59 protein-coding genes and 2 tRNA genes (1 of these 61 only partly in view) are annotated in these 55266 nt (G+C 61.2%); 38 read left to right on the top strand and 23 right to left on the bottom strand.

Annotated features, from left to right (window positions below; all coding sequences use genetic code 11):
* Positions 1 to 19: 19 nt before the first annotated feature.
* From VR74_RS16865 to VR74_RS16930, 14 genes are all read left to right on the top strand, one after another.
* A complete protein-coding gene (locus tag VR74_RS16865; protein WP_045698741.1) occupies positions 20 to 289 on the top strand; it encodes an accessory factor UbiK family protein in 270 nt (89 codons plus the stop codon).
* Between the two features lie 111 nt (positions 290 to 400).
* On the top strand, positions 401 to 904 hold the full coding sequence (locus VR74_RS16870; protein WP_045698744.1) for a YbjN domain-containing protein: 504 nt from the start codon (positions 401 to 403) through the stop codon (positions 902 to 904).
* A 25-nt stretch (positions 905 to 929) separates the two neighbouring features.
* Complete coding sequence (gene proC, locus VR74_RS16875) at positions 930 to 1736, top strand: pyrroline-5-carboxylate reductase (RefSeq protein WP_045698746.1); 807 nt, start codon at positions 930 to 932, stop codon at positions 1734 to 1736.
* Positions 1737 to 1749: 13 nt separating this feature from the next.
* Complete coding sequence (locus VR74_RS16880; protein ID WP_045698748.1) at positions 1750 to 2394, top strand: hypothetical protein; 645 nt, start codon at positions 1750 to 1752, stop codon at positions 2392 to 2394.
* A gap of 5 nt (positions 2395 to 2399) precedes the next feature.
* On the top strand, positions 2400 to 3482 hold the full coding sequence (locus tag VR74_RS16885; protein WP_045698750.1) for a phosphotransferase: 1083 nt from the start codon (positions 2400 to 2402) through the stop codon (positions 3480 to 3482).
* A gap of 203 nt (positions 3483 to 3685) precedes the next feature.
* Positions 3686 to 3958, top strand: coding sequence for a DUF1153 domain-containing protein (locus VR74_RS16890; RefSeq protein ID WP_045698752.1), 273 nt, complete (start codon positions 3686 to 3688; stop codon positions 3956 to 3958).
* Positions 3959 to 4064: 106 nt separating this feature from the next.
* Positions 4065 to 4748: a hypothetical protein gene (locus VR74_RS16895; RefSeq protein ID WP_299950980.1), complete on the top strand. Its 684-nt coding sequence runs from the start codon at positions 4065 to 4067 to the stop codon at positions 4746 to 4748.
* Complete coding sequence (locus tag VR74_RS16900; protein ID WP_045698755.1) at positions 4745 to 5683, top strand: FliG C-terminal domain-containing protein; 939 nt, start codon at positions 4745 to 4747, stop codon at positions 5681 to 5683. The genes VR74_RS16895 and VR74_RS16900 overlap by 4 nt, the downstream gene beginning before the upstream one ends.
* Positions 5680 to 6057: a hypothetical protein gene (locus tag VR74_RS16905; RefSeq protein WP_045698756.1), complete on the top strand. Its 378-nt coding sequence runs from the start codon at positions 5680 to 5682 to the stop codon at positions 6055 to 6057. Before VR74_RS16900 ends, VR74_RS16905 begins: the two co-directional genes overlap by 4 nt.
* A 61-nt stretch (positions 6058 to 6118) precedes the next feature.
* Entirely contained in the window at positions 6119 to 6382 is a 264-nt protein-coding gene (gene fliN, locus VR74_RS16910; protein WP_045698757.1) for a flagellar motor switch protein FliN, read from the top strand.
* A gap of 206 nt (positions 6383 to 6588) precedes the next feature.
* Positions 6589 to 7599, top strand: a complete 1011-nt coding sequence (locus VR74_RS16915; protein ID WP_045698758.1) for a flagellar biosynthesis protein FlhF — start codon at positions 6589 to 6591, stop codon at positions 7597 to 7599.
* A 13-nt stretch (positions 7600 to 7612) separates the two neighbouring features.
* Positions 7613 to 8443 (top strand): AAA family ATPase, encoded by an 831-nt coding sequence (locus VR74_RS16920; RefSeq protein WP_299950983.1) that lies wholly within the window; start codon positions 7613 to 7615, stop codon positions 8441 to 8443.
* A gap of 135 nt (positions 8444 to 8578) precedes the next feature.
* Entirely contained in the window at positions 8579 to 9292 is a 714-nt protein-coding gene (ctrA, locus tag VR74_RS16925) for a response regulator transcription factor CtrA (protein ID WP_045698762.1), read from the top strand.
* A 133-nt stretch (positions 9293 to 9425) separates the two neighbouring features.
* Positions 9426 to 10649, top strand: a complete 1224-nt coding sequence (locus VR74_RS16930) for a patatin-like phospholipase family protein (RefSeq protein WP_299950986.1) — start codon at positions 9426 to 9428, stop codon at positions 10647 to 10649.
* Between the two features lie 21 nt (positions 10650 to 10670).
* Here VR74_RS16930 and selD read toward each other — a convergent pair whose 3' ends face one another.
* Positions 10671 to 11723 carry a selenide, water dikinase SelD gene (gene selD / locus VR74_RS16935; protein WP_045698764.1) on the bottom strand — a complete coding sequence of 351 codons (1053 nt, stop codon included), beginning with the start codon at positions 11721 to 11723 and terminating at the stop codon, positions 10671 to 10673.
* An 82-nt stretch (positions 11724 to 11805) separates the two neighbouring features.
* On the opposite strand from selD, the gene mnmH reads away from it, so the two are divergent.
* On the top strand, positions 11806 to 12858 hold the full coding sequence (mnmH, locus tag VR74_RS16940; protein WP_045698766.1) for a tRNA 2-selenouridine(34) synthase MnmH: 1053 nt from the start codon (positions 11806 to 11808) through the stop codon (positions 12856 to 12858).
* Here the strand turns inward: mnmH and rnhA are convergent.
* The 9 genes from rnhA to VR74_RS16985 form a co-directional block, all read right to left on the bottom strand.
* Positions 12855 to 13295, bottom strand: a complete 441-nt coding sequence (gene rnhA, locus VR74_RS16945) for a ribonuclease HI (RefSeq protein ID WP_045698767.1) — start codon at positions 13293 to 13295, stop codon at positions 12855 to 12857. The two genes, mnmH and rnhA, sit on opposite strands and share 4 nt — an antisense overlap.
* Positions 13296 to 13333: 38 nt before the next feature.
* Positions 13334 to 13906: a hypothetical protein gene (locus VR74_RS16950; RefSeq protein ID WP_045698769.1), complete on the bottom strand. Its 573-nt coding sequence runs from the start codon at positions 13904 to 13906 to the stop codon at positions 13334 to 13336.
* Positions 13903 to 14394 carry a hypothetical protein gene (locus VR74_RS16955; RefSeq protein WP_045698771.1) on the bottom strand — a complete coding sequence of 164 codons (492 nt, stop codon included), beginning with the start codon at positions 14392 to 14394 and terminating at the stop codon, positions 13903 to 13905. Before VR74_RS16955 ends, VR74_RS16950 begins: the two co-directional genes overlap by 4 nt.
* Positions 14391 to 15368, bottom strand: coding sequence for a homoserine kinase (thrB, locus tag VR74_RS16960; protein ID WP_045698773.1), 978 nt, complete (start codon positions 15366 to 15368; stop codon positions 14391 to 14393). The genes VR74_RS16955 and thrB overlap by 4 nt, the downstream gene beginning before the upstream one ends.
* Positions 15369 to 15377: 9 nt before the next feature.
* Complete coding sequence (locus VR74_RS16965) at positions 15378 to 16859, bottom strand: MFS transporter (protein ID WP_045698775.1); 1482 nt, start codon at positions 16857 to 16859, stop codon at positions 15378 to 15380.
* A gap of 54 nt (positions 16860 to 16913) precedes the next feature.
* Entirely contained in the window at positions 16914 to 18407 is a 1494-nt protein-coding gene (locus VR74_RS16970; protein ID WP_045698777.1) for an MFS transporter, read from the bottom strand.
* 103 nt (positions 18408 to 18510) lie between these two features.
* Complete coding sequence (gene radC / locus VR74_RS16975) at positions 18511 to 19212, bottom strand: DNA repair protein RadC (protein WP_045698779.1); 702 nt, start codon at positions 19210 to 19212, stop codon at positions 18511 to 18513.
* Positions 19213 to 19215: 3 nt separating this feature from the next.
* Entirely contained in the window at positions 19216 to 20037 is an 822-nt protein-coding gene (map, locus tag VR74_RS16980) for a type I methionyl aminopeptidase (RefSeq protein ID WP_045698781.1), read from the bottom strand.
* Positions 20038 to 20122: 85 nt separating this feature from the next.
* Complete coding sequence (locus tag VR74_RS16985) at positions 20123 to 20563, bottom strand: OsmC family protein (RefSeq protein WP_045698783.1); 441 nt, start codon at positions 20561 to 20563, stop codon at positions 20123 to 20125.
* Positions 20564 to 20649: 86 nt separating this feature from the next.
* Between VR74_RS16985 and VR74_RS16990 the strand changes: the two genes are divergently transcribed.
* Genes VR74_RS16990 through VR74_RS17005 form a run of 4 tightly spaced genes read left to right on the top strand, consistent with a single transcriptional unit; the run spans position 20650 to position 23967 of the window.
* Positions 20650 to 21438 carry a molybdopterin-binding protein gene (locus VR74_RS16990; protein WP_299951041.1) on the top strand — a complete coding sequence of 263 codons (789 nt, stop codon included), beginning with the start codon at positions 20650 to 20652 and terminating at the stop codon, positions 21436 to 21438.
* The gene (locus tag VR74_RS16995; protein ID WP_045698785.1) at positions 21435 to 21923 is read left to right on the top strand and encodes a hypothetical protein; all 489 of its coding nucleotides are present in this window, start codon (positions 21435 to 21437) and stop codon (positions 21921 to 21923) included. Before VR74_RS16990 ends, VR74_RS16995 begins: the two co-directional genes overlap by 4 nt.
* A 41-nt stretch (positions 21924 to 21964) precedes the next feature.
* Positions 21965 to 22738 (top strand): enoyl-CoA hydratase, encoded by a 774-nt coding sequence (locus VR74_RS17000; RefSeq protein WP_299950991.1) that lies wholly within the window; start codon positions 21965 to 21967, stop codon positions 22736 to 22738.
* A 17-nt stretch (positions 22739 to 22755) separates the two neighbouring features.
* Positions 22756 to 23967, top strand: a complete 1212-nt coding sequence (locus tag VR74_RS17005) for an acetyl-CoA C-acetyltransferase (protein WP_045698787.1) — start codon at positions 22756 to 22758, stop codon at positions 23965 to 23967.
* 55 nt (positions 23968 to 24022) lie between these two features.
* Here the strand turns inward: VR74_RS17005 and VR74_RS17010 are convergent, their stop codons facing one another.
* Complete coding sequence (locus tag VR74_RS17010) at positions 24023 to 24682, bottom strand: peroxiredoxin (RefSeq protein ID WP_045698789.1); 660 nt, start codon at positions 24680 to 24682, stop codon at positions 24023 to 24025.
* A 239-nt stretch (positions 24683 to 24921) separates the two neighbouring features.
* On the opposite strand from VR74_RS17010, the gene VR74_RS17015 reads away from it, so the two are divergent.
* The 3 genes from VR74_RS17015 (at position 24922) to VR74_RS17025 (ending at position 26807) form a co-directional block, all read left to right on the top strand.
* A tRNA-Leu gene (locus VR74_RS17015) sits at positions 24922 to 25008 on the top strand.
* A gap of 206 nt (positions 25009 to 25214) precedes the next feature.
* Entirely contained in the window at positions 25215 to 25751 is a 537-nt protein-coding gene (locus VR74_RS17020; RefSeq protein WP_299950994.1) for an ABC transporter substrate-binding protein, read from the top strand.
* Between the two features lie 132 nt (positions 25752 to 25883).
* Positions 25884 to 26807, top strand: a complete 924-nt coding sequence (locus tag VR74_RS17025; protein WP_045698791.1) for a class 1 fructose-bisphosphatase — start codon at positions 25884 to 25886, stop codon at positions 26805 to 26807.
* Between the two features lie 22 nt (positions 26808 to 26829).
* Here VR74_RS17025 and ald read toward each other — a convergent pair whose 3' ends face one another.
* The 4 genes from ald to VR74_RS17045 all read right to left on the bottom strand — a co-directional run bounded on the left by ald (position 26830) and on the right by VR74_RS17045 (position 31664).
* Entirely contained in the window at positions 26830 to 27945 is a 1116-nt protein-coding gene (ald, locus tag VR74_RS17030) for an alanine dehydrogenase (RefSeq protein WP_045698792.1), read from the bottom strand.
* A 62-nt stretch (positions 27946 to 28007) separates the two neighbouring features.
* Positions 28008 to 29825 carry a cation:proton antiporter gene (locus VR74_RS17035; RefSeq protein ID WP_299950997.1) on the bottom strand — a complete coding sequence of 606 codons (1818 nt, stop codon included), beginning with the start codon at positions 29823 to 29825 and terminating at the stop codon, positions 28008 to 28010.
* 173 nt (positions 29826 to 29998) lie between these two features.
* Positions 29999 to 30673, bottom strand: coding sequence for a TorF family putative porin (locus VR74_RS17040; RefSeq protein WP_045698794.1), 675 nt, complete (start codon positions 30671 to 30673; stop codon positions 29999 to 30001).
* Between the two features lie 175 nt (positions 30674 to 30848).
* Positions 30849 to 31664: an SDR family NAD(P)-dependent oxidoreductase gene (locus VR74_RS17045; RefSeq protein WP_045698796.1), complete on the bottom strand. Its 816-nt coding sequence runs from the start codon at positions 31662 to 31664 to the stop codon at positions 30849 to 30851.
* 156 nt (positions 31665 to 31820) lie between these two features.
* Between VR74_RS17045 and VR74_RS17050 the strand changes: the two genes are divergently transcribed.
* Positions 31821 to 32768 carry a hypothetical protein gene (locus VR74_RS17050; protein WP_299951000.1) on the top strand — a complete coding sequence of 316 codons (948 nt, stop codon included), beginning with the start codon at positions 31821 to 31823 and terminating at the stop codon, positions 32766 to 32768.
* An 11-nt stretch (positions 32769 to 32779) separates the two neighbouring features.
* Here the strand turns inward: VR74_RS17050 and VR74_RS17055 are convergent, their stop codons facing one another.
* Positions 32780 to 33748 (bottom strand): hypothetical protein, encoded by a 969-nt coding sequence (locus VR74_RS17055; protein ID WP_045698800.1) that lies wholly within the window; start codon positions 33746 to 33748, stop codon positions 32780 to 32782.
* Positions 33749 to 33895: 147 nt separating this feature from the next.
* On the opposite strand from VR74_RS17055, the gene VR74_RS17060 reads away from it, so the two are divergent.
* The 4 genes from VR74_RS17060 to VR74_RS17075 all read left to right on the top strand — a co-directional run bounded on the left by VR74_RS17060 (position 33896) and on the right by VR74_RS17075 (position 38070).
* Positions 33896 to 35899: an acetyl/propionyl/methylcrotonyl-CoA carboxylase subunit alpha gene (locus tag VR74_RS17060; protein WP_045698802.1), complete on the top strand. Its 2004-nt coding sequence runs from the start codon at positions 33896 to 33898 to the stop codon at positions 35897 to 35899.
* 140 nt (positions 35900 to 36039) lie between these two features.
* The gene (locus VR74_RS21260) at positions 36040 to 36576 is read left to right on the top strand and encodes a DUF805 domain-containing protein (RefSeq protein WP_299951003.1); all 537 of its coding nucleotides are present in this window, start codon (positions 36040 to 36042) and stop codon (positions 36574 to 36576) included.
* 144 nt (positions 36577 to 36720) lie between these two features.
* Positions 36721 to 37254 (top strand): DUF805 domain-containing protein, encoded by a 534-nt coding sequence (locus tag VR74_RS17070; RefSeq protein WP_045698804.1) that lies wholly within the window; start codon positions 36721 to 36723, stop codon positions 37252 to 37254.
* Positions 37255 to 37275: 21 nt separating this feature from the next.
* Positions 37276 to 38070, top strand: coding sequence for a hypothetical protein (locus tag VR74_RS17075; RefSeq protein WP_045698805.1), 795 nt, complete (start codon positions 37276 to 37278; stop codon positions 38068 to 38070).
* Here the strand turns inward: VR74_RS17075 and lipB are convergent.
* On the bottom strand, positions 38055 to 38753 hold the full coding sequence (gene lipB, locus VR74_RS17080) for a lipoyl(octanoyl) transferase LipB (protein WP_045698807.1): 699 nt from the start codon (positions 38751 to 38753) through the stop codon (positions 38055 to 38057). The genes VR74_RS17075 and lipB overlap by 16 nt on opposite strands.
* An 86-nt stretch (positions 38754 to 38839) precedes the next feature.
* Between lipB and VR74_RS17085 the strand changes: the two genes are divergently transcribed.
* Positions 38840 to 38924: transfer RNA gene (locus VR74_RS17085), tRNA-Leu, on the top strand.
* Positions 38925 to 39121: 197 nt separating this feature from the next.
* Here the strand turns inward: VR74_RS17085 and phnE are convergent.
* The 3 genes from phnE to VR74_RS17100 are packed head-to-tail and all read right to left on the bottom strand — an operon-like array spanning position 39122 to position 41968.
* Entirely contained in the window at positions 39122 to 40135 is a 1014-nt protein-coding gene (gene phnE, locus VR74_RS17090; protein WP_299951006.1) for a phosphonate ABC transporter, permease protein PhnE, read from the bottom strand.
* A 25-nt stretch (positions 40136 to 40160) separates the two neighbouring features.
* Positions 40161 to 40982: a phosphonate ABC transporter ATP-binding protein gene (locus VR74_RS17095; RefSeq protein ID WP_045698870.1), complete on the bottom strand. Its 822-nt coding sequence runs from the start codon at positions 40980 to 40982 to the stop codon at positions 40161 to 40163.
* A gap of 38 nt (positions 40983 to 41020) precedes the next feature.
* A complete protein-coding gene (locus VR74_RS17100; RefSeq protein ID WP_366462776.1) occupies positions 41021 to 41968 on the bottom strand; it encodes a phosphate/phosphite/phosphonate ABC transporter substrate-binding protein in 948 nt (315 codons plus the stop codon).
* 186 nt (positions 41969 to 42154) lie between these two features.
* Here VR74_RS17100 and VR74_RS17105 point away from each other — a divergent pair, with 186 nt between their 5' ends.
* Positions 42155 to 43027: a MurR/RpiR family transcriptional regulator gene (locus tag VR74_RS17105; RefSeq protein ID WP_299951012.1), complete on the top strand. Its 873-nt coding sequence runs from the start codon at positions 42155 to 42157 to the stop codon at positions 43025 to 43027.
* On the opposite strand, the gene VR74_RS17110 is transcribed toward VR74_RS17105, so the two are convergent.
* Positions 43014 to 43793, bottom strand: coding sequence for an HAD hydrolase-like protein (locus tag VR74_RS17110; RefSeq protein ID WP_045698812.1), 780 nt, complete (start codon positions 43791 to 43793; stop codon positions 43014 to 43016). The two genes, VR74_RS17105 and VR74_RS17110, sit on opposite strands and share 14 nt — an antisense overlap.
* A gap of 219 nt (positions 43794 to 44012) precedes the next feature.
* Here VR74_RS17110 and VR74_RS17115 point away from each other — a divergent pair, with 219 nt between their 5' ends.
* From VR74_RS17115 to VR74_RS17125, 3 genes are all read left to right on the top strand, one after another.
* The gene (locus VR74_RS17115) at positions 44013 to 46676 is read left to right on the top strand and encodes a TonB-dependent receptor plug domain-containing protein (protein WP_045698814.1); all 2664 of its coding nucleotides are present in this window, start codon (positions 44013 to 44015) and stop codon (positions 46674 to 46676) included.
* 128 nt (positions 46677 to 46804) lie between these two features.
* Positions 46805 to 48337 carry an alkaline phosphatase D family protein gene (locus VR74_RS17120; RefSeq protein WP_045698816.1) on the top strand — a complete coding sequence of 511 codons (1533 nt, stop codon included), beginning with the start codon at positions 46805 to 46807 and terminating at the stop codon, positions 48335 to 48337.
* Positions 48338 to 48422: 85 nt separating this feature from the next.
* Entirely contained in the window at positions 48423 to 49574 is a 1152-nt protein-coding gene (locus VR74_RS17125) for an Sb-PDE family phosphodiesterase (protein WP_299951015.1), read from the top strand.
* Positions 49575 to 49674: 100 nt separating this feature from the next.
* Here VR74_RS17125 and VR74_RS17130 read toward each other — a convergent pair whose 3' ends face one another.
* A complete protein-coding gene (locus VR74_RS17130; protein ID WP_299951017.1) occupies positions 49675 to 49911 on the bottom strand; it encodes a hypothetical protein in 237 nt (78 codons plus the stop codon).
* A 161-nt stretch (positions 49912 to 50072) separates the two neighbouring features.
* Between VR74_RS17130 and VR74_RS17135 the strand changes: the two genes are divergently transcribed.
* On the top strand, positions 50073 to 50456 hold the full coding sequence (locus VR74_RS17135; RefSeq protein ID WP_045698821.1) for a PRC-barrel domain-containing protein: 384 nt from the start codon (positions 50073 to 50075) through the stop codon (positions 50454 to 50456).
* A gap of 78 nt (positions 50457 to 50534) precedes the next feature.
* Positions 50535 to 50804, top strand: a complete 270-nt coding sequence (locus VR74_RS17140) for a hypothetical protein (RefSeq protein ID WP_045698823.1) — start codon at positions 50535 to 50537, stop codon at positions 50802 to 50804.
* Here VR74_RS17140 and VR74_RS17145 read toward each other — a convergent pair.
* A complete protein-coding gene (locus tag VR74_RS17145; RefSeq protein WP_299951020.1) occupies positions 50801 to 51325 on the bottom strand; it encodes a tetratricopeptide repeat protein in 525 nt (174 codons plus the stop codon). The genes VR74_RS17140 and VR74_RS17145 overlap by 4 nt on opposite strands.
* A gap of 317 nt (positions 51326 to 51642) precedes the next feature.
* Here VR74_RS17145 and VR74_RS17150 point away from each other — a divergent pair, with 317 nt between their 5' ends.
* The 4 genes from VR74_RS17150 to VR74_RS17170 form a co-directional block, all read left to right on the top strand.
* The gene (locus VR74_RS17150) at positions 51643 to 52092 is read left to right on the top strand and encodes a MarR family winged helix-turn-helix transcriptional regulator (RefSeq protein ID WP_045698827.1); all 450 of its coding nucleotides are present in this window, start codon (positions 51643 to 51645) and stop codon (positions 52090 to 52092) included.
* A gap of 52 nt (positions 52093 to 52144) precedes the next feature.
* Positions 52145 to 53527 (top strand): magnesium transporter, encoded by a 1383-nt coding sequence (gene mgtE, locus VR74_RS17155; RefSeq protein ID WP_045698829.1) that lies wholly within the window; start codon positions 52145 to 52147, stop codon positions 53525 to 53527.
* A gap of 107 nt (positions 53528 to 53634) precedes the next feature.
* Positions 53635 to 54861: a lysozyme gene (locus VR74_RS17160; RefSeq protein ID WP_299951023.1), complete on the top strand. Its 1227-nt coding sequence runs from the start codon at positions 53635 to 53637 to the stop codon at positions 54859 to 54861.
* A gap of 57 nt (positions 54862 to 54918) precedes the next feature.
* A protein-coding gene (locus tag VR74_RS17170; protein ID WP_045698832.1) for an isovaleryl-CoA dehydrogenase crosses the window boundary here: on the top strand, positions 54919 to 55266 show its start. The gene runs 825 nt beyond the window's last position; only the first 348 of its 1173 coding nucleotides appear in the window; the start codon lies at positions 54919 to 54921; its stop codon lies beyond the right edge, outside the window.

Here is a 55266-nt window from a genome sequence, read left to right on the forward strand (position 1 = left end):
CGCGCGAAGGAGTAGCCTCATGGCGAACACAAATCCACTGCTCGATGACATTGCCGGTCTGATGACTGGCGCAATGGGCGCGGCCCGCGCCGCAGGCGAGGAGGCGAAGACCGCCGCCCAGTCGCGCGTGCGTGCCCTGATCGCCGACATGGACCTTGCCGGCCGCGACGAGGTCGAGGCCCTGAAAGCCCTCGCCACAGCCGCGCTTGAGCGCGTCGAGGCGCTGGAAGCACGTGTCGAAACACTGGAAGCTGCGGCGAAACCCAAAAAGGCAAAAGCTGCGGAATAAGGCGTAAAGTCTGCAGAACCGGGTGGACGCGCGCCTGCTCGCTTGCTTAGTGGCCCTTGGCCTCCTCGTGCGAATCCTGCACCGTGCACGAGAGACTGAAAGGGGAACCCCATGAGCCTTGATCTCTCCCGCGCCGAGATCGACCTGCCAGATCCGCTCGAACGGGTCGAAGAAGCCCTCGAAACGGCTGGCTGGCAGTATGATCGCGATGAGGACGGCACGATCCAGGCCGTTGCCGAAACCAAGTGGGGCGACATGGGCGCCCTGTTTGCCTATCGCCCCGATCCGTCGGCCATCCATTTTTCGATGACCCTCGACGTGAAGCCCGTCGCGGCGCGCCGCGCGGCGATTGCCGAACTCATCATGATGGCAAACGAACGCCTCTGGCTCGGCCATTTCGATTACTGGGCCGACGAAGGTGTTATCATCTTCCGCTACACTTTCTCCATGCTTGACCGCGACGAGGTCTCGCCTGGTGAAGCGCGCGCCGCGATTGCGGCCTCGATCAGCGCGGCGGACCGGTTCGTGCCTGCGTTCAATTTCCTCATCTGGGCTGGCAAGTCACCGCGCGAAGCCATCGAAGCGGTGATGTTCGAAACCCACGGCGAAGCCTGACACCGCCTCCACGGAGAGCACCGGAATGCCTGCACCGACCATTGCCCTGATCGGCGCCGGACGCATGGGCGCTGCCCTCGTGCGCGGCTGGCTCGGCGCTGGCACCGGGTCGCCCATCATCATCGTCGATCCGTCGCCATCCGAGGTAGTATCCGGGTGGGCGTCTGCGGGCAGGGTGGTGCTCAACCCGGCACCTAAACCAGCGGATATCGTCGTGCTGTCCGTGAAGCCGCAAGTCTTCGCGTCCACCATCGAAGACACGTCACCTTTTATCGGGCCGGACACGCTCGTCCTGTCCGTCATGGCCGGTATTCTGCTGAAGCAACTGGCAGCCTCATTCGCATCCAGCCGTGTCGTGCGGGCCATGCCCAACACGCCGGGCGCCATCGGACAGGGCGTGACCGTCATTGCGGCACCGCCAGGCGCTGATCCGGCCGATATTGATGCCGCCACGGGACTGCTCCTGCCGTTGGGAGTCGTGGAAGGCCCGATCGACGAGAAGCTCATCCCGGCGGCCGCAGGAGTTTCCGGTTGCGGTCCGGCCTATGTCTTCCTGCTGGCCGAAGTGATGGCCATGGCCGGAGAGGCCGAAGGCCTGCCAGCCGATCTGTCGGCCCGTCTGGCCCGCCGAACCGTCGAAGGCGCAGCTGCCCTGATGGCATCCACGGGAGACGCCCCGGACGCCCTGCGGAAAGCCGTCACTTCACCCGGCGGCACCACGCAGGCCGCCCTTGACATCCTCATGGATGAAGGTGGGATGCCCATCCTGATGAGAAAGGCCCTGCGCGCCGCTGCGAACCGCGAAAGGGACCTCTCTCGTCAAAAGGACTGACGCAGGAGAGGTCATGGCGCCTACCAACAGTATTATCGAGCAGGGACTGCTCGCCGCCCTCGATCTTGCCGCCACCAAGCCCTGGTCCGAACTCACGCTTGGAGAGATCGCCGCGAAGGCGGGACTGACCTTGAATGATTTTCACGGCGTCGCGACACGCGAAACGCTGGCCGATGCCGCCGATGCGTATTTCGACCGCGCCATGTCCGCTGAGGCCATCGCCAGTGACGACCTGCCGCGCGAGCGCCTGTTTGAAGTCATCATGCTCCGCTTCGAGGCCATGGAAAACCATCGCGCCGGCCTGAAGTCGCTGCTGCGCTATCGCGAAACCCAGCCATCGATCCTCCTGCGCCTGCCGGCAGTCCGCGCGGCTTCGGCCCGTTGGGCGCTCGCGTCTGCCGGGCTTGATGATGACAGCGGTGCGCCGCTCAGCCTGAAAGTGCTGGCCATCGCCTTTGTGATCGCCCGCACAGAGCGCGCCTGGCGCAAGGAAACAAGCGGCGACTTCGCGCTCACCATGGCGGCGCTCGACAAATCATTGCGGGCGGCTGAGGAGCGCATGGACTGGGTCTCTCGCTTCACGGGCAAGTCCGCCGCGCCCAAACAGGAACCAGGACAAGAAAACGGTGCACCGGAAAACGGTGCCACAAGGGAGTAGACTGCATGACCCGTCCGGGACTCGACGGCAACCCGCTGGAACTGACACCAGCATGGTTCAATGACCTGTTCGACACGATCGGCATCGATGCCGAAGTCAGGGGCCTGACGGCCAAGTCGATCGGCACGGGCCAGATCGGTGAGAATGTCCGGTTCGTATTCGACTATGCCCACCAGGGCGGCGAGGCGCCTGCCACGCTGGTCGGCAAGTTCCCGTCAGCCAGCGAGGCCAGTCTCGCCACCGCTGCCATGCTCGGCCATTACAGGCGCGAAGTGATGTTCTACCGCACCTTCCCGAAAGTGGCGGGCAAGATCACACCGGCGGCCTATTACACGGACTATGACCCGGCGACGAACCGGTTCGCCCTGATCATGGAAGATATGGCGCCATCCGAACAGGGCGACCAGCTCAAGGGATGCTCTGTGGCAGAGGCTGAGCTGGCCCTCGCCGCAGCGGCCGTCCTGCATGCTGCCTATTGGGAAGATGAGAGCCTCGATCAGCACGACTGGCTCCAGGGCACGGCGGCCTCGCCGCCGCCCGTGCTGACGACCGAACAGGTTGCCGGGCTCTGGACGGGTTTCAAGCAGCGCTACGCGGCGCAGCTGACCTCGGATGTCATCGAAGTGGGCGATGCCTATGCCGCCGCCCTGCCGCGCTGGGGCGAAGCGCAACTTGGGCCCTTCGCGCTGACGCACAATGATTTCCGCCTCGACAACATGCTGTTCGGCAAGCCGGGCGCGCCGAAGCCGATTGCGCTGGTGGACTGGCAGACCGCTGCCAGGGGCGCCCCGGCCAATGATGTCGCCTATTTCATCGGCGCCGGACTGACGCGCGAGGAGCGCCCGAAGCATGAAAAGGCGCTGCTGCGCTATTACCATGCGCGTCTCGTCGAGGCCGGCGTCACTGGTTATGGCTTCGACGAGCTCTACGAACATTACCGCTGGTATTGCTTCTATGGCATGTCTGTCGCCTTCGGTGCCGCGATGCTGGTGAAGCAGACAGAACGCGGCGACGAGATGTTCCTCACCATGCTCCGCAGGCATGCCGCGCAGGCGCGTGACAATGATGCGCTGGTCCTTCTGACCTGAACTTTTTTAATGCAATCTGCAGCACATTCGGCAGAATCGGCGATTTGTCCCGGTGCGGGACAGGTTTCCGAAGATCGTCCTAACGCGGGGGGCGAAACTCACACGTCTGCTTATGCCTCAGCTTAAAACCACTCGTGTACATCTGTGACCTGAGGGCTCGAAGAAGTTGGGTCAGGCATTACCGAAACGAATGGTGTGTGATTATGGATACGCAGAACGCAAATCTGACGAGCGTCAAAGGCCCGGATGGCCAGATGCTCACACTGGCAGACCTGCCATCGCCCGGCATCTCGCGCTGGGTGACCCGCCGCAAGGCGGAAGTTGTCGCAGCCGTCTCGGGTGGCTTGCTGTCGCGCAAGGCAGCGTGTGACCGCTACAACCTGACGGATGAAGAATACGAAGGCTGGGAAAAGCTGTATTCCCGTCACGGTGTGAAGGGCCTGCGCACGACGCGGCTCCAGAAATACCGTCGCTAGCCACACGGCAGCCTGATTACCGAAACCCTTCCCGTTAAACACAAATTTACGGGCAGGCGGCTATCACCACAACTGGACTCCGGTTAGCCGGGGAAATCAGGAGTGGTTGATGGCAGGCAAATCCGGCAATCTCAATCCCGGCGCGGGACCCTCACCGAGGGCACTCGCGCTGGCGGCGTTTGTGATCGCCCTTGGCCTGCTGGCATGGCGCGGCAGCGCGCTGCTGACCTCAGACAATGCGCTCCCCGCGACCGCGACGCCGCTCGAGGCGTCCTTGATGAACGTGATCGAGCCCGTCGCCGGACCCGGCAATGCCCGTATCAGCGTCAACACTTCGGCAACCGGCGGGCGGACCGTCCTCGTCCTGCTCGACGCGCCCGCCAGCGCCCAGGCATCGACCATCGAGAACCTAGTCACCGCCGCTGCGCGCCTCGATGTGGCTGCGGGCGACCTGTTCGTGATGCAGCAGGCCACCTTTGCCAAGGGCGCGCCCGGGCGTCCTGACGCGGCCGCCTTTGGCGAATTGTCCTTCCTGGCCCTGCTAGCCGGCCTGCTCGGCTGGCTCGCTTTCGTGCCGCGTGATGACATGGTCTTCGAAACCGTCGAAGAGGCGCCCCTGCGCACCCTCTCACCCACAGCCGACCGCGATCGCCCCCACGCCCCCACGCCCGTGCGCACCGCCCGCCCACCGCTGCCCACCGGTGACGCCGCCGAACTGGCCCGCAAGGATCCCGCCCGCGCGGCCGAGATCCTGCGTGGCTGGATGAATAACCGGACGGATGCCGCATGAGCGCGCTGGCCATCGTTCCTGCCGGATCTGTTACCGTTTCTGACGGTCTTGCCCGCTCGGCCCGCCTCATGCGTGCCCTCGGACCCGAAGCGGCCGGTATCTGGGCCGAACTCGACCCGCAGGAGGCCCGCGCTCTGACCCAGGCGATGGACGCCCTCGGCGACAGCATGGACGGCGAATCCGAAGCGGCCAGCCGCTTTGTGGATGCGCACCGCCGTCTCAAACCTGCAGCGACGACGACAGGTTCCGTCTGGTCGCGCCTTTCGGCCATCGACACCAAAACACTCGCGGCCCTGGTCGCTGGCGAGCATCCCCAGACCATTGCCTTTATCTTGTCCCAGCTGAGCGGCGAAGCCTCGGCTCGCCTGCTGCGCGCCCTCAAGCCGCGCACGGCGATTGATGCGATGCATCGCCTGCTGCACATCGAACAGGTCCATCCGGCCGCCTGCGCCAGCCTCGAAGCCCAGATTGCAGCCCGTCTCGACGGCCTCCTTGGCAGCGGCAGCAAGGGTGGCCACGAGCGCGTTGCCCGGATTTTCGACAGTCTCGACAGCCAGTCCGAGAAGACTTTCCTGGCGGCTCTCGAAAACGCGGAACCGGGTGCGGGTGAAAAGGTCCGCGCGCTCATGTTCACCTTCGATGACCTCGCCCGCCTGGATGCGGCAGGCTTGCAGACACTGCTGTCGGCGGGCGCCCGCGCCACACTGGTCACGGCCCTCAAGGGTGCACGCGAGCAGACCGCTGCCGCCTTCTTCGCCAACATGACCCGCCGCGCCGGCGAACTGCTGCGCGAAGAGATCGCCGCTCATGGCGCGGTGCGCCGCAGCGACGTCGAAGCCGCCCGCCAGGAACTGGTCGCACTGGCCCGCAAGCTGATTGAAAAGGGCGATATCCGCCCCGGTGGCACGATTGAAGACGAGGATCTGGTCGAATGACCCAGCGGGCCGTCAAATCAGTGCAGTCCTTTGAGTTTCGCAGCGATTTCACGCTGCCGCCTGCGCCGGAACAGCCAGCCGACCCCGCTGATGGGCAGTTGACGCTGACCGGCCCGGAGCTGGCACGACTCCTGTCGGAGGCTCGCTCCGAGGGACTTGCCGAAGCCGCGCGGCTCGAATCAATCCAGAGCGACGAGCGCCTGCAGGCGGTCACACTGAAGCTGAATGACGCGCTGGCCGATCTTGTGATTCTTGCAAGGCATCTGGAAGCCGGCGCCTATGAGGGGCTCGACATTGCGGCGTCGCTGGACCTGATCAATGCGACGGCCCAGCGGATCATCGACGGCCAGGGCGACCTGTTTGCCGAGCGTTAAGGATTTGACACGCACACTCGCAACATTCTACGCCTGCGTAAGAACACAGGATTGATCGCTCATGCAGCCCGCCAACCCCGCCCTGAAGAAATCACTGATGGACGTGCCTGTTCGCGTCGACATCGTGCTGGGCGAGGTGCGCATGCCGATCGAGGACCTGATGGCGCTGTCACCGGGTGAGGTCGTTGCACTCGAGCGGCGCACCAATGAGACCATCGATATTTACGTTTCCGACAGGCTGATGGCGCGCGGACGCCTTGTCATCGCCGACGGCCAGCTGGGTGTGACCCTGTCCGAAATCGTCGATGAACGGGCGGCTGCCTAGGCTTCTCCAGCAAAAACAATGGTTTGAAAAGCGCCGCTCGGGCGTGTGCCATCCCTTCGTTAATTGGCTGTCACATTAGGCAAATCCTAATGCAAAAAAGGAAGTTGTTAACCATTTCGAGTGCTAACTGGCCTTCGACATGAACCGACTTGTCACGTGGTGAGGGCTGCGCGGGAAGGTCAAGAAGTTACGAGGATGCCGCCCATATGCGCATGAAGATGTTCGCAGCCGAGTCCTTCGAGGCCGCCAAGGCGATGATATTCGCCGAAATGGGCTCTGACGCTGTAATCCTTTCAGAACGCGAGATTGACGGTGGCGTGGAAGTGCGCGCCGCAACCGACAAGATGGGCGGCGGCATGGTGCCGAACGAGCCCCTCTTCCTGCGCGAAGCCCGTGGCAATACGCACGGCCGCGGCATCGAAAACCCTCTCTTCAGCCGTGTGCGCGATGCGCTGCTGTGGCATGGCGCCCCGCAGCGATTCGCTGACCGCGTGGCTGCCGAAAGCGCCGGCCGTTCCGGCGTCCAGTTCACAGACCCCGAAGATGCGATTGCCGAGGGCATTTCGCGCCTGGTGGCGTGCGATCCGATCCTGCCGCGCCTCGACCGCGATATCATACTCGTCGGACCGCCCGGACATGGGCGCACGGCCACGGCTGCGAAGCTGACCCGCCGCGCGGCTGTTGCGCGCGCCGAAGTGATGCCGATCGCGGCTGATCTCGACGGAACGGCTGGCGGTGCCCAGCTCGCAGCCTATCTCGAACTCGAGCAGGACCAGATCCGGGTCGTCGATACGCCCGAAAGCCTGTTCGACACGCTGCGCATGCTGCGCGAAGCGAACCGTCGCTGCGTTATCGACCTGCCGGCCATCAACCCGTTTGACGATGATGACATAGCCAGCCTTCAGGATCTTGTCGCGGCTATTCGGGCCGAGCCAGTGCTCGTCATGTCGGCCGAGGGACATCCCGAAGACCAGGCTGAAGCCGCAAAATCTTTCGCACGGGCCGGCGTCAAGCGCGCCGTCCTGACCAAGCTGGACGTTGTCCGGCGCCGCGGAGGCGCGATTGCTGCACTGTCATCCGCAGGCATCGCCTTTTCGCATCTGGCCGTTACGCCCTTCATAGGCGGCGGTCTGGTTCCGGCTGCGCCCTCGCGCCTGGCCGCCCTATTAATGGAAGACGCCCCCGGCGATGTCATCGCCATGAAAGGAGCCGCGTAGCCCTATGAGTTTCATGCTTCGAAAATCTCAGGACCGACCGCAGGCGCGCCCAACGCCGCGTGTCGCCCCCGCGTCGATTATCGCTATTGCCAGTGGCAAGGGCGGCGTCGGCAAGACATTCATGGCGATCACCCTCGCCAGCGCCTTTGCCCAGGCTGGCAAGCGCACGCTGCTGGTTGATGGCGACCTTGGCCTCGCCAATGTCGACGTCCAGCTCGGCATCGCACCGGAAACCGATCTTGCGGCGGTTATCGCCGGATGGGTCGAACTTGATGACGCCGTAACGCCGATTGATGGCGGTGCGGCGGGTGGCGGCTTTGACGTGCTGCCGGGCCGTTCCGGCTCGGGTGCGCTGGCTGAATTGCCGCCAGAGGAAGTGGCCCGCCTTGCGGCCGGTCTTTCTGCGCTCGCCCTGCAATACGATCAGGTCGTTCTCGACCTTGGCGCGGGTATCGAAGCCAATTGCATGCGCCTGGCCCGTGCCGCCGACAAGGCGCTGATGGTCATCACCGACGAGCCAACCTCGATGACCGACGCCTATGCCTTCATCAAGGTGCTGCGCGGATATGCACCTAATGTTGAGCCGGTCATCTGCATCAACCAGGCGGACACACGCGCAGGTGGCCAGCGCACCTATGAGGCCATCGCCCGTGCCTGCCAGACTTTCCTCGGATTCCGTCCACACCTTGCGGGCATCGTCATGCGCGACCCCAAGGTGCGGGACGCAATTCGTTGCCAGAAGACGCTGATCTCGACGGATCAGCAAGCACAGCCGATCCAGGATGCGATCGCCATCTCCCAGATGCTGATAGGCAATGCCCCCGCGGCAGAGCTTGGCTATTAATCAGTGTGAAGAAAGTGGAATTATTTGAGGTCGAGCCTACTCGCCGTTAACCTTCGTTAAAGAAACGGCCTGTAGGATTCACAAGGTTACACAAAGCGACTAGGTTGGTCGTATGAATGATTCGGGAGACGAGCCATGCGCGTCCTACTAATTGAAGACGATAGCGCTGTAGCGCGTTCCATCGAACTGATGCTGAAAGCCGCTGGCTTCAACATCTACACGACCGACCTGGGTGAAGAAGGCGTCGATCTTGGCAAGGTTTATGAGTACGACATGATCGTGCTCGACCTGTCGCTGCCGGACATCTCAGGCTATGAAGTTCTCAAGCAGCTGCGCATGGGCCGTGTGAACACGCCTGTGATGATCCTGTCGGGCAATCCTGACATCGAGGCCAAAGTGAAAACGCTCGGCTATGGCGCCGATGACTATCTCACCAAGCCGTTCAACAAGGACGAGCTGATTGCCCGCATCACGGCCATCGTGCGCCGTTCCAAGGGACATGCTGAAAGCGTGATCCGCACCGGCGAAATCCTGGTCAACCTGGATGCCAAGACGGTCGAAGTGGATGACGAGCGCGTCCACCTGACCGGCAAGGAATACCAGATGTTCGAGCTGCTTTCCCTGCGCAAAGGCACGACGCTCACCAAGGAAATGTTCCTCAACCACCTCTATGGCGGTATGGACGAGCCTGAGCTGAAGATCATAGACGTGTTCATCTGCAAGCTTCGCAAGAAGCTGCAGCAGGCAACCGGCGGCCAGCACTATATTGAAACCGTCTGGGGCCGTGGTTACGTGCTGCGTGATCCTCGCCCGAGCTCCAAAGCCAACGAAATCGAAGAAGCCGCCTGAAGCGCTTCAAACTGTTCGCGTTTTTCAAAAGCCCGGCCATCAAGGCCGGGCTTTTTCGTATCCAAAGCAGATGTCCGGCTTCCCGCAGTATCAGGATGCCGGTAAAGCTTGTGTGCCACGGGCAGGGGAACCTATGACGAAGATCCGGACTGCAAGCCTCCTCGTAGCCGTGCTCATGCTTGGTGGCTGTGTCACGCTGGTGCGCGGCGACGCCCCGGTCCTGGATCTGTCCGCGCACGCCTATATCGCCGGGTTTGCACCGGACGTGCGCATGTCCGGCTCGGACAATGCGGAATTCCTGGCACGCACGGGGAACACGCTTGAGCGTCTGGAGGCCCGCTCCGGCGATGATGCCATCGATATTCTTGCCCTGTCGGGCGGCGGCGCCGGCGGGGCATTTGGTGCCGGTGCAATCGTCGGCCTGACCCAGTCCGGCAAGCGGCCCGAATTCGAGATCGTGACGGGTGTCAGCACGGGCGCCCTGATCGCGCCATTCGCCTTTCTCGGACCGGAATGGGATGACGAACTGACCGAGGCCTATACCGGCGGCATGAGTGCCGACATCATCGGCCGGCCGGGTATCGGTACCGTGTTCCGCGTCGGCGTGTTCGATGACGCGTCGCTGCGCCGCCTGATTGATCATTTCGTCACCCTGGAACTTGTCGATGCGGTTGCCAGGGAAGCGGCAGACGGGCGAATGCTGCTCGCCGCAACGACCAATCTCGACAGCGAAGAGACCGTGATCTGGGATCTGGGCGCCATCGCCAGTCGCGGCGGCGAATCGGCGCGGCAGCTGTTTGTGAATGTGCTCGTGGCGTCTTCGAGCGTGCCGGGTGTCTTCCCGCCGGTCATGTTCGATGTCGATGCGGCCAGCGGCACCTATCAGGAGATGCACGTCGACGGCGGCACCACGGTGCCCTTCTTCATCGCGCCACATGCCGCTTTCGTGACCGGCGAGAAAATGGACGTTCTGGAAGACGTCAACATCTACGTCATTATCAATGGCCAGCTCGGAACCCTGCCGCGGGCGACGCCTGTGAGCACGGTGCCCATCACGATGCGGGGCTTTTCCGTCGTGCTGATGCACATGGCCCGTACCGAGCTGGCGCTGACCGCGTCCTTCGCGTCGCAGCATGGCATGAACCTCAAACTTGCGAGCATTCCGGCAACGATGCCATTTGCAGGGTCGCTTGATTTCGAAACAGGCACCATGCGCAACCTGTTCGATTTTGCGCGCGCCTGCGCCGCCAGTGACCGCCTGTGGCTCGACATCCAGGACGCGCTCGCCCGGCGCGGTGGCGTTGAGGGGTCTGAAACAGACTGCGGTGATGGCGCCGCGCCGCCAGAACCTGACTGACAGGCCGAGACGGAATAGGCGTCAGACGACGCGTATGCTGGCGGTCCCGGCCTCCATGCGCCCGATCACGGCGGCACCTGCATGACCGTGCTTCGCGAAGACGTCCAGCACCTGATCGACAGCGTCCGGTGCGCATGAGACAAGCAGGCCACCGCTGGTTTGCGGGTCGCACAGGATGTCGAGATCTGCGTCGGACAACTGGCGCTCCAGCGTGACGGCAGATTTGACCGAGTCCCAGTTGCGGCCCGACGCGCCGGTCTTCACGCCCGCCTCGGCGAGGCGTCGTGCCCCCCCGAACACGGGGACCAGACCCCCATCGATCACCCCGCTCACCCCCGCGCCACGGCACATCTCCGACAGGTGTCCCAACAGCCCGAACCCCGTCACATCCGTCGCGGCATGCACGCCGCCAATGCCAGCCAGATCGGTGCCCGGCGTGTTGAGCCGCGTGGTTGAGGCTATCATTTCGGCATAGTCGGAATCCTCAATGATTCCGCGCTTCAGCGCCGCGCTGTAGATGCCAACGCCCAGCGGCTTGCCGAGGATCAGCACGTCTCCGGCCCGCGCGCCTGAGTTCAGCAGCATCCTGTCCGGATGCACCAGTCCAAGCGCGACAAGGCCGTAGATCGGCTCGGCGGCGTCAATGGAATGCCCGCCGGCAATCGGCGCACCTGCAGTTTCCGCTACAGATTGCCCGCCTGCGAGAATGGCCCGTATGGTCGCGTTGGAAATCTTGCCAATCGGCATGCCCACGATGGCCAGGCAGAAAATCGGCTTCGCCCCCATCGCAAAGACATCCGACAGGGCGTTGGTTGCCGCGATGCGTCCGAATGTGTGCGGGTCATCGACAATCGGCGTGAAAAAGTCGGTCGTGGCGACCAGTGCGGTGGTCTCGTTCACCCGGTAGACAGCCGCATCATCGCTCGTCGCCGCATCAACGATCAGATCCGGATTGCCGATCGCTAGTGGCATTTCGCTCAGAATGTCCGCCAGCACGTTTGGCGCGAGCTTGCACCCGCACCCGCCGCCATGGGCAAGCGAGGTTAGGAGGGGCTCGGTCAAGGTGTCGGGCATGGGTGTGGTCCTTGTGTGTCACAGGGGGGCTTAGCGCGCAGGCCTCTGGCGAGGCAATGAAAACCTGCTAAGCGTGGCGCCGATGCCCTATCTTGAAACCGTTACGGACCTTGGCCCCGAATCCCTGTCGCGCTTCGATGCCATCATCGATGTGCGCTCGCCTGCCGAGTTTGCGGACGACCATATGCCCGGTGCGATCAACCTGCCTGTGCTGAGCAATGCCGAACGCGCCAGGGTCGGCACGATCTACAAGCAGGAGAGCCCATTTCGCGCCAATCGCGTCGGCGGCGCCATCGTCGCGCGCAATATTGCCGGGCACCTTGAATCCGCGCTGGCCGACATGCCGCGCGGCTGGCGGCCGCTCATCTATTGCTGGCGCGGGGGCATGCGATCCAATGCGATGGCGACGATCCTGTCCTCCGTCGGCTGGCCGGTTGGACTGGTCAAGGGCGGCTACAGGACATGGCGGCGGGACGTGGTCGAGGGGTTGGACGGCGACACGTCGCCCTTGCCGATTGTCCTGATCGACGGCCCGACAGGCAGCGGCAAGACGGCCATTCTCCAGGCGCTTCAAGACCAGGGCGGCCAAGTGATTGATCTTGAAGGCCTCGCTAATCACCGGGGATCGGCCTTCGGTGGCTTTGATGACCTGCCACAGCCGGCCCAGCGCCTGTTCGAGACCCATATCTGGGACCAGTTGCGGCGGTTTGACCTGTCGCGCCCGATCTTTGTCGAAGCTGAATCCGCGCGGGTTGGCGTGCGCCGTGTTCCACGGCGCTTGTGGCATGAGATGCTGGCGGCGAAACGGGTCGAGATCCATGCCTCGGCCTCCGTACGAAGCGAATTCCTCGTCACGGCCTATGGCGACGCAGTCAATGATCGCGGCAGCGTAGCGCGCGCGCTGGCCCTGCTGAAGCCGTTTCATGCCAAGGAGACGCTTGCCGAGTGGCAGGCGCTGGCGGATGCGGGTGAGCACCGCAAACTGGCGGAAGGCCTGATGCTGGAACACTATGATCCGCTGTACGCCCGCAGCCGCAAGCGGCGCGAAGACAAACCCGTTCAGATCATCGAACTGCCAGCTTTGTCTGCGGACGATATAGCCGCCGCGGCGAAGGCCATTCTCGCGCAGGCTTAACCGCGTGCCGCTTCCGTGCCCATCCGGGCAAGTTCGTCAGCGCGCTCGTTGCCGGGGTCGCCGGCATGACCCTTCACCCATTTCCAGGTTATCTCGTGGCGCTGGCAGGCCTCGTCGAGCGCCTGCCACAGATCCTGGTTCTTGACCGGCTTCTTCGCTGCAGTCTTCCAGCCATTGCGCTTCCAGCCCGTGATCCATTTTGTCAGGCCGTCTTTCACATAGGTGGAATCGACATGCAGCGTGATCTTTGACGGCTTCTTGACGGCATTGAGCGCTTCGATCGCCGCCACCATTTCCATGCGGTTATTGGTCGTCTGCCTGTCGCCGCCGAACAATTCCTTGCGTTTGTCACCCGCGATGAGCAAGGCACCCCAGCCGCCGGGGCCGGGATTGCCGCTGCACGCGCCATCGGTCCAGATTTCGATCTTGTCTGTCATGGGTCTCAGGTGATGAACTTTGCCCGCACCGTCAAGCGTCAGAAGACGCTCACGTCCACATCGGACAGCTGGTTGGCCGGTTTTACGATGGCGTGGAAGAGCAGCCCGCAGCCTGCCCCTGCGATGGCGCCGATCATCCCGCCTGAAAGCAAGGCGCCGAGGCCGCTCGTCACGCCGCCAATCAGGCCGAACCCGCCGGTCGTGCCGCCGACAAGGATCGCGCCCCAGATGCTGCCCCAGCGGGTATAGGGCCGGCGCTGCACGATACCGCGATAGGGAAGGCGCCCGATGGACAGGCCCAGCGCCAGCCAGGCGGCAGGCACGGTGATGAAGAACAGGATGAAATTATAGGTCGCCAGCTGCATGCCGCCATACATGCCGCTCAGGAGACCGTCGCTGCCCCGGAGTCCTGAATTCACCGAGGCGCCGAAAAGGCCCGCCATCATCGACAAAAGGCCAGTGAACACGGCGCCCAGCAGCGTCACGCCGAGGCAGGCGGCCAGAGACGCGAGCAGCAGGCCTGTCTTGATCCGTTTGAAGCGGCGTGTCTGAACCGGGCCGGCGTAGCTGGGCAAGGGGGCGTCAGCCTCGGGGACCGAAGGTTCCATCATGTGATCGCGGTCTTGTCAGGGCGCCGGATCAGCCAGAAAAGGCCAGCGGCGAGCAATCCGGTCACGGGGCCTGCGAGCAGAAGCGGCCAGGCTGCAAGCAAGCCGAGCGGATGACGCCAGCTGCCAGTGGCCGCGAAATAGACGAGCATGGTGATGGTCCCTACAGCGACGCCGAACAGGCTGTAGGTCAGCCCGCCGGTTCTGCCTTTGCGAACCAGCCAGCGGTGGGCCGGCAGCCCTGCGATCACCATTGCAGGCCATCCCAGCACAGCGCCCATGGCCGCGCCAATGAAGCCGAAGCCGACGAGGCTGGTTGCGATCTCCCGCAGCGTCGCCGGCCGGTATTCGGCCGAATTCACCTCAACCTGAAAGACGAATTCCGGTGCAATCGCCATGGCCAGCAGGGCAGCAGAGACCGCAGCAGCCACGGCAGGCGCAAACAGGGTGGCGAAGATCAGCTGGATCAGGTGGTTCCGGTTGCCATTCAAGCGCCATAGCCTTTCGCTGTGTTCACCTTGCGATGAAACGCCAGGCGTCCGGCATATTCGAGGGGGTTTTTGGGCTTTACAAGGGCACCGGCGGGCGTTGACGACCAGTCGGCAAGCCGGGTGAGGAAGAAGCGCAGCGCCGCGCCGCGCGCCAGAACGGGCAGCGCTTCGCGTTCGGACGGCTCCAAGGGGCGCACGCTTTCATAGCCTGCAATCAGGGCCGCACCCTTCGAAAAATTGAAGTCGAGCGAGGCCCCGCCGCCATCCTCGAAGGCCCAGGCATTGAGGCAGACGGCCAGGTCGTAGGCGAGGGCATCGGTGCAGGCGAAGTAGAAGTCGATGGCCCCGGAAAAACGGTCCCCGAGGAAGAATGCATTATCCGGGAACAGGTCAGCATGGATCGTGCCCCGCGGCAGGCCAAGCGCTTGCGGCTTCGCAGCGGCGATTTCGGAGAGGTCGGCGGCAATGGCATCAGCCAGGCCGGGCTGCAGCCCATCGGCGTCCGCTTCGTGGCCGGCCCAGAGGCGCGGCCAGGCTGCCGGGCCGAGGCCGTTCTCCCGCACCAAATCGAAATCTGCGAGCGCCAGGTGCATCCGCGCCATACCGGCGCCAAGCTCGCGGCATTGGGTGACGTTCGGCCTGCGTGGCGAAAGGCCCTCGAGGAAGGAGACGATCAGTGCCGGGCGGCCTTCCAGGGTGCGCAGTGCCGATCCGTCCCGCGCCGCGATGGGCGATGGGCAGGGGAAGCCCTTGGCGGCAAGATGCTGCTTCAGGGCGACGAAATAGGGCAGGTCGTCTGCGTTCACCCGCTTTTCGAACAGGGTGAGAATATAACGCCCTGTCTCTGTCTCGAGATAATAGTTCGAATTCTCTACACCCTCGGCAATCCCCTTGAAGGAAAGGGGATTGCCGAGGGTATATTCAGCGAGGAACGCGGCGAGCGCGTCGTCCGAAACCTGAGTATAAACAGCCATCAGGCCGGATTAGCTGGCCTTGGCGAGCATGTCACGCAACAACGTCTTGCCTGCCAGCAAGTAGTGAAGCGCCGCCCAGGCATAGCCGCAGCTGAAGATCAGGATGGACCATTGCAGGCCCTTGGCATCAGCGTTGGAGCAGGCGGCCAGTTCATCGGCGTTAAGTTCCGCCACCGCCTTGCAGGCATCCAGCGTCAGCCCGAGATCCGCCCCAGAGAGGACGACGGTCTTTAGGAAGGAGGACAGGATGCCAATGACCGGTGGCCCAAGGCCATAGCCGAGCAGGTTGACCACGAACAGCGTGATTGCCACAGCCGTTGCGCGCATCCGGCTGTCGACGACACCGCCGGCCACGGCGTACATCGGGCCAAGGTAGAAATAGTGGATCATCGCTGCGACCATCAGGGGCGGCATGGCGATCCAGAGGTTGCTGGCGGAATAGCCGATCAGATAAAATGGCACCGAGAAGAGCATGCCCAGCGCAGGAATCCACGAGAGAGCTGTCGGGTGACGCTTGGCCACCTTGTCCGCCAGGTAGCCGGATGTGAATACGCCGATAGCCGCCATGAGGCCCAGAATGATGCCGAACAGCAGGGACGCCTGCTGGATCGTCAACCCGTGCGTTCGGATCAGGAAGGATGTGGTGAACTGGCCAACGCCATAGCCGACAAAGGAGGCGATCGTCGCCCCGATTGTGATGTGCCAGTAGGTCGGCTTGCTCAGGAGAACCCTGAAGGCCTCTCCGAAACCGGCTTTGGCCATGCCTTGCAGGGCAATCGGATCGGAATGGCCGCGCGAAGGTTCCTTGACCGTCAATTTCACAATCAGCGAGATGAGCACGCCGGGCAGTCCGACAAGGACGAACGCAATGCGCCAGCCTTCGATCTGGCTCCAGTCCACGGCATTGACGGCGAAGGTCCAGCCCCATGCGCGGAAGAGGGCCTCGGCATTGTCGCCGGTTATATTGCCCGCGATGAAGCCGCCAAAAATCGCCGCAAACATGCCACCGAGCGGCACGCCAAGCGCGTAGATGGACACAGCGGTCGAGCGGTTGCGGGGATCGTAATAGTCGGCAATCAGCGAGTTGGCGGGCGGCGTGCAGCCAGCTTCACCAATGCTGACACCGACGCGGAACAGGAACAGCATGAGGAATGAGGTGGCAAAGCCGCAAAGCGCCGTCATCAGGCTCCAGAGGAACACGGCACCGGCGATGATCCAGACACGATTGTGTCGCTCCGAGAAACGCGCAATCGGAATGCCGAGGAAGGTGTACAGGACCGCGAATGCCGGACCGCCCAGAAGGCCCATCTGCCAGTCTTCAAGCCCGAACGACGCCTTGATCGGCTCGGTCAGGATATTGATGATCGTGCGGTCGATGAAGTTGAAGATATAGACGATCAGAAGGGCGCCCAGCACGTAAGAGCGGTAGCCTTTCGTCCCAAAGCCGGAATTGGGGGCTGCGATGATTGCGTCAGGCGGCGAATGGCTCATTCAGGGTCACTCTCTCTACGTTTGGTACGATGGCCGGAGGCCTTAGCAACAGGATCAGTCGGGGTTATAGCGGTCGCGCAGGTAGGTCCGGCTGGCCATGTAGTAGCAGGCCGACGCAGCGATGAAGACGAGTACGGTGGCCGCCATGGACTGGCGCAGGCCATCACCATAGGCCGCGCAGAGGGCCGGGCCAGCCTCGCCGAGTTCCAGCATCTGGGCGCCGCACATCTTGGGATCGAAGGCTGCGGCCAGGTCGCCATAGCCCGACAGGCCGATTTCGCGGGCCATGAAGAAGTCACTCATGGCGCCCACAAACAGCGGCCCGATGCCATTGCCGATAAGGCTGATGATGAGAAGCAGGACGGCGATCGTGGTGGCACGCGAGCGCGGGCTGACAATGCCCGTGCCCACCGAATACTGCGCTCCGAGATAGGCATAGTGTCCGACGGCCGCGATGGCCCAGAGGATGAAAGCCATGAGAAGCGTGGGGCTGAAGAAGGCGGCGATGTAAGCCGGGACGGCAACAAGCAGGCCCACGGACGGCAGCCAGGCCACGACGGCCGGATAGCGCCCGCTGAGCTTTTCCGAGAGGAAGCCCCCGACGAAAGTACCCAAAGCGGCAAATGCAGCGAGCGGCGCGCCATACATGATGGCGGCTTCACGCACACCGATGCCATGCACGCGCTGCAGGAAGGGCGCCTGGAAACTAATCAGGCCGTAGCCGACAAAGGCCACAAGGGCCGCGCCGAGGGCGAGCCACCAGAAGGTGGGCTTGCGGCCGAATTCCTGAAACGCTTCGAAAAAAGGTGTCTTGCGGGTCGGGTCGGCGTCTGGCGGATCGGAATAGCCACGCGGCGGTTCCTTGATCGTGAGCCATAGGATCAGCGCGATGATTACGCCGGGGGCGCCGATCACGACAAAGGCGATTCGCCAGCCTTCAACATTCGTCCAGTCCATGCCGGAGAACAGGAAACCAAGACCGATGGAATCGATCCAGGCGCCGAAATCGGCGCCTTTGATCGACGCTATCGTACCTCCGAAAAGCTGCGCAAGGACGCCTCCGATCGTCACGCCCATGGAATAGATGCCTATGGCATTCGCGCGACTTTTGGGTGGGTAGTAATCCGTGATGATTGAATTGGCTGGCGGCGTGCAGCCAGCCTCACCGATAGCAACGCCGACGCGGAAGATCAGGAGCCAGATAAAGGCCGTCGCCATCCCGCACAGGGCTGTCATGATCGACCAGACGATGACGCAAACCGCGATCACCATGACCCGGTTGCTGCGATCCGCCCACATGGCAATCGGAATGCCCATCAGCGCGTAGAACAGGGCGAAGGGCGGACCGGACAGGAGGCCCCACTGGGTGTCATTCAGACTGAATGTGTTGATGATCGGCTGGGCAACGACGGAGATCAGCGTCCGGTCGATGAAATTGAGCGTGTAGATCAGCATCAGCGCGATCAGGACATAGGAGCGATAGCCCTTTGACCCGTACCCGGTCAGTTGACCCTGCGTAACGGTCTTGGCCGCGGTGGTGTCGGTCATGCGCTGTCAGCCTCCCTGGAATTATCGCACTCTGACGGCGCGTTTGCAATTCCACACGGTAGCGGCCCGCCGGTCATCTGCAAGTCTTATCGCGACGTCATTGTCAGATCAGGCTAGCCGTGCGGAAGCTCGTGACGCCGCTGGTTCCGGCGATCAGGTGATCATGAACTGTAATGTCAAAGGGATCCAGCACGTCGATGATTTCGCGGGTCATGTCGATATCGGCGCGCGACGGTGTCATGTCGCCAGAGGGGTGATTGTGCACCAGGATCAGGCTGGAGGCCTGTAATTCAAGTGCCCGCCGGGTGATTTCACGCGGATAGACCGGGGCATGATCGACCGTGCCGTGCCCCATCACCTCGTCAGCGATGAACTGGTTCTTGCGATCAAGAAACAGGACAGGGAATTGCTCGCGCTTTTCGTGCTGCAACTCGATGCGGACATAATCGATAAGGGCTGACCAGGACGAGATGGCGGGCCGCCGGCGAATTTCCTCCCGCGCCGCACGAGACTGGATCTCCGCCACGGCCTTGAGATAGGCCGCGACGGTTTCGCCGATACCATCCACCTTGATCAGGTCGGCGCCGGGGGCCGCGAAGACGCCGGAAAGACTGCCGAAACGCGCCATCAAGGCTTTGGCAATCGGTTTGACGTCACGGCGGGGAATGAAAGCCATTAGAATGACTTCCAGTATTTCGTAGTCTTCCAGGGCGCCCGCTCCGCGCGACAGCAGTTTGCCGCGCAACCGCTCGCGATGGCCCTGCCAGTGCGGTTTCGTGTCGGGTTGGCCGTCGGCCCCCGGCATGGCCTATTGCTTCACGGCGTGGGGCGTGTGCAGGCCCTTGGGTGACTGGGTGAAGATTTCAAAACCCGTCTCGGTGACGCCTACGGAATGCTCGAACTGGGCCGACAACTGGCGGTCGCGCGTCACGGCAGTCCAGCCGTCCGGCAGGATCGCTGCGTCCTTGCGGCCGAGGTTCAGCATCGGCTCGACGGTGAAGAACATGCCGGGTTTCAGTTCCGGTCCGGTGCCATAATCGGAAGAGTGCACGACATTCGGTTCGTCATGGAACAGGCGGCCAAGGCCGTGCCCGCAGAAGTCTTCCACCACAGACATGCGATTGAGGCGGGCGATTTCCGAAATGGCGCCGCCAATGTCGCCGAAACGGGCGCCGGGTTTGACGGCATTGATGCCGGCCATCATCGCTTCATAGGTCACATCCATCAGGCGTTCGGCTTTGCGCTTCACCTCGCCAACGCCATACATGCGGGAGTGGTCGCCGTGCCAGCCGTCAAGGATGCAGGTCACGTCAATATTGGCGATGTCGCCTTCCTTGAGCGGCTTTGCGCCGGGGATGCCGTGGCAGATCACATGGTTGACCGAAATGCAGGACGCGTGGCGATATCCGCGGTAGCCGATGGTCGCCGACTGCGCACCATGATCGAGCACGAACTCGCGCACCAGGTCGTCGAGATATTTCGTGGTGACACCCGGTTTCACTTCGCTGACCAGCATGTCGAGGCATTCGGCCACGATGCGGCCCGCCCTGCGCATGCCTGCGAACCCTTCCGCATCGTGGATGCGGATTTCGCCAGTGCGCATGGGCAGGAGGGCTGTTGTGTCATTCATGGTTCAGGCTTTCAGGTCTCTTCAGCTGAATGTGGCAGCGATTGACGCAAATTTCTACCCCGGACCCTGTGTTAATCAGGCCCGATCAGGCTTCCAGCCTGGCCTCCAGGCTGACCTTGATGGCGCCCAGGGCAACCGAGACAGGGCACGATTCCTTTGCCTTGGTTGCGGTCTCGAGAAAGTCAGCCTCACGCGCGCCCGGTACCTTGCCGACCAGCGTCAGCGCGCTGCTGACGATCCTGAAGCCGCCGCCATCCTTCGGTTCAACGGTCACGACCGCTTCAGCTTCCAACTTGTCAGCCGGGGTGCCGTTCTCGGCAAGCATATGCGAGAGCTGCATTGCGAAGCAGCCGGCATGGGCCGCCGCAAGCAGTTCTTCCGGGTTGGTGCCGGATTTGCCACTCTCGTCTTCAAACCGGGACTTGAAGGAATAACCGTGCGCCTTGAGGGCGCCGCTTTGCGTATCGATCGTTCCGGTGCCATCGTTGAGGGCACCTTTCCAGATAGCTGTGGCATGGCGTTTCATGGATAGCTCCTTGTATGAGAGTTGGGGGTCATAGCCTTAAATGCATGGCGGCCCACCATGTTCCGGCTTGGCGAGCCTTGGCTGACATGCCATCAAATGGCATGTCCAATGACCAGCCCACTGCCGCCGTCCTGCTGATCGGCGATGAAATCCTCTCGGGCCGCACCCGCGACATAAATCTCCAACAGATCGCGACATATCTCGCGCCGCTCGGCATTCCGGTCGTGGAATCACGCACGGTCGCCGATGTGCAGGCAAGCATCGTGAAGGCGGTGAACGAACTTCGTGTCGCCTATACCTATGTCTTCACGACCGGCGGCATCGGCCCGACACATGATGACATTACGGCGGACGCGATAGCGGCGGCCTTTGGCGTAGGCATCGGCGAGCATCCGGAGGTGATTGCCATGCTGTCGGAACGCTATGCCGAAATGAAAACCGAATTCACGCCGGCCCGCCGCCGCATGGCGCGCATTCCGCACGGCGCGAGTCTCGTGGGCAACCCCGTTTCGGGTGCACCGGGGTTCCAGATGGAGAATGTGTTCACGCTGGCGGGGGTGCCCCAGGTCGCGCGCGGCATGCTGGAGGATATCGGTCCGCGGCTTCGCACGGGCGCGGTGGTGCACAAGGTCACCATAAGGGGGATTGGGTTGCGTGAAGGTGATATCGCGGAGCCGCTCGGCGCGCTGGCCGCCGGGATGCCGGACGTGGCCTTTGGGTCCTATCCATGGTTCCGTTCCCTTGGCGACAACGGCGTCCATCTCGTTGCCAGCACGATCCGTGAAGACCTGATCGAGGATGTCACCCAAAGGCTCGAAGGGATTATCGCTGCGACCGGGGTGAAGCCGGAGCGCATTGTGGAGGACACGAAGTGACGACGCTCCTGAAGCGAACGCCCGTGATATGGGGGCTGTTCGTGGCAGCGATCCTGATCTGGTTGGGTTTCGGCATCTTCGCTGAAGCGGTTGGGGGCACATTCCTCGACACGATTGCCAATGGGGAGCGCAGCCGAACCCTGATTGCGGGCCTGAGCGAGGTTCAACGCTCGGCGCATTTCCGAGTGACCATATTTCTCGATACGGCCTTCCCGATCGCCTATGGCGGGTTCTTTGCCGGGATGCCGTTGCGCTTTTTTGGCAAGTATGGGCGGATTGCTGCGCTTCCCGCGCTGGCGACGGCGATTGTCGATCTGACCGAGAATACGGTCCAGGCGCTTGCATTGTCTGGTGCTGCTGATGCGCTTGACGCGAAGGCCTGGCTCACGCCTTTGAAATTCGACCTGTTTTTCCTGGCTGCGGCAATCGCCCTCATCGCGCTCGTCATCGCAGTCGTGAACATTTTCCGCAAACGGCAGGCCTGACCGGCCTCTGCAACATACAAGATCATTGGAAGGAACCCGGCATGGCCGAGAACATTATCACTGTTGAGCGCGACGAAGCCGTCGCAATTGTCACCCTGAACCGGCCTGATGCTCTGAACGCGCTAAGCCGGGCCCTGCGCGCCGAGATATCGCGCGTGTTTACCGAACTGGCGGGAGACAAGGATATCCGCGCCGTCGTGCTGACCGGCGCCGGACGCGCCTTCACCGCTGGCGTTGATCTCAAGGAAGCCGGCGAGACCGGGTTTGCCCTTGGCGCCGATGGCGGCGACCTCGACATCGCCAAGGCGATCACGGCCTATCCCTGGCCGGTCATTGGCGCGATCAACGGGTTCGCCATCACGGGCGGCTTCGAACTGGCCCTGATGTGCGATGTGCTGCTTGCGTCGGAAAATGCGAAGTTCGCCGATACCCACGCCCGCGTCGGCATCATGCCGGGCTGGGGCCTGTCGCAGAAACTCTCCCGCCTCATCGGCATCAGCCGCGCCAAGGAACTCTCCTTCAGCGGCAATTTCCTCGACGCCGAAACGGCTGAACGCTGGGGCCTCGTCAACCGCGTCTACAAGGCCGATGAGTTGCTGCCTGCCGCCCGCAAGCTGGCCCACGAAATGACAAGCTGTGATCCGGTCCTGCTGCGTGGCTACAAGAAGATGATTGATGATGGCTTTGCCATGCCCTTCGGCGACGCGCTGAAGGAAGAGATCCGGCGTTCAGCCGCGCATGCGGCGAGCGTCACCGCCGAGAGCGTGGAAGCGGCGCGCAAGAAAGTGACCGAGCGCGGTCGCGGACTCAACTAGACCAGAAGGACGATCCCATGAGAGATGTTGTAATCTGCGAGCCAATACGCACGGCAGTCGGCGGATTTGGGGGTGGCTTCAAGACAGTGCACGCCCACGAACTGGCCAGCCATGTCATCAGTGAGCTGATGGCGCGCACAAAGCTGGCGCCGGAAGCGGTCGAGGATTGTATCTTCGCCCAGTGCTACCCGACGATGGAAGCACCGGCCTTCGGGCGGATGGTGGCTCTGGATGCCGGCCTGACGACTTCGACGGGCGGATACCAGATTGACCGGCGTTGCGGTTCGGGCCTGCAGGCCGTGATCAATGCGATCATGCAGGTCGCCACGGGCGCCAATGATCTGGTCATCGCTGGCGGGGCCGAGAGCATGTCCAATGCGCCTTTCTTCTCCATCGAGATGCGCTGGGGCATGACCGGTGACGGCCTGACCCTGCATGACGGCCTGTCACGCGGGCGCTACACGGCCGGCGGCAAGTTCCATCCTGTGCCGGGCGGCATGATCGAAACCGCCGAAAACCTGCGTCGTGACTATCAGATCAGCCGTGACGCGCAGGATGAGTTTGCGTGGAATTCCCATCAGAAGGCAGCGGCGGCGCAAAAGGCGGGCAAGTTTGCCGCCGAGATCACGCCGTTCACAGTCAAGGGCCGGAAGGGCGACACGATCGTATCCGAGGATGAGCATATCCGTGCAGACTCGACGCTTGAGAAACTCGGCTCGTTGCGGGCGATCCGCGGCAAGGCTGATCCGGATGCGACCGTGACGGCGGGCAATGCGTCGGGCCAGAATGATGGCGCGGCCGCCTGCATTGTCTGCACCCGCGAAGCGGCCGACAAATATGGTCTGAAGCCCCTGGGGCGGCTTGTCTCATGGTCGGTGGCGGGCGTCGGGCCTGAGGTGATGGGCATCGGACCCGTCCCGTCGAGCCAGAAGGCAATGAAGCAGGCCGGACTGGAGATCAAGGACCTGGATCTCATCGAACTGAACGAGGCGTTTGCCTCCCAGGTGCTTGCCTGCACCAAGGCACTGGGCCTGACAGATGGCGACATGGACCGGCTCAACGTCAACGGTTCCGGCATTTCGCTTGGCCATCCTGTCGGCGCGACAGGGGTACGGATTCTGACCACGATGCTGCGCGAGATGGAGCGCCGCGAGGCCCGCTACGGTCTTGAGACCATGTGCATTGGTGGTGGGCAGGGGCTGGCAGCCGTGTTCGAGCGGGTCAGCTGAAGGTTCACGCCCTCGATAGTGGAGCCCGGGGTAAATGCCCCGGGCTTCCAGAGTATCAGAGTGACTTCTTGGAGAAGTACCAGTCCGTATACTCAAAGCCTTCGCCCTTGCGGGCCTCGGCCGCAGCAGTGGTTTGCGGCGGCGGGACAATCACGGCGTCGCCGGGCTGCCAGTTCTCCGGCGTTGCAACCTTGTTTGCGTCCGAAGTCTGAAGCGCCGCGACCAGACGCAGGAATTCGTCGACTGACCTGCCATTCGACATCGGGTAATAGACCATGGCGCGCAGGATGCCTTCCGGATCGATGATGAAGGTGGCCCGTACAGCGGACGTGTCATCGGCTCCGGGCATGATCATGCCATAGGCATTTGCCACTTTCATCGAAAGGTCCTCGATGATCGGAAACTTCACATCGACGCCGAAATTTTCCTTGATCGAGCGGACCCAGGCAATGTGGGCATACTTGCTGTCGATCGACAGGCCGAGCAGATCGGTGTTGAGCGCAGCGAATTTGTCGTGGGCTCTGGCGAACGCCATGAATTCGGTCGTGCACACGGGCGTGAAATCAGCCGGGTGCGAAAAAAGGACCAGCCACTTGCCCTTGTAGTCTGTGAGCTTGCGCTGCCCGTGCGTGGTTACGGCGTCAAAGGCGGGGGCTGGCTCGTTCAGTCGCGGCATGGGGTTTTGCGTGTAGGTGATCTGGGACTCTTCAGTCATGTACTTCTCCTGTTGAAAGGGCCGAACGGGAGCGTTGCGGTCGTATTTTAGATATTGCGCAAATAATAAAAGAGGAAGGGCGCGAATTGCCTCACGAGCGGATCGATGCGATCCATAGGCAAGTTCTATGGCAGAAGCTGAAACGCCTTCGGCTGACGCTTCGCACGTGGCGCAGACGGGCCGATCATGGCCTGCCTGCTTGCCAAGTCCGGCGGTCGCGAATAGTCACGGATGCCAGTGCGGGCGTGGCGAAATTGGTAAACGCAGCAGACTTAAAATCTGCCGGTCGCAAGGCCTTGCCGGTTCAAGCCCGGCCGTCCGCACCAACTCCACCAGACCGAGAAAAATGTCGCACGAATGTCACACTCGCGCCGGATCCGTATCGTTTTGGCCCAATACTTGCTGAAATCTTAATGCCGGCCTCATGCAAGTTCCGAATGGCACCTATATAATATGAGAGGGAACAATAGGGGGCGGCCATACATATCTACGAGGCAGATCAGAAAAAATCTGACTTGAAGGACAAGATACAATGTTGCGCACGCTTTTCGTCTCTACCAGTTTCGCCATCATGGCGCTTTCCGCACAGGCCAGCCCCGAGGCTGAAGCACTGATCGCCGGAACGGCCAGCCAGATTTCCACAACCCAGACAGGCGTATCGACGTTGACCGAGGCGATTGACGTGCAGGCCATCGCCCGGTTCACGCTTGGCAAGCATTCCCGCCGCCTGAGCGAGGATGAGCAGGTTCGCTTCACCGCAGCCTTCGAGAAATTCCTGGTCGGCACGTTCGAAGACCAGAAGAACAAGATGAAGAATGCCAGGGTCGAAGTCCTCGGTTCAGTAGACCGGAGTGACAGGGATTCAGTGGTTGAAACGCGGGTGACCCAAAAGGGCGAAGACCCGATGACGGTGCGCTGGCGGGTGATTGAGCGTGACGGCACCTGGCGTGTCGTGGATGTCGAGGTTCTCGGCCTCTGGCTCGCAATCGAGCAACGCGCGCAGATCGCCGCCATTCTCGACAAGCCGCGCGCCACGATTGATGACGCGATTGCGGCCTTGGACTCCTGAAGTCCAGCCGGTAACCGACAGTGGGTGAATTTCCAGGGGGCGCCAGAGGATCTGGCGCCCTCAACCTGGTTGTGATGGTGCGTTGATTAGGGCAGTTTCCCACTTCAACAGCATCACAGGACCTTTCCCCCAATGCCATTGCCCTTCAAGAGCCAGCTCCCCAACCTGGATGGAATTTACGCCGCCTTGTTCTCTGCGGCTGAAATCATCTACGCCGAACTCAAAAAAGGCGCTGGTTTGAAATTTGCCACGTCCAGCAATGAGTCCGGTGACGACCAGATCGAACTGGATGTCATTGCTGATGAGGCCTTTTTCGACGCGCTGAAGCGCGACGGCAATGTCAGGTATGTCGTGTCCGAAGAACGTCCGGGCCTGAACAAGATTTCGGATGGCCGCTACAGCGTGGCGCTCGACCCGTTGGACGGCTCCAAATCCGCGCTGGTGGGTATCCCCTCCGGCGCCATTTTCGGCGTTTTCGAGAATGCCGAGGTTGCCGGGGATTTCCATGGCCGGAACATTGTCAGCGGCGGGTTCTTTGTCTTCGGCATGAATCTGGAGGCCTATTTCGCGGATGGCGACAAGGTCTACAAGGGCATCTTCAACCAGGACACATCCACCTGGAAAGTTTTGCCGATTGAAGGCGGCCTGCCTTCAGCGGATGTCCTGGCGATCAATGGCCAGAACCAGATGGTATGGGATACCTGGCTGCAGGAGCACTATGCCGACCTGCTGGACACCCGGAACGGTACCGTCAAACCCCACAATATGCGCTGGTATGCTTCCATGGTCTCCGACATGAAGCGCATGGTGCTGCAGGGCGGGCTTTTCGTGTACCCGCGCGCCAATACCAAGGGCTACGAAGAGGGCAAGCTGCGCCTCGTCTATGAGGCCATCCCCATGTCATTCCTGATCGCAGCCATGGGCGGCGCCTCGACCGATGGCGATCAGTCGCTTCTCGACGTGCCGGTGGAAAGCCTGCACCAGAAGACACCCGTCTTCATCGGCGAGAAGAGCAAGATTGAACGGGTTGAAGCTGCGAAACGGAAACACAGCTGACACGCTCACGCGGCTGGCGCGTCTAGATGGTCAGCCAGTCGGGCCGCACATAGTCCTCACCGAGGTCGCGGGCGACGGCTTCGTGGGCGATCTTGCCGCCGTCGACGGTCAGGCCGTTGGCAAGGTGCGGGTTCGCATTGATGGCCTCGCGCGCGCCCTTGTTCGCGATCTGCATGACGAAGGGCAGGGTCGCATTGTTCAGCGCATAGGTCGATGTGCGGGGCACAGCGCCTGGCATGTTGGCGACGCAATAATGCAGGATGCCATCGACGTCATAGATCGGGTCTTCGTGCGTCGTCGCGTGGCTGGTCTCGAAACAACCGCCCTGGTCGATGGCAATATCGACGAGCACGGCGCCTGGTTTCATCGTGGCGAGCTGGGCGCGCGAGATGAGCTTCGGGGCCGACGCGCCGGGGATGAGCACTGCGCCGATGACCAGGTCGGCATCCCTGATGGCTTCAGCCAGCGAATGGGCCGTTGAATACATGGTCTTCAGGCTGCCGCGGAACTGCTCGTCCAGTTCGGCGAGGCGATTATTGTTGCGGTCGAAAACGGTGACATCTGCCCGCATGCCCACCGCGATCTCAGCCGCATGCGTGCCCGAAACCCCGCCACCGATGATGACGACCTTGGATGGCGCGACGCCGGGAACGCCGCCGAGCAGAATGCCGCGGCCACGCTTGGTGCGCATCAGGGCCCAGGCAGCGACCTGCAACGACATGCGGCCTGCAACCTGGCTCATCGGGCGCAGCAGCGGCAGGCCGCCCTCATCGTCCGTAACGGTCTCATAGGCGATCGCAAGGCAGCCAGACTTCATCAGGCCGGCGGCCTGGACAGGATCCGGGGCGAGGTGGAGGTAGGTGAACAGGGTGTGCGCGGGCGTGAGGCGGGCGGTTTCTTCCGGCTGGGGCTCCTTCACCTTCACGATCAGTTCGCTGGCAGCGAAGACCGCATCGGCATCAGGCAGTATATTAGCGCCGACCAGAGTGTACGCCTCGTTCGCGAAGCCGGAACCGAGGCCGGCTCCCGACTGAATGTTGACCTCGTGACCCGCCCGCGTGAGCTCGCCGGCACTTTCCGGTGTGAGACCGACACGCGATTCCTGTTTTTTGATTTCTGTTGGAACACCAATGCGCATGATCGCTCTCCCTGAGGCAAGGCATGCCTATAAACCCGCTTTCTGCGGAATTCCAGCCCTTGTCAGGCTGCTTCTTCGACCTCGTCGGATTCCTCGCCTGAATTCGCGTCTTTGCTGCGCTCCTTGCTGACGTCTCCGATCATGAACCGCTCGGCCTCTTCCTCCATCCATTCGCGGACTTCATCTTCAGGAACTCCCAGCGTGAACAGCATGTCGGCGACCATTTCGATGCCTTTCGGCTGGCCGGCCGTGAGGTGGGCGCGCACACCGAGATCGAGATAGCGTTCAAGGTCCAGCCGGCTTTCGACGGCAACAAATCGGACAAGTTCCGGGAAGAGGCGGGTAATGGTTGGCGTCACTTCCCGCGAGATCTCGTAGCGGGAAAAGCCAAGCACGACGGCGCGGGCATTGCTGCCGCCGACCGCTTCGACGAGTTTCATGTTCGAGGCATCGCCGAAGGCGACATGATAGCCGTCGGACACCGCGGCAAGGAAACGCTGCGGCTCGGCTTCGGTGGCAATGTATGGGATCTTGTGATCGACCAGGGCGTCAATGGCGAGGCGCCCGGCAGCCGACATGCCGATCACGATGACCGGCCGCTCACCCCCACCGCTGGACGCCCGGGCGAGTTCCGTTGTGGTCTTGCTTTGGCGCGCGAGATGGCGCGACAGGCGGGCGCCGAGGTCGGCCCAGCCGGGGGCGAGGGCGAGGGAGAGGGCCACGGCGGCCACGATACTGCTCATCAGCCCGGAAGAAATGCCCGCCACGATGGCGCTCAGTGAGAGGACGACAAGCGTGAACTCCGAACCCTGCGCGAGGAGGAAGGCGAGCTGGGTGGCGCCCGGCACACTCCACTTGTTAAGTCGGGCGGCGGCATAGCCGAGCCCGGTCTTGACGAGGAGGATGGCGGCGGTCCCGGCCAGCACGAGTGGCAGGTTTGACATCAGGGCGGGCAGGTCGATGGACAGGCCGACGCTGATGAAGAAGAAGGATAGCAGCAGGCCCCGGAAGGGGCCCATTTCGGTCTGGACCTGATGGCGGAAAGGTGTGCCGGACACGGCCAGGCCCGCGAGGAAGGCGCCAAGCGTGAGCGAGAGCCCAATCACGGCCGTCGCACACGCCGCTGCCAGAACCAGCAGCAATGTGAAGGCGGTGAAGGCTTCGGCGTTGCGCGTGGCGGCCAGGGTGCGGAAGACCGGGTTGATCAGGTACTTGCCGGCGAGCAGCGCAGCCCCGAATGCAATGATCGTCTGAACGAGCGACAGGCCGAGGGCGGCATAGAGGGGCACACTGGCGCCGTCGAGAAGGTAGTCCGAGACGACACCGGCCAGTCCCTGCGCGCCAACGTCGGTATCGCCCAGCGAGCTTGCAAAGATCATCAGGAAGATGGCCACGATGTCCTGGAAAATCAGAATATGCGTTGCCGAGCGGCCAATCGGGCAGGAGTTCTGCTCGCGCTCTGTCAGGATGCGGGCGACAACAGCTGTCGACGAGAGGCCGAGGCTGAGACCAATGGCGATCGCAATAGGCCATTCGACCCCGATCATAGCGAGGGCCAAGGCGCTGACGAGACCGTTGAAGAACAGATGCATGGGCGCGAGGCGCAACAGGTCTTTCCGGCTTTCGTTCAGTTCGCGAAGCGACACGTGCATGCCGATATCGAACAGCAGGAACACCACGCCAAGCTCTGCCAGCAAGTGTGTCGCGCTGCTTTCCTCGATCAGGCCGAGCATGCCGGGCCCGATCAGGATGCCGGCAATCAGGTATCCCACAATCGGGCTGAGCCGCATTGCCTTCGATGCCAGAGCCGCTGCTGCGCCGAAGCCTAGGAGTGTGATTGCGGGAACCAGGGCTTCAACGGGAGTCAACTCTGCGGCCATGCGTGTGTAGATACTCCTGATTGTGCTGTAGTGTGTGCCACTTAATCTAGTGTGATTGCGGCAAAATTACAAAGGCCGCCAAGTCCGTTTCGGACTGGCGGCCTTCACCGTGCTGCGCGTGGGGGAGGGCAATCAGGTCCACGCGCAGTATGGGAGGAAGATTATCCCTTGCCTTAGAGGCTTTTCGCGAAGGTCAGCACGACACGTTCGTCGGCAATGCTGGTGTCATCGACATCGGTACCCCAGTAGCGAAGATCGACATCGATGCCGATTGGCAGGCTGTAGGTGCCGCCAAGCGACCAGTTGGTGTAGTCGCCGCCGCCATCGAAGCTGTAGTTGCCGACGCTTGCATCGACCGCAAAGGCATCAGTCAGGCCGTAGCCGGCCGTTGCCTGGTAGTAGACGTTCTGATTGTCCGGATCCCAGTAGACTTCACCACCGACGCCTAGGCCGCCAGCGAACTCGTATCCAAGGGCACCCTTGATTTCAACGAAGTCGAGATCGGACTCGTCAGCATCAGGATAAGCATAGTAGATCACGCCAACATCCCAGGTGACACCACTCTCAAGCGCGCCAGCCAAACCGCCGTAGAAGTCCACTTCGATATTGGTGTCGGAATCGTCGCCGAAATCGACATTGGATGCCCATGTGCCGGCATAGAACATGCCATTGGCATAATCGAACCCGCCCTGGATGGCCGGATCTTCATCAGTTTGTGAAATGCCGCGCCAGACATAGTCGGACGTGATGGCAACGTTGCCGGACCATTCACCTTCAGCGACAGCTGTGCCAGCCGTGGCCAGTAGAGCAACAAGGGCGACCCCCGCCCGTGATACCTTGGTTTTCATCGTGTAGTACCCCGTTTTCAAACCACTCCTTGCTTGGAGCGCAAAACCGAGGATTGCCCGTGTGGTCGGGGCATTCGAAGCAAAATATCTCTTGGCGTATTTCCGCCAACGGATCGCCGCTATTTTAGGCACGCTCGTACTGGAAATGCCTGCAGATTGTGCGCCCTGCGGTTAATTACCTTGCCACGAGCGGGGCGTATCCAAGGTGCATGCCCGCATCGACGAGAAGTGTTTCGCCTGTCACGTGCCGCGAGGCATCCGAGAGGAAGAAAAGGGCTGTATCTGCAATATCATCAGGGCCGCTGGCTACGTTCAGCGGCACGGATGCGGCGACGCCCGCTTCCATGCGCTTGTACTGTTCCTCGTCCATCGTATCCTTGAACCAGCGTGTGCCGATGAATCCCGGACAAACGGCATTGACGCGAATCGCCGGCGCCAGCGCACGGGCCAGCGACAGGGTCATTGTGTTGAGGGCTCCCTTTGTGGCGGCGTACGCAACGGACGAGCCGATGCCCGTCACTCCGGCAATCGACGATACGTTGAGTACAGTCGCTGCGCGACCTGTCTGGGTGTGGCTGGCAACGAGCAAGTCGCGGCAGGCCTGCATCATCATGAATGGGCCCACGACATTGACTGCATAAGTATCCAGGAAATCATCCTTGCTGAGGGCATTCAGGTCGGCGTGATCGCGCGCATGTCGTGTGATACCGGCATTGTTCACAAGAATGTCGAGCCGGCCGCTGGCTCCTGCGGCCTCGGCCAGAACACGGCAACCCTCCTCGGTGGAGACATCGGCCTGAACGAGCCGGGACTGGCTGCCCAGCGCCTGGCAATCGGACACGGTTGCCTCTCCATCGGAAACGGAACGGCTGCAATTGACAATCACGTCCGCGCCGCGCTCCGCAAGCTTCAGCGCGATGGATCGTCCAAGCCCGGTGGCCGAGCCGGTAACCACTGCGGTGCGCCCGGAAAGATCGCGAAGTTCTGCCATGTTGGTTCCACCCTGAGAGTTCGAGTTATTGAAAAGCTGAAGGAGGCTGACGCTGCGTAAAGTCAATATACCACCCCGATAGATTTCCGTATGAAAAAATCAACAAAGCGGAAACTGTTGTGTTTTATGCAGGTTCAGCTGATGGGAGGCGTTTGGATGGATCAGGGGTTCGAAGCACTCGTCGCGCAGATTTCGAGTGTCGTGAAGCTGTCTGAAGACGACGCTCACTGCTTCGCTACCGAAATGTATGGTCACGGCATTGTTTCACTGAATGATGCTGACGGCCTCTTTACCATCAACTTTCATCTCGCTGGATCCTCCCCTGCCTGGGATCGCCTCTTCATTGCCGCGATCAAGGATCACCTGCTGGTCCAGAACGATCCGCGCAACTGGGTTTCAGAAGAAGAGGCCGAATGGCTGATCGGGAAGATTACCCGCGGAACGACGGGCCCGATCGCGTCGGAGGTGGATCTCCTGCTTCAGGTGATCCGCTATGCCGAAGGCGTACCCGAGCGGCTTGGCAATTTCGCGCTTCAGATGGCGTGTGAGCGCATCACCTTTCTGGGCAAGGCGGTTGCCGAAGATGTCGAACGGGTCAGGCGCGCGCTGATTGTTCCGGCGGGTGAGCATCTTAACTGGATCACGGCGCCGGAAGCCGACCTTCTGCTGAAGACAAATGACCTTGTGGCGCATTCTCTGAACGATCCGTCCTGGAACGACCTGTTTGCCCGTGCGATCGCGAATCGCCTCATGGCGCGGGCGCACCCGGATCCGGCGAGCCAGCCGGAATTGATGTCGCGCGAGCACTGGATTGGCGACATGCGTCCTGAGCCAGGCACGTTCCTGGAAGATGTGCGGTCCGCCTTCACTGAAGATGGCTGGTTCCATCCGATCAGCCGCGATGAAGCCAAAGCACAGGCCGCCCGCCAGGTTGCACGGGCGTCAGCGCGGCGCGAGGCAGATATCGGCCTTGAAGACGAGGCCGCATGGTTTCTCACGCGGTTGAGCGCGGACAAACCCGTCAGCCTGGCGGAGCGTGCCCTGATCGACTTCCTGAAAGTCGAGGCACCGGGCTTTGCTCAGGGGCTGGCGATAGCGGCCTGACCGCCAGACGGTCAGGACCGGCTGGCCTGGGCATACCGCGCGCCGCCCACAGCAAGACCGACGAGAACCAGTCCGCCGATCACGAGGCTGGCGGCATTGGCACCGAGCAACTCGAAATATTGCGTGTAACCGTGGATGGCCAGGAACACGACCGACGTTACCGACACGAATCCGCCCCGGCGCGCCTTGACGATCATCGTGATCAGGAACGCCGCCCAGCCGAGCGTGAAGACGAGTTCAGGAATTTCCGTCGCTGCCTCACGCCAGGTACTGCGCTCGCTCCAGTCGCGCGGGGCCAGCCAGTGCTCTCCGATGCGGTCGCCCCACAGCGAACCGACCCAGAAGGCAAAATTGATCATGAAGAAGGCGGTGCGCGCGGCGATTGTCGCAACGGCTCGGTAGGCATCTGCGACTGTGCGCCTGGTAGCGAAAATGCCTGCGGCAACGGCACCGAATAGGAGGATGGTCAGGGTCGGTTCTTCGACGAAGATGGCATAGCTCGCGTGCCAATAGCCGGTGCCGGAGCCAATTGTCGCGCCAAGCGCCAGCACGGCAGGCGCAGCAAGGAATGACGATCGGAACCACACCGCTGCGGCGGCCAGCACGGCAGCGATGCCGAGCGATGGATAGGCCGAATCAGCCACATCCCTGAATTCCCAGCCGATCCACCCGGCCAGGCCAAGCGCGCCCATCATCGCCAGGCCGACGCCGAGTACTTTCAGGGAGTCGTCGCTGTCCACGCGCCGCAAGACTTCGGCAGCCCCCACTGCCAGAATGGCGAGGACCAGGCCTGTGGCGGCGTTGGGCACCAGGGCGATGGTTCCGGCTGCGACAGAAATTGCGCCGAAAATCAGCAACAGGTTCACCATGAGTCCGCTGCGGGTGTCCGGCAGGGCAAGACTTTTCAGGTGCAGGGCCTGATCCGGAGAAATTTCCCCCTTTTGGGTCAAGGCATCCAGATCAAGTCGAATGATGGTCATGGCGTCACTCCATTTTGTATGTGAGCGCTCATTAACATAATTCCTATTCTGGCGCAAGCGGTGTTAACCCGCCGGGAATGTAGACAAGCCGGGATGTCCGGCTTAACTGCGGCACAGTATTATCAAGAGACACAGGCCAGGGGTGAGATGTTCAAGAAGATTCTGATAGCCAACCGGGGCGAAATCGCCGTGCGCGTCATCAAGACGTGCCGCCGCCTCGGCGTGAAGACCGTCGTTGTGTATTCCGACGCCGATGCGGGCTCTATGGCCGTCGAAATGGCCGACGAAACCGTCTACATTGGCGGCTCGCCGGCGTCTGAATCCTATCTCGTTGCTGACAAGATCATTGATGCCGTGAAGCAGACCGGCGCCGAAGCCATCCATCCGGGCTTCGGCTTCCTGTCCGAGAACCCGGCCTTCGCCAAGCGCCTCGAAAAGGAGGGCATCGGCTGGATCGGCCCGAACGCCCACGCAATCGAGGCCATGGGCGACAAGATCAGTTCCAAGAAGCTGGCCGCAGAAGCGGGCGTGTCGACCGTGCCGGGGCATATGGGTTTGATCAAGGACACCAAGGAAGCGGTGAAGATTTCCCGCGAGATCGGCTATCCTGTCATGATCAAGGCCTCCGCCGGTGGCGGCGGCAAGGGCATCCGCGTCGCAGCCAATGACAAGGAAGTCGAAGAAGGCTTCCCCGCCGTGAAGGCGGAAGCGCAGTCGTCATTCGGCGATGACCGCATTTTTATCGAGAAGTTCATCCTGGAGCCGCGGCATATCGAGATCCAGGTGCTTGGCGACAAGCATGGCAATTGTATCTACCTGTTCGAGCGGGAATGTTCGATCCAGCGCCGCAACCAGAAAGTCATCGAGGAAGCACCCTCGCCGCTGCTCGATCCCGAGACCCGCAAGAAAATGGGCGAGCAGGCTGTCGCCCTGTCCAAGGCAGTCAACTATGACAGCGCCGGCACCGTCGAATTCGTCGTGTCCGGCAAGGACAAGGGGTTCTATTTCCTCGAAATGAACACCCGCCTCCAGGTGGAGCACCCCGTCACGGAAATGATTTCCGGTGTCGATCTGGTCGAACAGATGCTGCGCTCCGCCTATGGCGAGAAGCTGAAAATCAAGCAGTCTGACCTGAAGATCAATGGCTGGGCCGTCGAGACACGTGTGTATGCGGAAGATCCGTATCGCAACTTCCTGCCGTCCATCGGTCGTCTCAAGCGCTTTCACCCGCCGGTCGAGGGTCCGCTGGGCGAAGGCATCGTCCGCATGGACAGCGGCGTGCGCGAAGGCGACGAGATTTCCATGTTCTACGACCCGATGATCGCCAAGCTGATCACCTGGGGCAAGGATCGCGACACGGCGCTCGACACCCAGGCCGAGGCGCTGGACCGGTTCCACATTGAAGGCATCCAGGACAACATCCCGTTCGTGGCCGCCGTGATGGACGAGCCCCGTTTCCGCTCCGGTGACATTACCACCGCCTATATCAAGGACGAGTTCCCGGACGGGTTCCACGGCACCGAGCCGACACAGTTGCAGGAAACCCAGCTGATCTGCGCAGCCGCCTATGTGCACGGCTTCTATTCGCGCCGCGCCCAGCACGTGTCGGGCCGCATGTCGCCGGTGCCAGACCCTCGCCAGGACTGGATCGTCATACTCGGTGACAAGCATTATCCCGTGCACCTGGAGCTTGGCGAGGACGGTGATGCGCAGATCACCATCGACACCGACAAGCCGCACTCACTGTTCACCAACTGGCACCCGGGCCAGCACCTCGTTGAAGGCATGCTGGACGGCAAGCCGTTCGCTGTGAAGTTTGCCGACCGGACAGAAGGGTATCTGTTCCGTCACCGCGGCGTGGCGCTGCGCGCGCTCGTCTGCACACCGACGGTTGCCGACCTTCACGCGCGTCTGCCGGAGAAGGAAAAGCCCGATACGTCGAAGCTCGTCATCTCGCCGATGCCGGGCCTTGTCGTATCGATGGACGTTACGGTCGGACAGGAAGTGCAGGCCGGTGAAGCGGTTTGCGTGGTTGAGGCGATGAAGATGCAGAACATCATCCGCGCAGAGGCCACGGGCACCGTGAAATCGATCAATGTCGAGGCGGGCGCCAGCGTCGCGGCCGACGAAATCATGGTCGAGTTTGCCTGACCTGGCTTGACCGGCTGATACTCGAACCGGCGTGTTCCCGATCCCTGACGCCTGGGGCGGCACAGCCTGTCATTGGTCCTTCACTGGATTGATGGCGGAAACTCCGCTACACAGGTTTACGGTTATGCAGGGAGGACAGCATGAACCTATATCTCAGCCCGAATGGACGGATTGACCAGTCAACCTATTGGCGGGGCGTGATCATCCTTTTTGTCATCAGTACGGTATTGTCGGTCGTTTCCGCTTACGCGTCACCCTTTCTCGGTATGCTTGGTATTGTGTTCATCTGGCCGTGGATCGTGCTGCACGTGAAGCGCTTCCACGATGCAGACATGACGGGGTGGGTCACAGTAGGCATGGTCGTCCTGGCGATCGTCCTGTCAATGGTGCTTGGCCTCATCCTGCCGGGCTTGTTCGGTGTCGACACGATGGCAATGTCGGAACAGATGACGCGCGACATGGAAGACATGGCCGCCAGCAATGATCCGGGCGCAATGATTGCCGCGACGATGGAAGCCACCAAGAAGATGGCGCAGGCCCAGTTGCTGCCGAACATTCTTTCAACGGCGATCGTCACCGGCGTGGTCGGATTTGTCATGAGCCTGTTCAAGTCCACACCTGGTACCAACAAGTTCGGACCGCCTCCCGGCGGCCCTTCTGAAGAAACTTTCGCTTGAACCCAGGCGAACCGCTATAAATTCAGGAAGAGCCGGGGCATGCCTCCGGCTCTTTTTTCTTGCATGAATTTATCGTTTATTGATAAGAAGCGCTAGAGTCGCTACGAGTCTGGTGACTGGTGCCGAACCACGGAGACTGCCCTGATGGACGTAAAATATGTCCTGCTCAGCTCGAACGGCCGTATCGGCCCGCGCGATTTCGGTCGCGGGCTGATCCTGCTGACGGGCGCCATGATGATCGTCCAGATCGCTGCGGGCCTGGTGTCGCCGGCATTTGGCATGCTGCAATACCCACTCATCTTTTCGTATGTCTGTGTGTTTGGCAAGCGCCTGCATGATGGCGGGCGCTCGGCCTGGATCTATCTGGCCTTCCTCGCCGGCTATTTTGTCATCGCGACACTGGCCAGCGCGATCCTGCTCCCGGTCCTGTCGCCGCAGGCCTTCTCGATGCAGGGCGAATTCCAGAAGCTCGCCCAGGCGGGCGACTTTGCCGCCGCAATCGAGGAAATGGCCAAGCACGCCCAGGAACTGGCGCGCGCGTCAATCCTGACCACGATCGCCTCTTTCCTGATTGCCAGCGGCATACTCGGCCTGATCGGCGCCAGGCTGCGATCCGACCCGTCCATCAACCGCTTTGGCCCTCCCGGCGGTTCTGCCCAATCCGATACGTTTTCCTGATTTCCGCCAAGGATATTTCCGATGTCTGACTCGCCCACCGTGATCGATCCGCACCGCCCCTGGATCCTCGACAAGCGGGATGATCCCGCAACGATGAACTGGATCCAGACCCTGTTCAATCCGATGGGCCAGTCCAGCAAGCTGCATTTCAGCCGCGCGTGGACCTTCATGTTCATGGGCCGGGTGCTGCTCTATATCGTGCCGACATTCGTGGTCGCCATCATCGGCATCGCCGGGGTCAAGACCGATTCGTTCAACAGCCCGGTCAATCTCGGCCCGCTGCCTGTGCCGGCCATGCTCGTTCCCTTCGTGCTTTTCGTGTTCCTGACGGAATACACGTCCTTCGTCGCGCACATGCGGCGCCTGGCTGAAGCGGGGCGTTCCACGCTGCTGGCCGGCATCGTCCTCCTGCCGCTGATTCTCGGCATGGTCGGCTTCGCCCTTGGCGTGATGGGTGGCATTGCCCAGCATGCGAAGATCGAGGCCAAGGCGGCGCTGGAACGTGAGATCGCAGCTGATCCTGTGAAGGCGGCTGCCGCCAAGGCGGAGGCTGAGGCAAAGGCGAAGGAAAATCCGGACGCCAAGCCGCAAGCCGAGCGCCGCGGCCCGCCCGGAAAGCCGCAGACAGCGCGGGAAATGGCCATTGGCGGCGGTGTCGGCCTCGCCGTGCCGATCTGGATGCTGTCATCCTTCATCGCGATGCTGTGGACCCTGCTATATGTCGCGCGGATGCCAAACGGCGGCGTGGGCGAGTTCAGCACGGGCAGCCATATCCCGGAGAATGAAGCGCGGCGGCGGCCCTACGAAGCGACCTGAAGCGGGCTTGGCACCGCCACGAGCCGGCTGGCAAAGATGGTTTCGAACGCGTCGCGCAGCGCGATATCGACATCGTCCATGCTGGCGGGGATGCCAAGATCGACCAGGCTGGTCACACCGTAGCGCGAATCAGCGATGCCGCAGGGCGTGATGCCTGAGAAATGCTCCAGGTCCGGCTCCACATTCAGTGAAATGCCGTGAAAGCTGACCCAGCGCTTCAGGCGCACGCCAATGGCCGCAATCTTGTCTTCGCGCAGCTCGGTTCCGGCCTGTGACCGGTCGACCCAGACGCCGACACGGCCCTCGCGCGGCCCGGCTTCGACATTGAAGGCGCCGAGGGCGGCAATGATCCACGCTTCGAGGTTCTGCACGAATGCTCGCACATCCCGGCCGCGCGCACCGACGTCTAGCATGACATAGGCGACCCGCTGTCCGGGGCCGTGATAGGTATACTGGCCCCCGCGACCGGCATCGAAAACGGGGAAACGGGCGGCATCCTTCAGGTCTTCCGGATTGGCTGACGTGCCCGACGTGTAGAGCGCCGGGTGCTCCAGGAACCAGACCATTTCCGATGCCTCGCCCTCGCGAATCGCCCGCGCGCGCGCCTCCATGAAGGCCACCGCGGCCTCATAAGGGACGGGGGCATCGGACACGGCCCATTCGACGGAAGGAAAATTCTGCATGACTGTTCGCATATAGGCGATAATCGGGGCTTCACAAAGGTTTGCGAGCGCCCTATACGGCCCGTCTGCCTGTTACAGACCAGTGTGCGGTCATGGCGGAATTGGTAGACGCGCAGCGTTGAGGTCGCTGTGGGGCAACCCGTGGAGGTTCGAGTCCTCTTGACCGCACCAAGGCAGACGTTTCTGCCGCCGATAAGTCTCTGCAATTTATAAGAAAGTTGGACCGCATCAGCGATGCCGGATTTGGCTTTCAGGGCGATGAAAACGTTCTGGAACCCTGATCAGCATCGCGCCATCTCCACAATCGCCTGTACCAAATCGCATACTGGCCCCCTTTCAGGGGCAGGCCGACGGCTGCGATGGATAGGCTAGATCAGGCGCCGGCGTAGATGCGCAGCCAGTTGGTCCAGCAGCAAGACGGTGATGAAGATAACGAGCAGGATCGTGCCAACCCGGTCGTACTGGAACATGTCATAGCGGCCCTTCAGCTCCTGCCCGATACCGCCAGCGCCGACGAGCCCGATCACGGCGGCCATCCGCACGTTGCGGTCGAGTATGTACAATGTGAGGGCCGTGTAGCTGGGCAGTACCTGAGGCAGCACGGCCAACCGCAGGGCCGCAAAACTACCGGCGCCTGTCGCCCGCATGGCTTCCAGTGGCTTCGGATCGGCCGCCTCAATGTCTTCGGCGTAGAATTTTGCAAGGAAGCCCATGCTGTGCAGTGCGAGCGCCAGTATGCCGGCAACCGGGCCGAAGCCAAACGCAAGCACCAGGAAGAGGGCACTTATCAACTCTGGCATGGATCTGAGGAACGATACGGTGCTCCTTGCTGCGAAATAGATCAGGGGATGAGGCGTAAAGTTGCGGGCGCCTGCAATTGCCAGCGGCAGGCTGCCGATAATTGCGAAGAGGCTCGCCCAGATTGCGATTTCAATCGTCTCGAGCATCTTTCCGAGGACGAACACCAGGTATCCGGCAGGCTGAACCAGATAGGTTTTCTCGACCATGAGCGTGACCGTCTGGAACGTGTCAGAATCAAGTTTGCTCTCTTCGACCTGAACAGTCTCTATCCGTGAAAACGGAGGTAGGCGGTTTGCATCGAAATGTTCGATCATCGTGATCGGTGTGCGTTCAGCGATCGCAACAGGAAACATGTCAGAGACAAGACCGCCGAGGCCGCGCCCGATCTGGGAGCTGTCTTTCAGGCCAACGCTCGCGAGGCCGAACTCGCCCATTTGCTCTGCCATCTTGCCGAGATCAACGCGTTGGGCAGAAAAGCTGAGCAGGACGAACGCGACGATGACAATGAAAACCGCGCGAGCATCAATGGGCGATTTTAGATGCCAGGGTGAATCGTTCGGAGGCGTTTCCAGCGTGGTCATATCGAAACCTTTGCGTGCAGCATTTTCAAGCGACCGCCACAATCGGCTTCAACCGTGTCTCTGGACCATCAAATATGATGGCAAGGGCGGCCGGTGTGAGGTCGGCTGGCGTGCCATCGAAAACAATCTGTCCGTCTTTAAGGCCGACTATCCGGTCTGCGAACCGGCGTGCCAGATCGATTTGATGCAGGCTGCACAGCACGGCTGCGCCGCGTTCGCCCGCGGCCTCGCGCAACAGCGCCATGATTTCCTGCGCCGTTGCCGGGTCGAGACTGGCAACAGGTTCATCCGCAAGTATGACGAGGGGATCGTTGATCAGCGCGCGCGCAATGCCAACACGCTGGCGCTGACCGCCGGACAGGGTCCCTGCGCGACGGTTTGCCTGGATTTCGTCGAGGCCGACCCTTGCCAGCAGTTCGCAAGCCTTCAACTGGATGGATCTGGGATAGGCTTGAAACAGCACGCGCACCCAGCCGACGGAAGCGGCGGCACCTGCCATGACGTTTTGCGCGGTAGTCAACCGTTCCGACAAGCCGAAATCCTGATGCACCATGCCCATGCGGCGGCGCGCGGCTTTGAGACCCCGACCCGCAATAGACTCCCCGGCGAGCATGATCTCACCTGCATCGGGTGTGCTGAGCCCGACCGCCGCCCGCAACAGCGTGGTCTTGCCCGATCCGGAAGGTCCAAGCAGGACGGTAAAACGTTCTGCGGCAATGCTTAGCGAGACCTTGTCCAGCGCGCGCGTGCCCGAGCTGAAGGATTTGGAAACTGCTTGAAATTCAAGCGCGGCCACCTCTGGTGCCTGACAATTTTTGGTGCCGGCGCTGTTTCTCGCTATCGTCATGTTCATTTCCATCGCGAGCGCTCCGCCTGGACGTCGCTTCAGTTCTGCGCCGCGCCGGCCTTGCGCAGGACGGCTGCCTTGAAATCATCATCAATGAAGGCGATTGCCGCAGCGGCGTCGGTGAAGACAGTCTCGTCGACACGGGTGTCGTATCGGTCCACGCGTTTGCCGCCGTAGCCTCGGATCGCATCCTGATTGACGCCCGGTGCAGCATGGACGCCTGCGATTGCGTCGCGAAGCGCACTTTTCATTGCTACAGACAGGCCTGGATTCATGGCGATAGGCGGATTGGGGATCGGATCGGATTTGGCAAGAATCCGAAACGCCGAGGCGTCAAGGCCAGCCTGGTTCACGGCCCGCTCGAACGACACGAGCGATGCGCCCGCGGCGTCCACCTGGCCGCTCTTTAGCGCCATGAGGCTATTGGCGTGGCTGCCCGTGAGGCGCAGCGCGCCAAGATCAAATAAGGGGTCGATGCCAGCCTGCGCGATCATTGCGATTGGATAGGCGAAGCTGCTGGCTGAGTGGCTCGAGCCAAGCGCGAGGGAGTGGCCCTGCAGGTCCTCGACGGCACGTATGTCCGACGAAGCCGAAACAAAGAGTGCTGCATAATAGGTCGATGAACCGTCGCGTTCTTCAACTGCCAGCAGTTCGGCACAACCGCGATTGCGCGCTTCGATAAAGGAGACCGGTCCGAACCAGGCGATGTCTGCCAGACCGGCACACATGCCTTCTATGACGGCTGCATAACTCTGACCGACCTGCACATCGAAATACAACCCGCTCGTGCGCGTGATGGCATCGAAAAGGGGCTTGAAGTCAGCTTTTGTGCCGTCTTCAGTTCCGCCGTCAGCCGGTATCAACAGCACGCGCAAAGGCTCCTGCCGCGTCCCACGCTTCTGCGCGGAAGCGGGTTCAAGCGCTCCGAAGGCGAAAAGAAACGCCATGACTATCCATACTCTGCGCATCCTGATTACCCTTGGCATTCCGTGCGGTCTGCCGTTTGCGGGCCGCAGTCATTCAATCGGTTCTGGGTAGCTGCTGCTTATGACGCGCGTGTTACAGGTTCAAAAATTTCTTGATATATTTTGAAAAATGTTCAATGCGTGGTTGCCTGTTTTGAGTGTAAGGGTGGATATCCAGTGGCGGATCGAAAATCTAAGAAGCCTGGCTTGTCGACCCGGCGAAGTGATTCTCCCGTAATCGACAATGTGCTGACACGGATCCGCGTCCGCCAGGCCTCGCTCGGACCAAGCACACGTTCCATCGCAGATTACATTCTCGAAAATCCGAGACAGGTTGTCGGCATGTCCGTTACGGAACTTGCGGAGGCGACAGGCGCAAGCGACGGCAGCGTGATCAATCTTTGCCGCCAGATCGATCTGACGGGCTTCCAGCAGCTCAAGCTGAGTCTCGCTCAGGAAGTTGTCCAGCCTGTCCAGTTCATCCACGAAGATCTGCAGCCACTGGACGACACGACCACGGTTTGCCGGAAAATGTTTCATGCCGGCATTCAGGCGCTGCGGGACACGCTTTCCGTACTCGACCCCGACGCTGTCGCAGAGGCAGTAAAGGTGATCCGTGCCGCTGATCGGGTCGAGATTTACGGAATTGGCTCGTCGGCCCCCATCGCTGAAGACGCGCAATACCGCATGCTGCGGATCGGGCTGAATGCGAAAGTTGTTGTCGATAGCCACGTTCAGGCCATCAGCGCATCGCGCACAGGCCCAGACGTTGCGGTGCTCACCATTTCCCATTCAGGCGCAACGCATGAAACGCTTGCATCGACGCGGCTGGCAAAGGAAGCGGGTGCGAAAACGATCATTGTCACCAATTTCGCGAACTCGCCGCTGCAAGCCTATGCTGATGTCAAACTCTTCACGATGGCGCGGGAAACAAAGTTCCGAACCGAGGCAATGACCAGCCGTATTGCCCAGCTTTGCGTTCTGGACGCATTGATTGCAGCATTGGCGCTTGCTGATTATGAACGGGCGACCGACACATTGCGTAAGACGTTCGATGTGTTGTCGCTCAAGCGGTTTTAGTCGCGTCCAGAATGGAGTCAAAGAAAACTCCGGGCGACGGGCTGACCAGTAGCGAGTTCATGCCGAGTGCGTCTGCGCCCGAAATATCGGTTGCCGGATTGTCGCCAAACATGACCACGTCTTCATAGGCCGCGCCGATTGCAGCGCAGCCCTTGTCGAACAGGTGCCGTCCGGGCTTTCCAATGATTTCGATGTCCACGGACCCGAGATCGACGCAGGCGCCGAGTGCTGCAAGGAGCGCTCCGGTTTCCGGTTTTAGCCGTCCATCGACACCCGGATGGGTAAGGTCCGGGTTCGCGACGATCAGTCGGGCGCCATTCGCGAGTGCGTTGGCAGCCAGCTCAAGTCGGTTATAGGTCATGCGCGTGTCGCGCAGCAAAACCACGAGGTCGATGTTTTCCCGGGCCAGAGGCAAGCCGAGATTGCGCGCCAGGCCGCGCATCCTCGTGTCACCCAGCACAAGTACGCCTTCCGCATCCATCTCTGCCGCGCGGGTGAGCGACTCAACTCCGGCCAGGATGATCTGGTCCTTGCTCATCGGAATGCCTGAGCGGCCGAGTATCTCGGCAAAGTCATCGACAGTGTTTGACGAATTGTTCGACACGATGGCGCAGCAGGCATGATTGGCCTTGAGAAAGGCCATTGCGCTGGGCACCAACTGGTTTTCAACGGCGCAGCAACCATCCCAGTCGACGAGATAACCTTGCGCTTCCTCAAGCGTTTTCAGGTTCTCCGCCGAGAGTAGACCCGGTTCTCGATACGCCATGTCGTCGTCTCCTGCTGGCTCACTTTGATGCTTGAGTAATATTCAAAAACTGATCACGCAATACTAAATTAATTTCACGTAAAAATTGTTGAAAATTCACATAAGCGTCGTGTCCGGTCGCTAAAGGATGGGCTGCGGCGGTCGGATCCAAGAACGGGATTGCCTCCGCATCGTGCCGTATGCGCGGCATTTCTGAGGGGTTCAAAGGAGAACAGGGCCATGATGTTGGGTGTAAAAAGAAACTTTGCGATCGGCGCGGGGGCATTGCTTGCGACGACAGCGATCCCGTTGATTGCTGTCGCACAGGAAGATGACGGCGGACGCCGGCTTGAGACAATCCGGGTTGAAGGCCAGGTCGTTGATGCAACGATCAGCGATCTTGCAATCGAGCTTGCCGAGTTTGGCACACAGGTCCAGCTTATCAGCGCGGAAGAAATCGAAACCGGCGGCTTCACAAACTTCGGTGAACTCGCCGCAGGTTTGATCCGGGGCGCCAATGTCGGCTATTCGCCGGACGAAGGCGAGTTCACGATCCGCATTGATGGCGGAACGGACCGGGATACGCTTCTGCTTGTTGACGGCGTCCCCTATTTCGACCGCTCTTCACCGCTGGAGGATCTCTGGCCAGCGACAGCGATTGACCCGCGCATGATCAGCGGCGTTGAAGTTTACCGCGGCGGCAACAGCCTGTACTTCGGCTCGAATGGCGGACTCGGTGTTGTCAGTGTAAAGACCAAAGAGCCGGACGGCACGAGAAAGGGCGAGTTTGGTGCCTATTTCGGGTCTTTCAAAACGCGTGAAATCTACGGCAACATGTCGTTCCCGCTCGACGAAGCAGGCAAGCATAGCGTGCTGATCTATGGCCGCTCATACGAATCGGATGCGCACACCTTGTTCGATCCGGAGGCCTATGGCGACAACGTCATGGCGCTCGGCGGCTACCATGAATTCCCGTACAGCTTCAACAGCATTGGCGCCAAATACCTCTGGCAGATGGGTGCCGACACCGAGCTGCGGCTCGGCGCCGCCTATACGACGATCGACTTCCGGGATTCGTTCCCGCAATCCACGGTATTCCAGCCAAACTTTACCGAGTTTCCGATCTATAACGGGTCCTTCAAGCATCGCTTCAGCGACAAGCTCAAGCTGGATATCGAAGGCCACTATCAGGACCCTCAACTGAAGAACAACGAGATCGACGCGCGCATCTGTCAGATTCCGCGCCTTTCGGATCTCCCGGACGATATTCAGGCCATCGCAGCGGGGCAGGGCATCACGTCCTTTACGACTGCGTCTGCATTCGAAGCTTTCGCTGCGTCCGTACCGGGGCTTCCTGCCGGCTGTGTGACCAATCCGTACGGATCTGCAGGCAGTGCAGGCGATGATCGAAACAATGGCGGCAGCAGCTTCTACATTAACCAGGATCCTGACAGCCCGTACTTCGGACAGGCTTACGGGACACCGAAAAACCCGTTCCCGATTGGCGCGCCGATTGGTTACGTCGTCCAGTCATCGGCATCGTTCGGTGACGGTGGCCTGACGAAAGGCTTCGGTACGACCGACCAGCGTGAGTCCGGCTATGTGGACTACGGGATCAATGCCAGGGCAACCTATACCCTCAACGACTATGTCGAAGTCGTCGCCGGTGTTCAGAATACGAGCTACAAGGACAATTCTGATGACAGCTACGGTGTCCGCGATGTCAAGCTCAGCAGTACCGGTGTCTACGGTGATCTACATCTGACCCTTCCGGTGCTCGATGGGTTCAGCGGGTCATTCGCAATGCGCCAGGACTTCAATGAAAGCTTTGCTGACCAGTCGATCTGGAAAGTCGGGCTCCGCCAGAACTTTGGTGCCGGCATCTATGGCCGCGCCAGTGGGGGCACATCCTACAGTCTGCCAAAGATCGACGAGATCGGTGCGTTTGGTGCCAATGCCAATCTCAATCCGGGGCTTGATCCTCAGGAAGTCGAAGCGGTGAACCTGGGTGTCGGTGTGGACGGCGATATCCTTGGCGGCACTTACAATATCGAACTCGGCTATTTCGATACGGAAATCACGAACCTCTTCACCAACCGGGCGGTCGGTGCAGTTTGCTTCGAATACGCCAACGACATTGCCAATCCGCTCTTCGCAAACCTGACCAACGACACGGCCACAATCGAGCGCAACCGGCAAAACATCTTTGCTCCGGATGCGTTCTGCTCGACTGCAGCAAGCAAAGGTCTGGAAGACAGCCAGACTGTCGCAGTGAACGCAAATGCCATGCAGGACATCAAGGGCTTCACGGTCGACGTGGCCTTTGACTTTGACAAATGGCAGGCGGATTTCAGCTATACCAACATGGAATCGCTGGAGCCAAACCCTGTCTATGGCGTGGCCGCCCGTCTGGACGGCACGACAACGAATCTCGACTTCGTGGTGCCCGGCCGGGCTGGCTCGGCAGAATTGCGGCAGTCGAGCGAACGGCCTGAATGGACTCTGTCCGGGCTTGTTACCTACACGCCCACGGATCGTTGGGTCTTTGCACTCAATCCGCGTCTGCAAGGGCCGGAATGGGCCTATGCCGGAACGACTCTGGCCCGCATGGTTGATGCAGACGGCAATCGCGTTGTCGAAGACGTGAACTTCGGAGAGTATTTCGTACTCAACGGATCAATCCAGTACTATCTCGGCGACGAGAAACAGCATCGTTTCCTGGTCCGTGGCGTGAACCTTCTTGGTGAAGATTATTTCGAGCGTGCCTCAGGTGGGGCAGGTTATTCACGCGACAGGGCTGTCGTGCGGGGTGAGGTCACTTCGAACGATAGCGCTTACTACCGCCAGTATGGCTGGAACGGCAAACCGACATCGTTCTGGATCCAGTACGAGTACTCATTCTAATCACCTGGTGGCCCGGCCGAAACCGTTTCGGCCGGGATCTCCCCTCATCGGGTGACTGGGCACCGGTGATGTTTCCCCGTCACCGGTGCCCGCCTACCGACGATCCGACAGTTCGAAGGAGTTTTCAGATGTTTTCTCGCCGTCTCTTCCTGGCCGCCAGCGGTGCAGCCCTATGGGTACCAAAAATGGCCCGTGCCCAGAGTGGAATACCGCACTTCACACTCGGCGTTGCGTCCGGTTCTCCGCGTCCGGATGGCGTCATTCTCTGGACCCGTCTCGCACCCGATCCGTTGAACGGAGGCGGAATGCCGCCCGGAACAGCCCAGGTGCGTTACCGTGTTTGCGCCGACGAGGCGATGCGCAAGACGCTTCAGGACGGCGTCGTTGAAACATCAGACGAAATGGCGCATGCCGTTCACGTAACGGTCAAAGGCCTCGAGCCTGGCCGGGAGTATTTTTACCAGTTCTACCATGGTGATGAGGAAAGTCCTGTAGGACGTACACGCACGACAAGCCCGAAAGATAAGGAAGCCAAGATAGCGCTCGCGTCCTGCCAGAGCTATGAATCCGGATTCTATGCGGCCTATCGCGACATGGCCGACTGGAGGCCTGACTGTGTCATTCATACGGGTGACTATATTTATGAAGGGGGCATCGGAAAGCTCGGCGCCACCTTGCGGGATGTCGGGGGCGGCGAGCGGCGCATCTTTGAAACCGTCCGCTTGCATAACAGCAATGAAATCGTGACACTTTGGGACTATCGCAACCGCTACGCGCTTTATCGCACGGACCCGCATCTTCAGGCGGCGCATGCTGCCGCGCCCTGGATCGTCGCGATGGACGATCACGAGGTCGACAATAATTGGGCCAGCGATACGCCGCAGGATCCCGAAAAGCAGACAAAACTCGAGTTCCAGATTCGCAAGTACGCTGCTTTCAAGGCCTATTATGAACATATGCCCATCGAGAAGCCGCCCATCCTGCAGAACATGGCGCCAGCGATCCAGCTCTATGGCCAATACCGGTTCGGTCCCGCCAATGTCCATCTTCTGGACACCCGCCAGTTCCGGTCCGACCAACCCTGCGGGGACGGCCGCAAACCCTATTGCGCCGACGCCCTCGATCCCAAAAGGACCATGCTGGGAGCGGAGCAGGAAGCCTGGCTGGCAAAATCGCTGAAGCAGTCGTCTGCACCGTTCAACGTCATCGCCACCCAGGTCTGGTTTACGCCCTATCGCTATACTGAAGCCCCCGAGCCGGCCGTGACAAATCTTGACAGCTGGGATGGCTATCCGGCCGCGCGGCAGCGCCTGTCTTCGATGCTGGCCGATGGTGTTTCCAACCCGGTGTTCATGACCGGTGACTGGCACACGGCAATGGCGTCCACCCTGTACGAAAAGCCATTCGATAGATCGTCCAGGCGGATCGGGCATGAGATTGTCGGCAGTTCGATTTCGTCCGGCTGCCCATGGGCAAGGGATATGGAAACCGTGCGCGATGCCAACCCGCATGTCTCTTATCTGAACGGCAAGAAGCGGGGCTATCTGCGCGCGACCTTCTCGGCAGGCGACTGTCAGTCGGAGTTCCGGATCGTCGAGGATTCTGGCCGCGCCGACTCGCCTGTCACAACAGACCTTGCTGTGAGAACCAGCGATCTTTGACCATCGCAGAGCGGAATTGATCACGAATCAGGAGCAGGAAGGCGCAGGGCCTTTGTGCGGAAACGACACCAAAAGGAGATGAAATATGTCTATGAAACATGTGCCTGCCATTGTCGCGGTACTGGCAAGTCTGGCTGCTCCCGTTGCCGCTCACGAGCGTGCGGTCGTATTTCCTGACACACCGGATGGCGAGGTTATTCTCGCCGCTGATCTGCACACCCACTCTGTCTTTTCTGACGGCGCGGTCTGGCCTTCGATCCGGGTGGAAGAAGCCCACCGCGATGGGCTGAGCGTCATGGCTGTGACCGAGCATCTCGAATACCAGCCCCACAAGGCAGATATTCCCAACCCAGACCGCAATCGCTCCTATGGTGTCGCGATCGAATCTCTCGTGAAAGCGCAATACAGGGGCCTCCTCGTTATCAACGGCGCGGAAGTCACACGGGACCAGCCCTACGGCCACATCAACGCCGTCTTTGTCGAAGATGCGAACGCGCTTCTGACGTCGGATCCGCGCGACGCGATTGAGGCGGCCCACGCGCAGGGAGCATTTGTCTTCGTCAACCACCCCGACTGGCTGCCACAGCAGCCGGACGGTGTGGCGCGCCTTTCCGGCTACCAGAAGCAGCTCATTGCAGACGGACTGTTGCAAGGCATCGAAGTTGCCAACGGCACGATGGACGGCCTCTCCGAACATGCCCTCCAGATCGCGCTCGACCACAATTTGACGGTGCTGGGAAATTCGGACATTCATGGCCTTGTCGACTGGACACACGATGCCGGTCATGACGGACGACGCCCGATGACTCTTGTTCTGGCGGCGGACAGGTCCGAGGAGGCCTTCAAGAAGGCCCTTTTTGATGGCCGCACCGTTGCCTGGTACCATGACCAGCTGATGGGACGGGAAGAAAATGTCCAGGCCGTGGTCCGCTCGTGCCTCTCGCTTCTCCCTGAAGCCTTCGATGGAAAGACTTCAGTCCTGGCCGTTACGATCAAAAATGCCTGCCCGGTGAACTTCACGTTGCAAAACATCGGTGAGCAGACGTTCCAGAACGTCAATGATACGATCAGTATCGATCGAAACGGTGAGACCAAAGTGCAGGTTCGGATGAGCAAGGCAACCGACAGCGTCGCCCTGGCGTTTGATGTGCTCAACACACAGATCGGTTATCGTAAGACACTGCCGACAACGCTGACAGCTGACGTCCCGCCGACGCTGTCTGTTCCATCAAGATGAGGCCACGCAAGAAAGGCGTCTTGTTCGCACCATCTGGCCTTTGCTGCCGACGCGGGTTTTCCACTTTCAGGCGTCGAGCGGACAGCCCGCAAGGGCACGGTCAGCTGCGTGGTGCGTAATGTGTCAGCAGCAGGACCTGACGGCGCCGCAGGGCATAATTGCCCGTCGCCCGTTGCAGCACGCAGGTCCACATGCACACGATTCCGGCGAGAGCCATGGCAGCAGCTGCACGCAGGTTCCCGGTTGCGAAGATATGCCAGATATTGGTCAGGTTCCCGCTCCGGCCTGGATAGCCGGGGCGGATTCGGATGGTGCGGCTGTTGGCGTGGCGGGTCATGCTGGAAGAACCGGCGGCGCCCGAAATGGTTCCTGCGCGCGGTCGGGGGGACTGCAGTCCGAGCGGCATGACATTTCCGTACAGTTCGGAACAGTCTCCGGTCCCGTCCGTTGTTTTGGTGAGGGCTGGAACCTGCCAAATTCAAGCAAGGAGACCAAATCATGACCACCACACTCGAACAATCCGCCAATCCGCTCATCAGTTCCGCACGGGTTGAGGGCACCACTGTCTTTAACACCAAAGGCGACAAGCTCGGCTCGGTCGATTGCCTGATGCTCGACAAGCAGCAAGGCAAGGTTGCCTACGCCGTCATGTCGTTCGGCGGCTTTCTGGGCATCGGCGAGAAGCGCCACCCCCTGCCATGGCAGACACTGACCTATGACGAGGACAAGGACGGCTATGTCGTCAGCCTGTCGAAGGAACAACTGGAGCGGGCACCCACGCTCGACCGCGGCGACCATGATCGCCTGAAGGACCGCACATTTGGTGCCTCCGTTTACTCTTACTATGGTCTGTCGCCATACTGGGCACCCCCAATAGCCTAAGGGCCGTATCTCTCAGATCCGGACCCGGGGCCGATGCCGATGCATCGGCCCCTTTCACGTGAAGACGGAGAATAATCTATGACAACCATTCAGGATGCCGAAGTCGAAGGACGGCTGCTGGCTCAGCGACAGGTCCTCGCCGAACTTTTGGCCGCATGCGACCAGGCCGGCGGGCCATTGTCAGACTGGGTCCGTGTCTTCGTTTCGGAAGACTTCACAGTGCATGACTCTGCCGAGGATCCGGGCGTCGTTCCAGACTTTGCCTTCGCCGTCGAAAGCATCATCGCAGGGGAAAAGCGCATGCTGGCCGCCGAGACACGCAGGATGCTCGACGCAGCCGCCCGTTAATTCGCATCAGCGACCTGGAAATGCTGCAGCATCTCCCGGGCCGGGGCATAGTCAGGTTTCAGGGCGGTGGCTACGGTCAGGTCTTCATGGGCGTGGGCAACATCATCCAGGGCCCAATGGGCAATCGCCCGGTTGAGATAGGCCACGTGCCGACGCTCCCGCGAAATAGCCTTCGGGTCTGCCAGGACATTAAGGGCCTCGTCGAACCGACCGAGCCGGACGAGAGCAGCCCCGAGATTGATGGCGACGTCAGGCGAGGCAGCATCCTCTGCGTGCGCCGCCTGGAAGTCAGCAAGGGCTGCATCGAGATCGCCGCGGCGCATCTTCACAATTCCCGTATTGGTCAGGGTGGCGGCGTAGCTGGCGGGTGTCAGGTCGGGCGCGTGCAGCGCATTCTCGCACAGGCGCAGGATGCGGGCAGAGCGCTCCTCCGGGTCTGCGACACGCGCAGCGCAGGCTTCGGCGGCGGACTGCCCGAAATGGTAGACGATACCCTGCGCGTGCGCATTGGGATCGAACATCAAGAAAATCAGGAGGCCAGCTTTAAGGGAGGAGAATGCATTCATCGGTCAGGCTTTCGTTAGTGCATATACACGATATTGCGCAGAATTGCGCCCTTGGGAAGAAAAGGCCCCATCCGGCACGGTGGCGCCGGATGGGGAGTAGTATGTCGGAAAACGGAGGGCTGGCTGACAGCTTGGATTTAACGCGACACACAGAATGAGTAAAAAATATGTATATACACGTTATGCTTATGTCAACGCCTTCATTTCATACTGTTCGCCAGTAGTGACGTTGTCGATTGAAGTTTCAGTATAAAGCTGTATATGCACGTAATATGATTACACGCGATGTTTCAGGCGATCCGCCGATCAACTGCTCTGCGGCCCGTCTCCTGCGGGCGGCCCGCGTGTTGACGCGTCACTATGACGATGCCTTGCGCCCCGCAGGCATCACGATCACACAGTTTGGACTGCTCAATGTCATCAGGCGTACCGAGCCGGAATCGATTTCCGACATTGCCAGCATTCTCGATATTGATCGCACAACCCTGTCTCGCAACCTGAAGCCGCTGGAAAAGGCGGATCTGGTGTTCCGCGGGAATGAGGGGGGCAGTCGTCGGCGGCGCGTTCTGTTGACCACGCTTGGCGTGGCCAAGCTCGAAGAGGCATGGCCACTCTGGCAACAGGCCCAGACGCGAGTGGAGCAAGTGCTTGGCGATGCGAAACTCAAAGACCTCTATGGCGCGCTGTCGATGATCCGGCCCGAGCTCATCGCCCAACCCTAGCTGTTGATGTCGCCGCTTGCCGAAACCCGCCAACCCCGGCAAGAACAGCGCCATGACAGATACCTCTCAGCCATCTTCCAAGACGCCGGACTCCGCCGAAATCGACGCCGCCCTGCTGGAGGACATGGCAGATGCCGTCGAAGAGCGCGATACGCGCTGGCTCGTGCGCATGCTTCAGCGCATGCACCCGGCCGATGCGGCCGACCTGCTCGAGCAGTTGCCTTATGATACCTTTGAGGATGCGGTCGGGCTGCTTGGCGGGGAACTGCCACCCGACATCCTGATCGAGCTGCGCGATTCCTACCGGGAGGGCGCGGTTGATGTCCTGCCTGACCATGCAGTCGTCAGCGCGCTCGACGAGCTCGACTCCGATGATGCGACGACAATTCTCGATGACCTGGAAGACGAACGCCGGGAACGCATTCTCGAAGACCTGGCCCCGATCGACAGGGCCCAGTATGAACGCGGCCTCGCCTTTGAGGAAGAAACCGCCGGCCGTCTCATGCAGACGGAATTCGTGGCCCTGCCTGAATTCTGGTCCGTGGGCCATGCGATCGACCATGCGCGTGAACTGGGCGCTGATTTGCCGGAAGTCTTCTACGAAGTCTATGTCATCGACCCGGCCCACCGCCTCGCTGGTGTGGTGCCGCTTGCGACTTTGCTGCGCACACCGCGTGACACCCAGCTGTCGGACATCATGGAAGACCCGATGTCGACCATCTCGACCGACATGGACCAGGAAGAAGTGGCTTTCCAGTTCCAGAAATATTCGCTCGCCTCGGCGCCTGTCACGGACTCCGCCGGCCGGCTGGTCGGCATGATTACGGTCGATGACATGGTCGACGTTATCCAGTCTGAACACACTGAAGACCTGCTTTCGCTGCTCAACGTGCGCTCCGCCGACGGGTCCGACACAGTCTGGGACACGGTGATGGCCCGGGCGCCTTGGCTGGGTGTGAATCTGTTCTCGGCCTTCATTGCGTCCGCCATCATTTCGCTCTTCGAGGGGACAATTCAGGAAATCGTGGCCCTCGCCATCCTGATGCCGGTCGTGGCAGCGCTTGGCGGCAATGCCGGCAGCCAGGGGCTCGCCGTGGCGGTGCGCGCCATAGCCGAACGCCAGCTGGATGGCGCCGCCGCACGCCGGGCAGTCGTCCGAGAGTTTCTCAGCGGCTTGGTAAACGGGGTCATATTTGCAATCGGCGTCGGTATCATCGCCCTGATCTGGTTCCAGGATCTGAAGCTGGCACTGGTGATTGCCGCCTCCATGCTGGCCACATTCATGTGGGCGGGCCTGTCAGGAATCCTCGTTCCGCTTGGCCTCAAGCGCCTGGGGGCAGACCCTGCCGTGGCCTCGTCCGTGTTCGTTTTGACATTGACGGACGTGATGGCCTTCTTCAGCTTTCTCGGGCTCGCATCCCTGGTTTTGCTGTAAATCGGGGCATTTTACAGTCTGCATTCGCCACTCAGGCGAACAGGCGCGCCATTTGCACTGTGGCGCGATAGTAAAAGTCCAATTGTATCAATACGGGAGCCATCTGAATGGCCCGTCCTATGCGAACGTCTCGGCCAGGGCTCGAGCTCATCAAGAGCTTTGAGGGCTTTCGTTCGCGCGCGGCCCGCCTTCCAAGCGGCTCCTGGATCATTGGATACGGCCATACGGAAACAGCCCGCAGGGGTCTCTCGGTTAACCGTAACGATGCCGAACTGATCCTGAAGCACCATGACCTGCTGCCCGTCGAGCGGGCGATTATCGACCGCGTCCTCGCCCCGCTCAGCCAGAACGAATTTGATGCCCTCGTATCCTTCGTCTTCAATATCGGCATCGACGATTTCATCGCATCGGACGTGCTCGCTCACCTCAATAGCGGTGACCGCCTTCAGGCCGCCGACGCCATGACCTATTGGCGCAAGGGCCGCGTCGAGGGCGAAGTCAGGGTCATCGACGCCCTGGTGCGCCGCCGCGCCGCCGAGAAAGCGCTTTTCCTCGAGCACCCGGAGGGGCGCGCCTCTGTGCCGTCCGCCCTTGTCCACCCAGAGCTCGATGCGGCGGCGTCGCTGACAGCCCCCCGCGAGCGCGCCGTGATCGTCGAAACCCGCGTCAAGGGTGACCGGGCAACCGCAACCAGGGCCGCCGAAGCCTCGTCCCAGGCCGCCGCCCGCGCCGTCAACGAACGCCTAACCCGCATCCTCGGCGAGAATGCTTCGCTCGCCTCCGGCCAGACCCGTCCCGTCGCCGACAATGACATCGCTCAGGATGGCCCCAGCATTGACGAGATCACGCGGGCCGTGTCGGCGCTGGCCGATCCTGAAGCGAGCCAGCAGCCCTCTCCCGTGATCGATATCGCGAAAGGACCGCCGGAAGGTATCGAGCGCCGCCGCACGCCGCGCCCCCCCGCTCAGTCCCCCTATAACTCCCCCCTTGAGTATGGTGGCGGCATGCTGCCCCCGGCCGATCCGGCCATTGTTGACGACCTCGAACAGATTCGCCTCAGCGACGAGGAAATTCAGCGGACACTGGCCGAGAATGGCAATTACCATGATGACACATGGTATGAAGTATTGCGGGAAGGCTGGCCGTTTGCGCTGCTCGCGGGCCTCGGCCTGATCGGCTTCCTGCTCGGCGTCGACCGTTTCTTCCGCGAAGCCTACCGGCTGGCTGACCGGTCATCCGATATTTTCGTCGGCCCCCTTCTTGCGCTGGGCAGCGGCGTGATTCTTGTGATTTCGGCCTATTATCTGATGCGCTCATTATCGCGCCGCACCTGACGTCGCAGCAGCGGTTTTTCCGCTGACATCCGGGGCCGGTCCTGCTAGTCAGGAGCCATGATCCCGAACACATATCCCTCATTGAACTTCGATCTCGGTGAAACCGCGGACATGATCCGCGAAACCGTGAAAAACTTTGCCCAGAACGAGATCGCCCCGCGTGCGGCAGAGATCGACCGGACGGACAAATTCCCCCGCGACCTCCTGCCCAAGATGGGCGAGCTTGGCCTCCTCGGCATCACTGTCGAAGAGGAATGGGGCGGCACCGGGCTTGGCTATCTCGAACATGTCGTGGCGATGGAGGAAATCTCCCGCGCCTCTGCCTCGGTCGGTCTCTCCTACGGCGCCCATTCGAACCTCTGCGTCAACCAGCTGCGCCGCTGGGGCAATGACGACCAGAAAGCG

This window comes from Hyphomonas sp. BRH_c22, from assembly GCF_000961795.1.
Taxonomy (GTDB): domain Bacteria; phylum Pseudomonadota; class Alphaproteobacteria; order Caulobacterales; family Hyphomonadaceae; genus Hyphomonas.

Excerpts from the sequence above, each read along its gene's own strand:
- VR74_RS16865 (WP_045698741.1), top strand. The coding sequence starts at position 20 with ATGGCGAACACAAATCCACTGCTCGATGACATTGCCGGTCTGATGACT.
- VR74_RS16870 (WP_045698744.1), top strand. The coding sequence starts at position 401 with ATGAGCCTTGATCTCTCCCGCGCCGAGATCGACCTGCCAGATCCGCTC.
- proC (WP_045698746.1), top strand. The coding sequence starts at position 930 with ATGCCTGCACCGACCATTGCCCTGATCGGCGCCGGACGCATGGGCGCT.
- VR74_RS16880 (WP_045698748.1), top strand. The coding sequence starts at position 1,750 with ATGGCGCCTACCAACAGTATTATCGAGCAGGGACTGCTCGCCGCCCTC.
- VR74_RS16885 (WP_045698750.1), top strand. The coding sequence starts at position 2,400 with ATGACCCGTCCGGGACTCGACGGCAACCCGCTGGAACTGACACCAGCA.
- VR74_RS16890 (WP_045698752.1), top strand. The coding sequence starts at position 3,686 with ATGGATACGCAGAACGCAAATCTGACGAGCGTCAAAGGCCCGGATGGC.
- VR74_RS16900 (WP_045698755.1), top strand. The coding sequence starts at position 4,745 with ATGAGCGCGCTGGCCATCGTTCCTGCCGGATCTGTTACCGTTTCTGAC.
- VR74_RS16905 (WP_045698756.1), top strand. The coding sequence starts at position 5,680 with ATGACCCAGCGGGCCGTCAAATCAGTGCAGTCCTTTGAGTTTCGCAGC.
- fliN (WP_045698757.1), top strand. The coding sequence starts at position 6,119 with ATGCAGCCCGCCAACCCCGCCCTGAAGAAATCACTGATGGACGTGCCT.
- VR74_RS16915 (WP_045698758.1), top strand. The coding sequence starts at position 6,589 with ATGCGCATGAAGATGTTCGCAGCCGAGTCCTTCGAGGCCGCCAAGGCG.
- VR74_RS16920 (WP_299950983.1), top strand. The coding sequence starts at position 7,613 with ATGCTTCGAAAATCTCAGGACCGACCGCAGGCGCGCCCAACGCCGCGT.
- ctrA (WP_045698762.1), top strand. The coding sequence starts at position 8,579 with ATGCGCGTCCTACTAATTGAAGACGATAGCGCTGTAGCGCGTTCCATC.
- VR74_RS16930 (WP_299950986.1), top strand. The coding sequence starts at position 9,426 with ATGACGAAGATCCGGACTGCAAGCCTCCTCGTAGCCGTGCTCATGCTT.
- selD (WP_045698764.1), bottom strand. The coding sequence starts at position 11,723 with ATGCCCGACACCTTGACCGAGCCCCTCCTAACCTCGCTTGCCCATGGC.
- mnmH (WP_045698766.1), top strand. The coding sequence starts at position 11,806 with ATGCCCTATCTTGAAACCGTTACGGACCTTGGCCCCGAATCCCTGTCG.
- rnhA (WP_045698767.1), bottom strand. The coding sequence starts at position 13,295 with ATGACAGACAAGATCGAAATCTGGACCGATGGCGCGTGCAGCGGCAAT.
- VR74_RS16950 (WP_045698769.1), bottom strand. The coding sequence starts at position 13,906 with ATGATGGAACCTTCGGTCCCCGAGGCTGACGCCCCCTTGCCCAGCTAC.
- thrB (WP_045698773.1), bottom strand. The coding sequence starts at position 15,368 with ATGGCTGTTTATACTCAGGTTTCGGACGACGCGCTCGCCGCGTTCCTC.
- VR74_RS16965 (WP_045698775.1), bottom strand. The coding sequence starts at position 16,859 with ATGAGCCATTCGCCGCCTGACGCAATCATCGCAGCCCCCAATTCCGGC.
- VR74_RS16970 (WP_045698777.1), bottom strand. The coding sequence starts at position 18,407 with ATGACCGACACCACCGCGGCCAAGACCGTTACGCAGGGTCAACTGACC.
- radC (WP_045698779.1), bottom strand. The coding sequence starts at position 19,212 with ATGCCGGGGGCCGACGGCCAACCCGACACGAAACCGCACTGGCAGGGC.
- map (WP_045698781.1), bottom strand. The coding sequence starts at position 20,037 with ATGAATGACACAACAGCCCTCCTGCCCATGCGCACTGGCGAAATCCGC.
- VR74_RS16985 (WP_045698783.1), bottom strand. The coding sequence starts at position 20,563 with ATGAAACGCCATGCCACAGCTATCTGGAAAGGTGCCCTCAACGATGGC.
- VR74_RS16990 (WP_299951041.1), top strand. The coding sequence starts at position 20,650 with ATGCCATCAAATGGCATGTCCAATGACCAGCCCACTGCCGCCGTCCTG.
- VR74_RS17000 (WP_299950991.1), top strand. The coding sequence starts at position 21,965 with ATGGCCGAGAACATTATCACTGTTGAGCGCGACGAAGCCGTCGCAATT.
- VR74_RS17005 (WP_045698787.1), top strand. The coding sequence starts at position 22,756 with ATGAGAGATGTTGTAATCTGCGAGCCAATACGCACGGCAGTCGGCGGA.
- VR74_RS17010 (WP_045698789.1), bottom strand. The coding sequence starts at position 24,682 with ATGACTGAAGAGTCCCAGATCACCTACACGCAAAACCCCATGCCGCGA.
- VR74_RS17020 (WP_299950994.1), top strand. The coding sequence starts at position 25,215 with ATGTTGCGCACGCTTTTCGTCTCTACCAGTTTCGCCATCATGGCGCTT.
- VR74_RS17025 (WP_045698791.1), top strand. The coding sequence starts at position 25,884 with ATGCCATTGCCCTTCAAGAGCCAGCTCCCCAACCTGGATGGAATTTAC.
- ald (WP_045698792.1), bottom strand. The coding sequence starts at position 27,945 with ATGCGCATTGGTGTTCCAACAGAAATCAAAAAACAGGAATCGCGTGTC.
- VR74_RS17035 (WP_299950997.1), bottom strand. The coding sequence starts at position 29,825 with ATGGCCGCAGAGTTGACTCCCGTTGAAGCCCTGGTTCCCGCAATCACA.
- VR74_RS17040 (WP_045698794.1), bottom strand. The coding sequence starts at position 30,673 with ATGAAAACCAAGGTATCACGGGCGGGGGTCGCCCTTGTTGCTCTACTG.
- VR74_RS17045 (WP_045698796.1), bottom strand. The coding sequence starts at position 31,664 with ATGGCAGAACTTCGCGATCTTTCCGGGCGCACCGCAGTGGTTACCGGC.
- VR74_RS17050 (WP_299951000.1), top strand. The coding sequence starts at position 31,821 with ATGGATCAGGGGTTCGAAGCACTCGTCGCGCAGATTTCGAGTGTCGTG.
- VR74_RS17055 (WP_045698800.1), bottom strand. The coding sequence starts at position 33,748 with ATGACCATCATTCGACTTGATCTGGATGCCTTGACCCAAAAGGGGGAA.
- VR74_RS17060 (WP_045698802.1), top strand. The coding sequence starts at position 33,896 with ATGTTCAAGAAGATTCTGATAGCCAACCGGGGCGAAATCGCCGTGCGC.
- VR74_RS21260 (WP_299951003.1), top strand. The coding sequence starts at position 36,040 with ATGAACCTATATCTCAGCCCGAATGGACGGATTGACCAGTCAACCTAT.
- VR74_RS17070 (WP_045698804.1), top strand. The coding sequence starts at position 36,721 with ATGGACGTAAAATATGTCCTGCTCAGCTCGAACGGCCGTATCGGCCCG.
- VR74_RS17075 (WP_045698805.1), top strand. The coding sequence starts at position 37,276 with ATGTCTGACTCGCCCACCGTGATCGATCCGCACCGCCCCTGGATCCTC.
- lipB (WP_045698807.1), bottom strand. The coding sequence starts at position 38,753 with ATGCAGAATTTTCCTTCCGTCGAATGGGCCGTGTCCGATGCCCCCGTC.
- phnE (WP_299951006.1), bottom strand. The coding sequence starts at position 40,135 with ATGACCACGCTGGAAACGCCTCCGAACGATTCACCCTGGCATCTAAAA.
- VR74_RS17095 (WP_045698870.1), bottom strand. The coding sequence starts at position 40,982 with ATGACGATAGCGAGAAACAGCGCCGGCACCAAAAATTGTCAGGCACCA.
- VR74_RS17100 (WP_366462776.1), bottom strand. The coding sequence starts at position 41,968 with ATGCCAAGGGTAATCAGGATGCGCAGAGTATGGATAGTCATGGCGTTT.
- VR74_RS17110 (WP_045698812.1), bottom strand. The coding sequence starts at position 43,793 with ATGGCGTATCGAGAACCGGGTCTACTCTCGGCGGAGAACCTGAAAACG.
- VR74_RS17115 (WP_045698814.1), top strand. The coding sequence starts at position 44,013 with ATGATGTTGGGTGTAAAAAGAAACTTTGCGATCGGCGCGGGGGCATTG.
- VR74_RS17120 (WP_045698816.1), top strand. The coding sequence starts at position 46,805 with ATGTTTTCTCGCCGTCTCTTCCTGGCCGCCAGCGGTGCAGCCCTATGG.
- VR74_RS17125 (WP_299951015.1), top strand. The coding sequence starts at position 48,423 with ATGTCTATGAAACATGTGCCTGCCATTGTCGCGGTACTGGCAAGTCTG.
- VR74_RS17130 (WP_299951017.1), bottom strand. The coding sequence starts at position 49,911 with ATGACCCGCCACGCCAACAGCCGCACCATCCGAATCCGCCCCGGCTAT.
- VR74_RS17135 (WP_045698821.1), top strand. The coding sequence starts at position 50,073 with ATGACCACCACACTCGAACAATCCGCCAATCCGCTCATCAGTTCCGCA.
- VR74_RS17140 (WP_045698823.1), top strand. The coding sequence starts at position 50,535 with ATGACAACCATTCAGGATGCCGAAGTCGAAGGACGGCTGCTGGCTCAG.
- VR74_RS17145 (WP_299951020.1), bottom strand. The coding sequence starts at position 51,325 with ATGTTCGATCCCAATGCGCACGCGCAGGGTATCGTCTACCATTTCGGG.
- VR74_RS17150 (WP_045698827.1), top strand. The coding sequence starts at position 51,643 with ATGATTACACGCGATGTTTCAGGCGATCCGCCGATCAACTGCTCTGCG.
- mgtE (WP_045698829.1), top strand. The coding sequence starts at position 52,145 with ATGACAGATACCTCTCAGCCATCTTCCAAGACGCCGGACTCCGCCGAA.
- VR74_RS17160 (WP_299951023.1), top strand. The coding sequence starts at position 53,635 with ATGGCCCGTCCTATGCGAACGTCTCGGCCAGGGCTCGAGCTCATCAAG.